49 protein-coding genes and 3 rRNA genes (2 of these 52 only partly in view) are annotated in these 57,671 nt (G+C 44.0%); 17 read left to right on the top strand and 35 right to left on the bottom strand.

What is annotated here, in order from left to right:
* Positions 1-266 carry the final stretch of a lipoyl synthase gene (lipA, locus tag E2K93_RS14380; protein WP_135439764.1) on the top strand. The gene continues 718 nt to the left of window position 1, outside the view, so the window shows 266 of its 984 coding nt (coding positions 719-984); the start codon falls outside the window, past its left edge; its stop codon occupies positions 264-266.
* Positions 267-453: 187 nt separating this feature from the next.
* Here lipA and E2K93_RS14375 read toward each other — a convergent pair whose 3' ends face one another.
* A complete protein-coding gene (locus E2K93_RS14375; protein ID WP_135439763.1) occupies positions 454-1,278 on the bottom strand; it encodes a DUF2306 domain-containing protein in 825 nt (274 codons plus the stop codon).
* A gap of 618 nt (positions 1,279-1,896) precedes the next feature.
* Complete coding sequence (locus E2K93_RS14365) at positions 1,897-2,109, bottom strand: cold-shock protein (RefSeq protein ID WP_135439761.1); 213 nt, start codon at positions 2,107-2,109, stop codon at positions 1,897-1,899.
* A 524-nt stretch (positions 2,110-2,633) separates the two neighbouring features.
* On the opposite strand from E2K93_RS14365, the gene E2K93_RS14360 reads away from it, so the two are divergent.
* Both E2K93_RS14360 and ybaK read left to right on the top strand, forming a co-directional pair.
* The gene (locus E2K93_RS14360; protein ID WP_135439760.1) at positions 2,634-3,443 is read left to right on the top strand and encodes an SDR family NAD(P)-dependent oxidoreductase; all 810 of its coding nucleotides are present in this window, start codon (positions 2,634-2,636) and stop codon (positions 3,441-3,443) included.
* A 24-nt stretch (positions 3,444-3,467) separates the two neighbouring features.
* The gene (gene ybaK / locus E2K93_RS14355; protein WP_135439759.1) at positions 3,468-3,941 is read left to right on the top strand and encodes a Cys-tRNA(Pro) deacylase; all 474 of its coding nucleotides are present in this window, start codon (positions 3,468-3,470) and stop codon (positions 3,939-3,941) included.
* Between the two features lie 26 nt (positions 3,942-3,967).
* On the opposite strand, the gene E2K93_RS14350 is transcribed toward ybaK, so the two are convergent.
* Genes E2K93_RS14350 through E2K93_RS14335 form a run of 4 tightly spaced genes read right to left on the bottom strand, consistent with a single transcriptional unit; the run spans position 3,968 to position 6,565 of the window.
* Complete coding sequence (locus E2K93_RS14350) at positions 3,968-4,411, bottom strand: MaoC/PaaZ C-terminal domain-containing protein (RefSeq protein ID WP_135439758.1); 444 nt, start codon at positions 4,409-4,411, stop codon at positions 3,968-3,970.
* On the bottom strand, positions 4,411-4,977 hold the full coding sequence (locus E2K93_RS14345) for an FAS1-like dehydratase domain-containing protein (RefSeq protein WP_135439757.1): 567 nt from the start codon (positions 4,975-4,977) through the stop codon (positions 4,411-4,413). Before E2K93_RS14345 ends, E2K93_RS14350 begins: the two co-directional genes overlap by 1 nt.
* Positions 4,978-4,979: 2 nt before the next feature.
* On the bottom strand, positions 4,980-5,393 hold the full coding sequence (locus tag E2K93_RS14340; RefSeq protein ID WP_135439756.1) for a Zn-ribbon domain-containing OB-fold protein: 414 nt from the start codon (positions 5,391-5,393) through the stop codon (positions 4,980-4,982).
* Between the two features lie 2 nt (positions 5,394-5,395).
* Positions 5,396-6,565 carry a thiolase family protein gene (locus tag E2K93_RS14335; RefSeq protein WP_135439755.1) on the bottom strand — a complete coding sequence of 390 codons (1,170 nt, stop codon included), beginning with the start codon at positions 6,563-6,565 and terminating at the stop codon, positions 5,396-5,398.
* A 465-nt stretch (positions 6,566-7,030) separates the two neighbouring features.
* Between E2K93_RS14335 and E2K93_RS14330 the strand changes: the two genes are divergently transcribed.
* From E2K93_RS14330 to E2K93_RS14315, 4 genes are all read left to right on the top strand, one after another.
* The gene (locus E2K93_RS14330; protein ID WP_135439754.1) at positions 7,031-7,732 is read left to right on the top strand and encodes a CoA transferase subunit A; all 702 of its coding nucleotides are present in this window, start codon (positions 7,031-7,033) and stop codon (positions 7,730-7,732) included.
* Between the two features lie 11 nt (positions 7,733-7,743).
* On the top strand, positions 7,744-8,400 hold the full coding sequence (locus E2K93_RS14325) for a 3-oxoacid CoA-transferase subunit B (protein ID WP_135439753.1): 657 nt from the start codon (positions 7,744-7,746) through the stop codon (positions 8,398-8,400).
* 156 nt (positions 8,401-8,556) lie between these two features.
* Complete coding sequence (locus E2K93_RS14320; RefSeq protein WP_135439752.1) at positions 8,557-9,741, top strand: acetyl-CoA C-acyltransferase family protein; 1,185 nt, start codon at positions 8,557-8,559, stop codon at positions 9,739-9,741.
* Between the two features lie 138 nt (positions 9,742-9,879).
* Positions 9,880-10,863 carry an ion channel gene (locus E2K93_RS14315; RefSeq protein WP_135439751.1) on the top strand — a complete coding sequence of 328 codons (984 nt, stop codon included), beginning with the start codon at positions 9,880-9,882 and terminating at the stop codon, positions 10,861-10,863.
* Between the two features lie 100 nt (positions 10,864-10,963).
* Here the strand turns inward: E2K93_RS14315 and E2K93_RS14310 are convergent, their stop codons facing one another.
* The 5 genes from E2K93_RS14310 to E2K93_RS14290 form a co-directional block, all read right to left on the bottom strand.
* Positions 10,964-12,025, bottom strand: coding sequence for a phospholipase A (locus E2K93_RS14310; protein WP_135439750.1), 1,062 nt, complete (start codon positions 12,023-12,025; stop codon positions 10,964-10,966).
* 223 nt (positions 12,026-12,248) lie between these two features.
* Entirely contained in the window at positions 12,249-13,196 is a 948-nt protein-coding gene (locus tag E2K93_RS14305) for a glucosaminidase domain-containing protein (RefSeq protein ID WP_135439749.1), read from the bottom strand.
* 124 nt (positions 13,197-13,320) lie between these two features.
* Positions 13,321-13,548: a hypothetical protein gene (locus tag E2K93_RS14300; protein WP_135439748.1), complete on the bottom strand. Its 228-nt coding sequence runs from the start codon at positions 13,546-13,548 to the stop codon at positions 13,321-13,323.
* Positions 13,549-13,696: 148 nt separating this feature from the next.
* Positions 13,697-14,917 carry a hypothetical protein gene (locus E2K93_RS14295; RefSeq protein ID WP_135439747.1) on the bottom strand — a complete coding sequence of 407 codons (1,221 nt, stop codon included), beginning with the start codon at positions 14,915-14,917 and terminating at the stop codon, positions 13,697-13,699.
* An 18-nt stretch (positions 14,918-14,935) separates the two neighbouring features.
* Positions 14,936-15,508, bottom strand: coding sequence for a tRNA-(ms[2]io[6]A)-hydroxylase (locus E2K93_RS14290; protein WP_135439746.1), 573 nt, complete (start codon positions 15,506-15,508; stop codon positions 14,936-14,938).
* Between the two features lie 184 nt (positions 15,509-15,692).
* Here E2K93_RS14290 and E2K93_RS14285 point away from each other — a divergent pair, with 184 nt between their 5' ends.
* Positions 15,693-16,418: an SIR2 family NAD-dependent protein deacylase gene (locus E2K93_RS14285; protein WP_135439745.1), complete on the top strand. Its 726-nt coding sequence runs from the start codon at positions 15,693-15,695 to the stop codon at positions 16,416-16,418.
* Positions 16,419-16,462: 44 nt separating this feature from the next.
* On the opposite strand, the gene E2K93_RS14280 is transcribed toward E2K93_RS14285, so the two are convergent.
* Genes E2K93_RS14280 through E2K93_RS14270 form a run of 3 tightly spaced genes read right to left on the bottom strand, consistent with a single transcriptional unit; the run spans position 16,463 to position 21,995 of the window.
* A complete protein-coding gene (locus E2K93_RS14280) occupies positions 16,463-17,683 on the bottom strand; it encodes a phosphoenolpyruvate carboxylase (protein WP_135439744.1) in 1,221 nt (406 codons plus the stop codon).
* Positions 17,680-18,315 (bottom strand): hypothetical protein, encoded by a 636-nt coding sequence (locus E2K93_RS14275; RefSeq protein WP_135439743.1) that lies wholly within the window; start codon positions 18,313-18,315, stop codon positions 17,680-17,682. The genes E2K93_RS14280 and E2K93_RS14275 overlap by 4 nt, the downstream gene beginning before the upstream one ends.
* Complete coding sequence (locus tag E2K93_RS14270) at positions 18,312-21,995, bottom strand: ATP-binding protein (RefSeq protein ID WP_135439742.1); 3,684 nt, start codon at positions 21,993-21,995, stop codon at positions 18,312-18,314. Before E2K93_RS14270 ends, E2K93_RS14275 begins: the two co-directional genes overlap by 4 nt.
* Positions 21,996-22,285: 290 nt before the next feature.
* Here E2K93_RS14270 and E2K93_RS14265 point away from each other — a divergent pair, with 290 nt between their 5' ends.
* Positions 22,286-22,978, top strand: a complete 693-nt coding sequence (locus tag E2K93_RS14265; protein WP_135439741.1) for an HAD family hydrolase — start codon at positions 22,286-22,288, stop codon at positions 22,976-22,978.
* 164 nt (positions 22,979-23,142) lie between these two features.
* Here E2K93_RS14265 and E2K93_RS14260 read toward each other — a convergent pair whose 3' ends face one another.
* The 14 genes from E2K93_RS14260 to E2K93_RS14195 form a co-directional block, all read right to left on the bottom strand.
* A complete protein-coding gene (locus E2K93_RS14260) occupies positions 23,143-23,367 on the bottom strand; it encodes an energy transducer TonB (protein ID WP_135439740.1) in 225 nt (74 codons plus the stop codon).
* A gap of 76 nt (positions 23,368-23,443) precedes the next feature.
* Positions 23,444-24,847 carry a peptide MFS transporter gene (locus E2K93_RS14255; protein ID WP_135439739.1) on the bottom strand — a complete coding sequence of 468 codons (1,404 nt, stop codon included), beginning with the start codon at positions 24,845-24,847 and terminating at the stop codon, positions 23,444-23,446.
* Positions 24,848-24,950: 103 nt separating this feature from the next.
* Positions 24,951-25,562, bottom strand: a complete 612-nt coding sequence (locus E2K93_RS14250; protein WP_135439738.1) for a PolC-type DNA polymerase III — start codon at positions 25,560-25,562, stop codon at positions 24,951-24,953.
* A gap of 9 nt (positions 25,563-25,571) precedes the next feature.
* A complete protein-coding gene (locus tag E2K93_RS14245; RefSeq protein ID WP_135439737.1) occupies positions 25,572-25,751 on the bottom strand; it encodes a hypothetical protein in 180 nt (59 codons plus the stop codon).
* A 1,019-nt stretch (positions 25,752-26,770) separates the two neighbouring features.
* Positions 26,771-26,885 (bottom strand): 5S ribosomal RNA (gene rrf, locus E2K93_RS14240).
* A 165-nt stretch (positions 26,886-27,050) separates the two neighbouring features.
* A 23S ribosomal RNA gene (locus E2K93_RS14235) occupies positions 27,051-29,937 on the bottom strand.
* A gap of 655 nt (positions 29,938-30,592) precedes the next feature.
* A 16S ribosomal RNA gene (locus E2K93_RS14230) occupies positions 30,593-32,134 on the bottom strand.
* Together the 16S, 23S and 5S rRNA genes form the textbook arrangement of a ribosomal RNA operon.
* 534 nt (positions 32,135-32,668) lie before the next feature.
* Complete coding sequence (gene gmhB, locus E2K93_RS14225; RefSeq protein ID WP_135439736.1) at positions 32,669-33,202, bottom strand: D-glycero-beta-D-manno-heptose 1,7-bisphosphate 7-phosphatase; 534 nt, start codon at positions 33,200-33,202, stop codon at positions 32,669-32,671.
* Positions 33,203-33,330: 128 nt separating this feature from the next.
* Positions 33,331-34,092: an SDR family oxidoreductase gene (locus tag E2K93_RS14220; protein WP_135439735.1), complete on the bottom strand. Its 762-nt coding sequence runs from the start codon at positions 34,090-34,092 to the stop codon at positions 33,331-33,333.
* A gap of 15 nt (positions 34,093-34,107) precedes the next feature.
* Positions 34,108-34,995, bottom strand: a complete 888-nt coding sequence (gene mmsB / locus E2K93_RS14215) for a 3-hydroxyisobutyrate dehydrogenase (protein WP_135439734.1) — start codon at positions 34,993-34,995, stop codon at positions 34,108-34,110.
* A gap of 50 nt (positions 34,996-35,045) precedes the next feature.
* Positions 35,046-36,164, bottom strand: coding sequence for an enoyl-CoA hydratase/isomerase family protein (locus E2K93_RS14210; RefSeq protein WP_135439733.1), 1,119 nt, complete (start codon positions 36,162-36,164; stop codon positions 35,046-35,048).
* An 8-nt stretch (positions 36,165-36,172) separates the two neighbouring features.
* On the bottom strand, positions 36,173-36,949 hold the full coding sequence (locus E2K93_RS14205) for an enoyl-CoA hydratase (RefSeq protein WP_135439732.1): 777 nt from the start codon (positions 36,947-36,949) through the stop codon (positions 36,173-36,175).
* Positions 36,950-36,957: 8 nt separating this feature from the next.
* A complete protein-coding gene (locus tag E2K93_RS14200) occupies positions 36,958-38,115 on the bottom strand; it encodes an acyl-CoA dehydrogenase family protein (protein WP_135439731.1) in 1,158 nt (385 codons plus the stop codon).
* A gap of 114 nt (positions 38,116-38,229) precedes the next feature.
* Entirely contained in the window at positions 38,230-39,414 is a 1,185-nt protein-coding gene (locus E2K93_RS14195) for an acetyl-CoA C-acyltransferase (protein ID WP_135439730.1), read from the bottom strand.
* Between the two features lie 404 nt (positions 39,415-39,818).
* On the opposite strand from E2K93_RS14195, the gene E2K93_RS14190 reads away from it, so the two are divergent.
* The 6 genes from E2K93_RS14190 (at position 39,819) to E2K93_RS14165 (ending at position 46,964) form a co-directional block, all read left to right on the top strand.
* The gene (locus tag E2K93_RS14190) at positions 39,819-40,226 is read left to right on the top strand and encodes a MerR family transcriptional regulator (RefSeq protein ID WP_135439729.1); all 408 of its coding nucleotides are present in this window, start codon (positions 39,819-39,821) and stop codon (positions 40,224-40,226) included.
* Positions 40,227-40,274: 48 nt separating this feature from the next.
* Positions 40,275-41,444: an isovaleryl-CoA dehydrogenase gene (locus E2K93_RS14185; RefSeq protein WP_135439728.1), complete on the top strand. Its 1,170-nt coding sequence runs from the start codon at positions 40,275-40,277 to the stop codon at positions 41,442-41,444.
* 111 nt (positions 41,445-41,555) lie between these two features.
* Positions 41,556-43,163, top strand: coding sequence for a carboxyl transferase domain-containing protein (locus E2K93_RS14180; RefSeq protein ID WP_135439727.1), 1,608 nt, complete (start codon positions 41,556-41,558; stop codon positions 43,161-43,163).
* A gap of 14 nt (positions 43,164-43,177) precedes the next feature.
* Positions 43,178-43,993 (top strand): enoyl-CoA hydratase/isomerase family protein, encoded by an 816-nt coding sequence (locus E2K93_RS14175; protein ID WP_135439726.1) that lies wholly within the window; start codon positions 43,178-43,180, stop codon positions 43,991-43,993.
* A gap of 20 nt (positions 43,994-44,013) precedes the next feature.
* Positions 44,014-46,020, top strand: a complete 2,007-nt coding sequence (locus E2K93_RS14170) for an acetyl/propionyl/methylcrotonyl-CoA carboxylase subunit alpha (protein ID WP_135439725.1) — start codon at positions 44,014-44,016, stop codon at positions 46,018-46,020.
* An 11-nt stretch (positions 46,021-46,031) separates the two neighbouring features.
* Positions 46,032-46,964: a hydroxymethylglutaryl-CoA lyase gene (locus E2K93_RS14165; RefSeq protein WP_135439724.1), complete on the top strand. Its 933-nt coding sequence runs from the start codon at positions 46,032-46,034 to the stop codon at positions 46,962-46,964.
* A 133-nt stretch (positions 46,965-47,097) separates the two neighbouring features.
* Here the strand turns inward: E2K93_RS14165 and E2K93_RS14160 are convergent, their stop codons facing one another.
* The 3 genes from E2K93_RS14160 to E2K93_RS14150 all read right to left on the bottom strand — a co-directional run bounded on the left by E2K93_RS14160 (position 47,098) and on the right by E2K93_RS14150 (position 51,977).
* Positions 47,098-47,763, bottom strand: a complete 666-nt coding sequence (locus E2K93_RS14160; protein ID WP_135439723.1) for an OmpA family protein — start codon at positions 47,761-47,763, stop codon at positions 47,098-47,100.
* Between the two features lie 120 nt (positions 47,764-47,883).
* On the bottom strand, positions 47,884-50,916 hold the full coding sequence (locus tag E2K93_RS14155; protein WP_135439722.1) for an efflux RND transporter permease subunit: 3,033 nt from the start codon (positions 50,914-50,916) through the stop codon (positions 47,884-47,886).
* The gene (locus E2K93_RS14150; protein ID WP_135439721.1) at positions 50,916-51,977 is read right to left on the bottom strand and encodes an efflux RND transporter periplasmic adaptor subunit; all 1,062 of its coding nucleotides are present in this window, start codon (positions 51,975-51,977) and stop codon (positions 50,916-50,918) included. The genes E2K93_RS14155 and E2K93_RS14150 overlap by 1 nt, the downstream gene beginning before the upstream one ends.
* A gap of 220 nt (positions 51,978-52,197) precedes the next feature.
* Between E2K93_RS14150 and E2K93_RS14145 the strand changes: the two genes are divergently transcribed.
* Positions 52,198-52,770, top strand: a complete 573-nt coding sequence (locus tag E2K93_RS14145; protein ID WP_135439720.1) for a TetR/AcrR family transcriptional regulator — start codon at positions 52,198-52,200, stop codon at positions 52,768-52,770.
* A 24-nt stretch (positions 52,771-52,794) separates the two neighbouring features.
* Here the strand turns inward: E2K93_RS14145 and E2K93_RS14140 are convergent, their stop codons facing one another.
* Genes E2K93_RS14140 through E2K93_RS14125 form a run of 4 tightly spaced genes read right to left on the bottom strand, consistent with a single transcriptional unit; the run spans position 52,795 to position 56,826 of the window.
* Positions 52,795-54,030, bottom strand: a complete 1,236-nt coding sequence (locus tag E2K93_RS14140) for a sensor histidine kinase (RefSeq protein ID WP_135439719.1) — start codon at positions 54,028-54,030, stop codon at positions 52,795-52,797.
* Between the two features lie 32 nt (positions 54,031-54,062).
* Positions 54,063-54,767 (bottom strand): response regulator transcription factor, encoded by a 705-nt coding sequence (locus E2K93_RS14135; protein WP_135439718.1) that lies wholly within the window; start codon positions 54,765-54,767, stop codon positions 54,063-54,065.
* The gene (locus E2K93_RS14130) at positions 54,755-55,696 is read right to left on the bottom strand and encodes a dienelactone hydrolase family protein (protein ID WP_135439717.1); all 942 of its coding nucleotides are present in this window, start codon (positions 55,694-55,696) and stop codon (positions 54,755-54,757) included. Before E2K93_RS14130 ends, E2K93_RS14135 begins: the two co-directional genes overlap by 13 nt.
* Entirely contained in the window at positions 55,696-56,826 is a 1,131-nt protein-coding gene (locus E2K93_RS14125) for a type 1 glutamine amidotransferase domain-containing protein (RefSeq protein WP_189637785.1), read from the bottom strand. The genes E2K93_RS14130 and E2K93_RS14125 overlap by 1 nt, the downstream gene beginning before the upstream one ends.
* Before the next feature lie 204 nt (positions 56,827-57,030).
* On the opposite strand from E2K93_RS14125, the gene E2K93_RS14120 reads away from it, so the two are divergent.
* Positions 57,031-57,671: the 5' portion of a patatin-like phospholipase family protein gene (locus E2K93_RS14120; RefSeq protein WP_135439715.1), read on the top strand. The gene runs 517 nt beyond the window's last position; the window shows 641 of its 1,158 coding nt (coding positions 1-641); the start codon lies at positions 57,031-57,033; the stop codon falls past the right edge of the window.

The following is a 57,671-nucleotide window of genomic DNA, read 5'->3' as shown; positions in this document are numbered from 1 at the left end:
TGATGGTCGGTTTAGGCGAGACCAATGAAGAGATTCTTGAGGTTATGCGCGACTTACGTGCACACGGTGTGACCATGCTAACCATAGGTCAGTATTTACAACCGAGTAAGCACCACTTGCCGGTAGAGCGTTATGTTCACCCTGATGAGTTTGAAATGTTCCGTCAAGAAGCGATGAAAATGGGTTTTGAACATGCCGCCTGTGGTCCATTAGTACGCAGCTCGTACCACGCTGATAAGCAAGCCGCTGGTGAAGAAGTTAAGTAACTTAACCTAAAGCAAATAAATAAGGGCTGTGTATGATAATTACCCAGCCCTTTTTTGTATCTGCTTGCCAATATTGAAGTGGACATGTTGCACTGTTTGTCAGCCAATACGTCATTGTTTTATCGGGTTATTTATAATGACTCTGTTAAGCCAGTTGCCTCACTAAGTTCAATAACCTTTATTATTACTATATACGTGGCAACCACATTCCCATAGTGGCAGCAAAGATGCCTCCCGCCATGGCCAAGGTTAATAACGTTAGCACAACAGATACACTTATTTTATATAAATGGTTTTGACTCTCAAAAGCGTTAAAATATAACTGCGCCAACGCTAACGGAATAAGGTACTGGGCAAAGCCGAGAAACGTTAAAAACGGCCCTTCAAACGTTTTCGGATCGAAACCAACCGGTGCTTGATGAATCATGAGCCATAACATTAATCCGATACGAAAAAACCACACCCCGCCCATAACAATAAACAATCGAATCGCCCAACGACGATGCGTTTTTATATCTCGTTTTATTGCAAAATAAACCGCTAAACTGGCGAAAACCATAATCAATATAGCGTTTATGCTAATACTGTATTTGGTCATTTCGCCACCGGCAACACCGCGTGACCACACCATAAATAAGCCACCGACACTTAATATCAGTGCGGTTAGGATATAGATTCGACCATTGATTCGATGGAATTTAGGCGCTAAACGTCGTATCTGCGGTATAAGCTGCAGCGGTCCGCCTATCAAGACCACCAAGGCGAACAGTAAATGCGTGCCAACGGCTATATTACCTATGGTGTCTCCGGCAATGTAGCCATGCGGCATAACTTTATTCCAACCGGCAAAGTTTCCCTCTAAAGAGGCACCGCCATAAAATATCGCCACATAAGATGCGAAGATCCATTGACCAAATACGGTCACGAAAAACCAAAATTTAGCACTGTGACTCAACCAGTTATTTTTTATCGGACGAGCAAGAGGTTCATTGGCGGTTAAAGCTTGTTGCATGTGTACTTCCTTGAAAACATTTTTGTCATGTAAAAATTATTATTAAAGGAAGTAAAGCAAAGACCGCGCCAATAAAATAAACGTATGAAAATCATAAACATACGATTTATGAAAATTAGGTTAATGCGAAGTTAACTAATTATTAGCTATTTAAGTGATTGAAATATTAGTGGAATTAACCAACTATATGAACATTATAAGTCTGTAGATATCAGATCTTACAATAATTCTTAAATAGCCAATTTAGAAAAAGAGGTGTTGAGGCATCGCCAACGGCTCACCCTATTCTAGTTATTTTCACTAGAATAGTAGCTAACGTCAGATACGCTTAATAGCCAATTTAAAAAACATTTTGCTTCTACAGCGTTTTTAAGTTGGATGTGTTTCTTACTTTGCAAATCGGTAAAAATAACGTTTTGTTTGTTTACTGAGATTTGAGAAATAGGTGGAGATACTTGGAAAGTATTTGAGTTGGTATTTATTGTCATTAATGAAATTCTTTATATTTGTATAGTGATATGGTCGTAATGGGTCACTCCTGACGTTTAGGGTGCAGTGATATCAATATGGGTGGAAATAAGCAAGGCTAGATAAATATCTAGCCTTGTTATCTATAAACTAGATTACAGTCACGTTAGCAGCTTGAGGACCTTTTTGGCCTTGCTCAACAGTGAAAGAAACAGCCTGGCCTTCAGACAAAGTCTTAAAACCTTCAGAAACAATAGAACGGAAGTGAACAAAAACGTCTTTGCCGCCATCGTCTTGTGTAATGAAGCCAAAACCTTTATCTTCGTTAAACCATTTTACTACGCCAGTTACTGTGTTAGACATATTTGGAGCCTTTTTTAAATAATGTTGTTTTGCGGTGGAAATCCACCAATGGAGCTATAGATAGCCGGTAGCTAGTAGAGCATATGAATATCTATAAACGACTTAAAAAGGAGAATAAAGAGAATACAGAGCAGTATAGAAAAAGCTATTAGCAATCCAAAGCGAGCACATAGTACATTTTTTATTCTCTCGAGTCTAGAGTATATTTGCAATCCTTGATAAAAACATTATTTTTTTGCAAAAAAACATGGTTAAGTCTAAAAAATCATCGAGATATGGGTAAAAAATATATATTTAAGCAATTCAGATTGCTACAGGCTCGGTACAATCCGGTAAAATTAGCGAGAAGATACTGTGAGTTCACTTAGCCAAATGACATGCTTTGATGCAATATGGCTAGAGCAACAGCGAAATTGCCGCACCGATATAAGTATTACCGCTTATACTTAGCTTCTATATTAAAAAGCATTGATATAGTTTAGTAAATACCAAGCAAACACTCTCACCTATTGTTTGAGGTTAACATGACGAAAACCATACTGATCACCGGCGCAACCGATGGCATAGGCCTTGCCACCGTTAATATGTTGGCCGAGTTGGGGCACAATTTGATTTTGCATGGCCGTAGCCAACAAAAATTAAAAGATGTCGAGCAGCAAGTAAAAGGTGACTTTAATATACAAACCAGCAGTTATGTCGCTGACCTTACTGATCTTGGCGCCAGCAAACAGATGGTCGATGACATTAATAACGCACATCCAGTGGTTGATGTGGTGATTAACAACGCTGGCGTATTTAGCGTGGCACAAACCAAAACCAAGCAAGGGTTAGATATCCGCTTTGTGGTCAATACGTTTGCCGCCTACCTATTAACCCGTGAATTTATGAAAGTAATGCCAGCCAGTGGTCGCATTATCAACCTTTCTTCGGCGGCACAAGCGCCTGTTTGGTTAGATGCCTTATCAGGTTCTGTCGATATGGAAGACAATAATGCCTATGCGCAAAGTAAACTGGCACTGACCATGTTCTCTCGATACTTAGCCGAGCATAAAGCAACAACCGAGCCTATTATCATTGCTGTCAATCCAGGATCCTTACTCGCCAGCAAAATGGTCAAAGATGCTTATGGTATTGCCGGCAATGATCTCAGTATTGGCGCAAGAGTATTAACCGATGCCGCATTGTCCGATCGTTTCGGCAAAGCCAATGGCTTGTATTTTGATAATGATTCCGGCCAATTCGCCTCCCCACACCGAGATGCACTGGACCAAGATATCTGTAGCAAAGTCAGCAAAGCGATTGAAGATAAGGTAAATTGGTTGCTACAGCAATAAACGTGGTATTAACGGAATAACATCATGACGCCAGCGATAGACTTTGCCAAAAAACACAATCTAGCTCACACAATTCATAGCTACCAGCATGATGCAGATTGTCAATCTTATGGACTAGAGGCGGTCGAAAAACTCGGCGTTAATGCAAGCCAGGTTTTTAAAACCTTAGTGTTAACATTAACCGATGAACGCTTAGTCGTTGCGGTCATTCCTGTACAAGCCAAACTAAACGTTAAAGCCGTCGCCAAGATATTCTCAGTCAAAAAAGCCAAGATGGCCGAGCCAATGGTCGTGCAGCGAAGTACCGGATATATTCTTGGTGGCGTCAGTCCGCTTGGACAAAAGAAAGCGTTGGCAACTCTCATAGACAGCAGTGCAGAGCAGCATGAGTGCATTTTTGTCAGCGCCGGCCAACGAGGGCTGGAAATAGAATTAGCAAGTACTGACTTGTGCAAGTACACAAATGCCAGATACGCTGATCTGGCATTATATGGTTAACCAATGACAAGCGGTGATAAATTTCGCTAGCTGGCGAAAATAACTTTAACGTCGGCGGTAACGCTGACTTTATCGGCGTTTGCAACCCAAGTACTCAGTGTCACGGTCTTTTCGTCAACGTTTATGTCTTTCACTTTGCCGTTAAAGCTCAGCGAATCCCCCACACAATTAAAGCTGTTCATGCGCAGCGGACCTATTTTACGAATAAAGATGTTTACACCACCCCACTGTCTGACTAAGCGCTCTATCATGCCATATAAAAAGAAGGTATTGGCGTAAGCATCAGGCGCACCGGTTGCTTGTGCGACAGATTTATCATGATGGATCAAAGACAAATCTCGGTTAGCCGCGGCCTCCATAACTAAGCGCTGCAATGTGATGTCGATATCAATCGCCGGCAATAGGTCACCAATGCTAACATCAGTGAGCGTTTTCGATGTACTCCAATCTATGGTTGTAGATGCAGACATTAGGCCTCCTCACTTGCCGGATTAAAGCGAAAAATATCCAACATGCCAACCGCCACAATGTCATCATGTTGATTGGTGTAGGTATCTTTTTGTTTAAAGAAAGCACCTTTACCCACTTTCAATTGTTTTTCAGTTATTGACAGCAGCTCGTGGGTTATAGTGATCTCGTCGCCATGATATATCGGCTTGAAGAACTCCATTTCCATACTGGTCGCAAAACTTAAACTGAACGGCGCTGGTACCTCAAATATCACAGGAATAGGAATTTGAATCGGCTCATCACCGATTTCAAAACGTTTATCTCCCGCTTGCCAATGTGCCGGTTGCCCCAATGTCATCGCCATCGCGCTAGGTACTATCTTGGCATCGTAACCAGCCTTTTGAGCAACGTCATCATCTACAAACAATGGTGAATAGAATTCTTTTGGCTCCAACCAACGACGGACACTTGATGCATCCGCCTTGTCTGCACCTTTGGAGATACCGACAACCTTGCCTACGTAAGACAAAGCCTGCTGCCAGGTACCTTGTTTACCCCAACTAGGCTTGTCTGTGTTTGCGGTCATGATTACGCCTCAACAATCTTAAAGAAAGGCAATTTGAAATCTTCATTCGCCTTTTCAAAGACCACTTGCACTCGATCACCAATCTTAGCTTGCTCGGGACCACAACCAACAATATTTGAAGCCATGCGAACACCTTCATCAAGATCAATCCAAGCAACCGTTATTGGTAACTCATCGGAAAATTCAGCTGTGGTGCCTAAGTATGTCGTGGTCACGGAAAAGATTGTGCCTTTGCCGCTTGCTTCAACCCAGCCTAAGTCTTTTGACCAACAATGAGGACAAATACGGCGTGGATAAAAGATATTACTGTCACAACTATGACAGTGTTGAATCACTAACTTATCTTGCTGCACAGCATCCCAAAAGCCCTGACTTTCTTTGCTGATATTCGGTAAAGGTCGTTTTAATTCAGTCATGATTATTCTGCTCCCCAAATTGTTGTTAGTGCATTCATACCTGAACCACCTGCGGTAACTACCATCACTTTGTTCGCGCCGTCGACTTGGTTGTCACCAGCTTCGCCACGCAATTGGCGCGCTACCTGACAATAAAACGCCATAGATACACCAGAGCCAGTATGACCACGACCGGTAGCATCGCCCATGGTTGTGCACGGTGTTTTGCCACCTAATAATGTGTGCCCTGCGGCATGATAACGAGCGCCCTCACCTTCATCGCACAAACCAACCGCTTCTACGTAAGCACATTGAGAAAATGGATATGCACCGTAAATTTCGTGAATGTCGATATCGTCAACGTTTAAGTTGGCTTGTTGCAACGCTTCACTTGTTGATTTTTTATAAGACTCACGCCAGTAGACGTCTTCTCGCACAGCAGGTGTTGCGCCAATAAATGCCGAGCCATGACCTAGTTTCCAAACCGGCTTAGCACAGTGCTTCTTAGCATAAGCTTCAGATGCAATGATCAAACAACCACCACCATCAGCAAGCATATTGCAATCTTTCGCTCTTAATGGCGTCGAGATTTTACGGGCATTGAGAATGTCATCCATGCTTTGCGGTTTATTAAAGAACAATGACATCGGGTCACGTGAGCCCCAGTCGCGCAAAGCATAAGTAACCGACGCCATCTCTTGTTCGCTGGTGTTGGTTTCGTACATATAACGTTCGGTAATTAGCGCCATAGCACCGTTAAAGGTCATGCCGAATGGGAATTCCCATTCAGGATGCATAGGCGCTTTGGCGAAAAAGCTAATTAAGTCTTCGGCAGGTATATCAGATTGCACGGTCGTATGCGGGACAATAACCACTTCAGCCATGCCTGAGGTGATCCACTGTTCAGCCATACGAACACAGTTGGTCGTTGATGCACCACCCGCGTTACAGATCATATTGTCTTTAACCCCTTTAAGGCCAAAGTGCTCCGGTATCAATCCGAATGCGGTTTGTGAAATCAAATCAGGTTGAGCCTGTGGTGCCACATTAATCACACCTTGAATATCGTCTTTATCGATACCGGCATTACGAACCGCACCTGTAATCACTTCCTCGAGAATATCCCATCGAGTTCGTTCGGGATTTATTTGTGTTGGTACTTCGTGGTAACCAATTATTGCAATTTTACCCATAATATCTCTCGTTAACTAAACAAGCATCAAGCCAAGCTTGATCACCTATTTCTTATTTTTATCTTTATTTAAGTATCGGCCCAAAAACACTAATGAGCCCAACTCAATAAACACTAACACCAGATAAAAAGGTTTTCAACCAAGATAATTTGGCAAAACGAGAAATATAAGTGAGGTAAACTTATTTGCCTATATTGCTTAGTGAAGAAAACTAATTAGACAGGGTTTTGCACCGCTTTTTGAGCCCTTAAGCAAGTGCCAAATTAGGCGCAAGGGCAATGAAATCAAGGCTGTTGCGTAAGTGTTCAGGTTTATTTCCGCTTTATGTCAATTTGATCGCTTGGCAGGTTTGTCTTAAGCGCACTTTTTATGTACCTTAAGTGTCAATTTAGTGTAATCACTTTAATCTACCGAATGAAACCGCCTCATAATTAGAGCGGTCGCAATAGCATTTTAGGAGCTGAAATGGCTGGATTTAATAAAGTCGTAAATTCTTACGAAGAAGCAATGGCCGGTCTTGAAGACGGCATGACTGTAATTGCCGGTGGCTTTGGCCTGTGTGGGATCCCAGAAAACCTTATCAAAGAAATTAAACAAAAAGGTACCAAAGATTTAACGGTTGTATCAAACAACTGTGGTACCCATGAGTATGGTTTAGGCGTATTACTTGTTGATAAGCAAATTAAGAAAATGGTTGCTTCATATGTTGGCGAAAACGACATGTTTGAACAACAAATGATGAGTGGTGAACTGGAAGTCGAATTAACACCTCAAGGTACACTTGCAGAAAAAATGCGCGCCGGCGGTGCTGGTATCCCAGCGTTTTACACCGCAACCGGTTACGGTACTCCTGTTGCAGAAGGCAAAGAAGAACGTCAATTTGATGGTCGCGACTATATCCTTGAAGAAGCTATCACCGGTGATTTTGCCATTGTTAAAGCCTGGAAAGCCGACACCTATGGCAACTTAGTCTTCCGTAAAACAGCTCGTAACTTTAACCCGATGGCGGCAACAGCAGGTAAAATTACCGTTGTTGAAGTAGAAGAAATTGTTGAGCCGGGTGAATTGGATCCAGATGAAATCCATACCCCAGGCATCTATGTTAACCGCTTGATCAAGGGTACATTCGACAAGACCATTGAGCAACGCACTGTGCGCGCCAAATAAGGAGAAAGATAATGGCTTTAACTCGTGAACAATTGGCAATGCGTGTTGCACAAGAACTGAAAGACGGTTATTACGTAAATCTGGGTATTGGTATTCCTACCTTGGTTGCCAACTATGTACCAGACGGTATTGAAGTAATGCTGCAATCGGAAAATGGTTTATTAGGTATGGGACCTTTCCCATACGATGATGAGGTTGACGCTGATCTTATCAACGCCGGCAAACAGACGGTGACCATGGCCAAAGGTGCGTCATTATTTGATAGCGCCGAATCATTTGCCATGATCCGTGGTGGTCATGTTGATTTAACCGTATTGGGCGCTTTTGAAGTAGACGTTCAAGGTAACATTGCCTCGTATATGATCCCAGGTAAACTGATTAAAGGTATGGGTGGTGCAATGGATCTTGTTGCTGGTGCGGATAACATTATCGTAACCATGACCCATGCGTCTAAGCACGGTGATTCAAAGCTTTTGGCTGAATGTACCTTGCCGTTAACCGGTAAAGGTTGTATCAAAAAGGTATTGACCGACCTAGCCTTTATCGAAATTAAAGAAGGTAAGTTCCATTTACTAGAGCGAGCTCCTGGGGTTAGCGTTGAACAAATCGTTGAGTTAACCGCAGGCGAACTTGTGGTTCCTGAACACGTTCCAGAAATGCAGTTTTAATTTAGTAAATCAAGTCCTCACTTTCTATTAAAAATCCCTGCCCCGGCAGGGATTTTTGCTCAAAATGATATAACTCATTCCCTGCCGACACGATAAGCTAGTATGGTATTTAACTAAAAATAACGATAACAAGTTTAGCTCTAGGAAATGACAACAATGAGTAAAAGAGAAGTAGTATTTCTAAGTGGTGTTCGCACCGCCATTGCCGATTTCGGTGGTTCACTAAAAACCGTAGCGCCAACAGACTTAGCCGCTACCGTCGTCGCCGAAGCGGTAACTCGCGCCGGTATTGATAGCGAGCAAGTTGGTCACTGCGTGATTGGTAATGTCGCCCATTCGGATCGCCGTGATATGTATATGTCACGCGTTGCCGCGCTCAAAGCTGGTTTACCTGAATCGACGCCATCACTTACCGTAAACCGCTTATGTGGTTCCGGCTTACAAGCGGTAATTTCTGCCGCTCAACTGTTGCTTTTGGATGATTGTGATGTGGCTGTTGCCGGTGGTGCAGAATCTATGTCGCGTGTGCCATTTTGGTCACCATCGACTCGTTTTGGCGCGAAAATGGGCGATGCACAATTAGTTGACCCTATGGTTGGTGCCCTTACCTGCCCGATCAATAACACGCATATGGGCGTTACCGCAGAAAATATTGCTGAGCAATGGCAAATAAGTCGCGAAGAGCAAGACGAAGCGGCAGCAGAATCTCATCGACGTGCACAACGCGCCATACAACAAAACCGTTTTGACTCACAAATCGTGCCGATTGGAATAAAGACTCGAAAAGGTATGGTCGAATATACCAACGACGAGCATGTACGCTTTGACTGCAGTGCCGATGATATGGCCAAACTACGCCCGGTTTTTAAGAAAGACGGTACCGTAACCGCCGGTAATGCCTCAGGTATTAACGATGCCGCAGCGGCATTGGTTATGGCCGACAGCGAGTACGCACAAGCGAATGGCCTTAAACCTGTTGCTAAGCTCATCGGTTATGCCTTTGCCGGTGTCGCCCCTGATATCATGGGTATTGGTCCTGTACCCGCGGTAGAAAAGCTACTGGCGAAAACAGGTATTAATAAAGATGACATTGATGTTTGGGAAGTCAATGAAGCGTTTGCTGCCCAAGCGCTGGCCGTGTGCCGCGATCTTGAGCTGGATATGGATAAAGTGAATCCGAATGGTTCAGGTATCTCGCTTGGCCACCCTATCGGTGCTACAGGCTCACTGATCACCGTCAAAGCCATTCATGAACTTGAACGCGTGCAAGGCAAATACGCGGTTATTACCATGTGTATTGGTGGTGGTCAGGGTATTGCGGCATTAATCGAACGTTGTTAAAACTGTTTTAGTAATTATAAAAAAGGAGGCCTTGGTCTCCTTTTTCTTTGCCTGTAGGAAACTCGCAACAAGATGTTTTCCTTACTAAACTGAACATTACCTTATCGCTGATGCATGACAAATTTAAGCTAACTCTCTATGGCCGATACTGATCCTTTATGTCGCTACCACGATGAAGACGGATTTTGCTGCGAAAATTACGCCGGCGACTCAGGTTGGTGTTATTGGCATGACAGTGAGATCAGCAAAGATGATGACGATATCGTGGATAAATTGCAGGATTATGCACGTAACGGCGGCTTTACCCGGGGAATTAGTTTAAAACATGCTGATTTAAGCGGTATTGATTTGGTTAATCATCACCACAAACAGGGGTTCGATTTTAGCTATGCTGACTTTTACCGAGCGAACTTAACCAAAGCGCATTTGTTCAATATCAACCTCAGTCATGCCAGTTTGATGAAGGCCAACTTAACCGAAACCAATTTGCACTGCGCCAATTTACACGAATGCAATTTGTTAGGGATCAAATGGCAAAGTGCCAAAATTAAGAATATTCAAATCGGACAACACTTAAAGCAAGAGCGCCAAGGGCGCAGAGCTAAAGATAATAACGATACTGTCAGGGCTCACGACTTATTTGAACAATCCGAAGAAATATATCGGGATATGCGCAAACATGCTGAGCGTGAAGGACTGTTTAAAATAGCGGGTGGCTTTTTAAAGAAAGAATTGACCATGCGTCGCTATCAAATGCCCAAACCATCATTAGCACGCACCATGTCGAAGATTGTTGATTTATTTTGCGGTTACGGCGAAGAGCCCATTCGCGTTGTAAACTTCTCCATTGTGTTAATTGTTATCTGTGCGCTATTGTACTTTTTTACCGGTATCCGCTTTGACGGAGAAAATCATTATTTTCAAGCACAGTTTGGTGCAGGGCAAAACCTGCAGCATTTCTTAACCTGCTTGTATTATTCTGTCGTCACGTTTACCACGTTGGGCTATGGTGATATTACCCCAATTGGTATATCTCGGTTTGTCGCCGCTTTTGAGGCGTTTACGGGTAGCTTCACTATCGCTTTGTTTGTGGTGGTTTTTGTGAAAAAAATGACCCGCTAATTGCGAAGATAATTGCGACGTGAATTACGACGAGAATTGTGACAAAAATTAAGCCATTAAAAAAGGCGACCTAGGGCCGCCTTTTCATATCATGTTTGTTTTACAACACTTCGGTCAACGCCAAGCCAATACCAATACGGTTTTGCTTGTGGTCATAATCAATCAATGATTCACCGTAACCGCCAGTATATTGCACATAACCTTTTAGTTTGCCCCAAAGTGGGAAGGTCATGCCTGCTTCTACACCACCTTTGTGTGTGGCAAAGTTATGACGCACATTTACCGCAAACTCTACCACATCGTATTGATAGGCCATGCTTATCGAACCGTAACCCATGAAATCATTAATATCAGGGTTATCATCACCGTCTGAATCACCTGGGAAATCTTTTTCATCTTCTTCCAAGCGATACCAGACGCGACCAGCAAAAGCCAAATCGCCGTTTTCCCACAGCAAACTGGTATAAATACGGTTCCAGCTACGCGATATGGCATTAGAACGACCATTGGATTGATGCTCCGCACCAAACATTATGCCGGTGTTACCATCAAATGGATGCCAGTCTAGCCCGGTTAAATAAAAGATTTCAGGTTGATAGTTAGTCTCTCTAAATGGTTTCGAAATATTTTCCGAATAGACCTGCCACCAAGATTGCAAAGTCATACCAAAATACAATGAATCATTTTCAAATAATAAGTCACCGTAGTTTAACGGTACCTTAATACTTAACTGATATTTGGCCTCATAATCTTCAAGATTTTCAGCCCAATTAGAACTCGGTACCGACTCTGCATACTCCTTGCGGTTGATGCTGTCAGTATACGATATTGGCAGGATGTAATTCATTTTATGCGGAGTGATCACATAAGGGTCAAAATTCGTTTCTTTTTCTCGAAGAAAACGTTTGGAGATCGCACCGGCTTCTCGGTTATTACGGTCTCTTAGCTCCGTATCAACTTCTACCTCACACTCTTGTCTTAATTGCGCCACTAAGGCATCGCCTTCGGCTTCATTAAGCTTTTGCATCAAACATGCTTGAGTTTTTGGATCGGTTTCAGCCTCTTCAACAGTTTGATCTTGTTGCTGCGCAAAACCATTGAAAGACAACGCGGAAAATGACAAAAAGGACACTGCCATTAACGTACGATTGACACCTTGCATATCAACACTCCCTGCACCACAACCGATTAAGTAAGCTACGAAACGGTTGCAGATTCTTGTTATTGTTAAGTTTTATGGTAGCAAATAAAAACGAGGTTAAAAGTTTTTTTTAAAAAAACTGATAACTTTTTAACCAAAACAGGCAAAAACAGTGCTTTTCCCTGACAAAACCACGATTTTCGCGACAAAATCAGTAATTCTATAGATATCAATAAATTAGATATTACTCAGGAGCCTTTAAGTGAATGAGCTTATCATCGGAAAGATAGGCCTTGTCGACTTCTTGTAATTTGTTATAGCGTATCATCTCACGAATACTGTCGATATACGCCTGCCCTCGCTCTGAGTATTTATCTAAGGTGCCGGCCAATTCTAAACCGCTAATCGGTTTACCGTCAGCGCGCAATTGCGCTCGTAATGTGCGCAGTTTTTGATACGCCCGCTGAGTATTAATGTTGAGCATATAGCCTTCTACGGACGCTAGTGGGCTATCAAATCGCGCTAAGCCATAATTACCCAGTTCTTTGCGCTGTTGTTTGGGCACCATACCTTTACCAGAAAAGTCCCATTGACCAAAAAATGAATTTCCTTCACGTGTAAATCTCGATGTTCCCCAACCACTTTCTTCCGCAGATTGAGCCAGGGCAAGTGATGGCGGCATGATATCGACCCGCTCTAGCAGTTCGATTTTTTGTTGTTGTGTTAATGACAGTACCGACTCATCAATGACTTTGTATTTGCGCGCTAACGCTATCAGCGATTCACTGGTAATCGCTTCATTGTTTATTATTTGTCGCTCAAGCAGGATTTTTTCATTGGCGATTAACACTAACGGAGCCATCAAGCGAAAAAATACTTCTTTTTTCACCGGCACGGGCAAGTTTTGTGAGCTCTTTGCCCAACGTTCTCCAATTTTGGCAAAACTTAAACGGGGGATTTCTCGATTTCCATTTTGCCAATTTTCACTGTCGTAATGATGCTCTTTAAACAGTGTCATTAGGTCATCGAGGGAGTGTATTTCAACTTCTATTGGGTCTTGCATAGCAGCGACGATTGTCGCCTGTTCGAGGGCACTGTCAGCTTCAGTTTTAGGTTTAGGATCATTGCAGGCTGATAACAAACACGTCGCCATGCAGGCACCAATCAACATATATGAATGTCTATGTTTCATCCTAAACCTCACAAACTAATCTTGGCAAATTAATCGCTTTGAACCCAGCTAAGTTATTACTCATCTACATTAACCGACATTAGCTGACGTCAACTTTTGTAAAAGCCTTACCTCTTTTATATCGTTACAGCAGCCCTTTAGCAAAACTTTTATATAATTCATTAGCAATTAAATAATCCCCCTCGACTTCAGCAACTTGTGCCCTGCGCAGTAACTCGCATATAAAGTCACGATTACCGGCGATGGCCTGACGGCAGACTTGTTCATTACTAAAGCCCGCCAAATCAGCGCAAAAGGCCAATTGACGACCTTTAATCATTTTTAACTCCGCTAATAATTTATCTACATGCATAACCGCCTCCTATGTGTTTTTAACAACAGCGTGTAGTGAATAAAAGCTTAGCGAAAACACGGTGTGATTTAATGACAGGCTAATGAACAACTATGACCAATTATGACAACCGTTGTAACAACAATGGTGACGGCAGTGGCTAGCGCAGTTATTGACGCTCTAAGGGAAAAGGAGCCGTTGTAATCGCTTGATGCAAAGCAATATCACTAAGCCCTTGTTCACGCAGCGCATGTAAATATTTCAGGGTTTTAAAGGCGTCAAAAAAACTACAGAGTTGTTTGTTAAATTGTTGCTTGGAGGTCTGCGCCTGACTGCGGATAAATCGGTCAAAACCAATTGCCGTTAACCCATGAGTCGATATTGATGACAATTGATGAGTCCAACATTGCAGTTGCAGTCGGTGCTCATATAGGTTGCCAAATGCCGTTAATAGCGCTTTCAGTTCAACGAACAGTTGCGGATTATAATAGGGGTAATTGTACGCATTTTGTTGTTTAGCGATGATCTCAGCTACCGCTGGGCCGGTACCGAAAGGCACTCGACTTGAGGTACGTGCCTCAAGGTTTATAACGATATCGGCAAAATATTGGTAACGACCAAGCTTTACCAGTTTATTAAGCAGGTAAAAGTCCTCGCCCGCGGCTCGCTTGGGAAAGCCGCGACACTGGCAATAGGCGTTCACATCAAAGGCCAAGACACTGCCAATGGTGAAAAACGCATAATCGCTTTTTGCGTACGTCAATCCGGCAACATAATAACGCAGTGCTTTTTCATATAATGCATTTGCGTTGTTAATGAGTTCATCTTGACAGTGGTGCTGAAAATTTAAACCAATACAAACGGTAGCAGCATCAACACTCGTGCTGTGGCTAAAGTAATTATCAGGTAAGTGGGCATCGGCATCGCTAGAGCAGATAAAGCGATTACCAATGAGTTGACGATTGTACAGAGACGCCGCCAAGTCACAACCAATTTTACGGGCTAAACCAACTCCCTGTTTATGCGGTATCGGTGTATTAAAACGATCGACAATCAACAGCATGGACTGTGTTGACGGCAATGTTATAAGAGTGAGGTTGTGTTGCTTATCGACAACTTGCCCCAAGGCAAGTGCTTCATCGTACAAAGCTTGCTGCGGCGCTTTATCAAAGTCATTGTCAGGCTGATTAATGACGACAATCAACAATTTACCCGTTTGGTGAAATGGGCTTTGAATAAAACGCTGAATAAACTCAGCACCTTCACGATACGCAGGAATGACCAGTGCGCTATCGACACAGTTTGGCAAGCTAAGTTTGTCTAGATGGGCAGTTTCTGTTTCAGCGTACTTTTCAATGTATTGTGCGTTGACGTTTTTATTCTTGCCCATCAATAGTCCAGTTAGTGGTTAGTGCAGCGCGGCTCGAAACGGCAATTGCTCACAAATTTTTGCTTCGGCATCTAAGATTTCTTCTAGACGAGGGTATACGATATCGGCAGCAAAATATTCCAAAGCCAATTCGACGAACAAATTTTTGTGCTTCTCTTCCGACTTAGCAATATCGTCGTAAAACTTTTTGTCACGACCTTCAGGTAATGCTTCAGCGACCAGTGCGAAACGTTCATGACCACGTGCTTCGATGACACCGGCCACAAGCAAACGATCCAATAGAAACTCTTCACTGCCACGGCGGAACAACTTACGAATTTCATGGATATAGGTATCTTTTTGATCATTGGCTTGAATCACATTTCGAGACGTCATCAGCTTTAAGACTTGTTTAAAATGAATCAATTCTTCCAAAGCCAGATCCGTCATGGCCCGCACCAATTTTTGACGATCTGGGTAATGAGACAGCATGGACATAGCCATACCAGATGCTTTTTTCTCAGCAGCGGCGTGATCTTGCAAGAAAGAGTCAAAGTCTGCCAGCACGGCGTCAGCCCACTCTTTTGGGGTATGATATTTTAATTCAAACATGTATGGAAAAATATTAGCGAATATATGCCGCCATTTTACACATAAAAATTGTGGCGTTATAGTAAAAAGCCAATTCTATTACAAATTTGTATGTGTCTACATTTACGGCTGTAGCATTCGCTATGATAGTGCAGCCTGATTCGCAGATAAGCAGCTTATTTTAGTACATCGATAATGGTGAATCATGACTAATACGTTATATATAACAGGGGCTGGCGTTAGCTCTGAAAGTGGTATCCCGACCTTTCGCGGCGAAGATGGTTTTTGGACTATCGGCAGTGTTAACTATACGCCTATGGAAATGGCCACACGGGCTATGTATGAGAACAACCCTATCGAATTTTTAAGCTGGTATTATCATCGGTTTGCCACTTATCGTAACCATGGACCGAATGCGGTACATCATTGGTTAGCGGATAAAAATTTAATCACCCAAAATATAGATGGCCTAGATGGTAAAGCGGGAAATAACGATTATATTGCGATTCATGGCCGCCTTGATCAGATGACCTTATATCATAGTCAGGGCGATGCGGTAGATACAATAGCAACGCCATGGGACAGTGTTGATGAGGAAAATTTACAAGAGTCGTTACTCGATATATTTAACATTAACCGTAACTCGAAAAGACCTGAATTAAACTTTTCATTTAAACCCTATGTCTTGTTATTTGATGAGTACTACACCGATTTGTATCGCATAACAGAAGCGCAACACCGTATGTACCAAGCTGATAAAATGGTGTTTATGGGCACATCATTTAGTGTCAATATTACGCAAATGGCGTTAAGAGCGGCGATAGATAATCAAATAGAGATCGACATTGTTGACCCCGACCCGATCGAGATCCCGTATGCCAAGGTGACGTATCACCGCATGAAAGCCAGTGAATACATAAATATTGCTTAGCCCCAGAATAACCTGTGCTTACATTAACCGAACCGTGTGAATGGTTAACGTAAGCCCAGCTCTACATCTTCAATAACAAAATTACCGGTAAACTTCGGGTGTGGATGACCTTCGACACCAATTTCAAAGAACTCTTGTTCTTCTGCGCTTAATCCTGTGTAACCATTAATAACCCCATAGACCCAAACTTCTTGGTCAAAATCGAGCTTTTGCCATTGATGATACTCAAGCGCTGACATGCGCTGTGCCGAATCAATGACATGAACAAAATAGTGCTCAATGGCTTCTTTTAAGCCATCGCTGACGATATCGATGTTTTCGATATCATCCACCGCAAAGTTTTGTGCTTTACGTTGTTGTTGATTTTCATCACGATTATGGCGAACTTGTCTGAGATGATTGACCAGCTCAGCAAATACTTGTTCATGCTCAATATTGTTCACATCGATACTGGCCGGTTTAATCACCGCTTTGGCCTGATTAAATAAGCTAGGTAGTTGATGTTGTGCGCTGTAGTCTTTGATCTGGTAATCAGGTTTTTGTTGGTGGTGCAACACAAACCCTTTAAGAAGCTGCGAACGGTGTAAATACTCTCTAAACTTGCCCAGCAATTCGATCAATTTAGCTTGCGCTATGCTCAACTCTTGGCTTATCTCTGTATGACGTTTTTGCAGTTGTACGACCAACAGTCGGCGTAATTCTCTGTTTGAACCTGCTAATGCCGCCAACTCATCAAACTGAAACATTTCCAGCTGTTGGCGCATTTGTGTTAGCTGCCCTTGCGCTAATTCATTTTCACGAATTTTTGCGTTGATGGAGCCAACGTAACCAAACTCATTATGAATACGTCGCCATAAACTGCGCACACTGGATTTTAAACTGTCGACCAGGGTATACACTTGCTCAGCAAGATCTTCTAAATAAACTTCGGCTTCCGCATCGGCATGATGGTGCAATGCTTCTTTGTAATGTGAAGTGACGGTTTTTATAGTCGCCAGTTTTGAACCAATATTGGCGTCCAGTTGTCGATTGCGCTCATCTTTAAGGCTATTTTCTAGTAGTGCTCTTACCGAACTTCTCAAGCGCAAATCTTCGCCAGGCTCTGGGCGCCATAACACGCCGAGCTCCATCAGCTTTTCGAGAACATTGATATCAAAGTCCATTTCGCTTACCCGGCCAGACAAATATGCCTGCATGATAATATCGGAATGCTTGGCAAGTGCCTTTAAGAACTTAACACCACTGTTGTTTAACTGTGAGCTCACAGCAAGTCTCCCTGCTGAATAGCGATTTCGGCCTGCTGCTCCAGTCCGAGGTTTTCGGTTTCATCTATAAAACGAATAATATCAAACAAATAGTCCACTTTACCGGTCGCTAAATAGATTTGATTGTCTGGATTTGGGCGTAATAAATACCCCAACTCACACAGTCGTTTAAAAATTTGCTTTAATTGTGCATCAATTGCACTACTCGATGAATTAAATAAGCTATAGCGCGCTATTTTACTGAGCTGTTCGGCAAATGCCGGGGTGTCTTCAATCACCGTTTGCAGTTCATTTAAACGAATAACTTTGCCTTCGGATAACGGTGAGTTATCACCGCGAGCTTCTTGCACCAACACCAACCATTCGACCAACGGCAGCAACGACGCGGCAACTTCTTTGAATTGCTGATTTAAATGTTTGCGCTCAGTCTCGCCAATCGCCTGATAGGCACAAAAAATAACGTCACCATCATTGGCCGTTGCCAAACAACGGTTCATGGTATTCAATTGCAGCTCAAGAGCGGCGTAATGCTCACTATTTTGTAAATATTGAAACGCCAGTTCATCACTGGTTTTACAAATAAAGCCACCACTCAACAGAGTTTCCATTACCTGACCTTGTAAACTGATCATGCGATAGCCTCCTGCGCGCGGCGCTGTTTAAGCTTTTCAGCTATTGGATTCATTTTTGGTTGTACCATACGCAACTTTTGCTTTTCGGCATTTTTATCAATCAAATAACGGTTTGCAAAGAAATGCAGTACATCCGACTCGGGGTTAGGGAATGCACCTAACACATGAATATTATTGGCTGCACAGGCATCAAAGATTTTCTTAACGTTTTTATTGGCAAGTGTGCCAATCTCATCAATTGGCCAATGTATAACGGCCTGTGAATTACCGCGCAATAGACGTGTAAACGCTAGTAAGAACTTACATAAAATCAGATACGCCATACCGTGACTTGATGATTCATTTAACTGCCTATCGGTACGGATGATTAAGTTTGAATTACCCTCTTTTAAGTGCAATTCAATATCAAGCAATTGTCCGACACCACCGCTCATAGTCGCTCGCCCTAATACGTCGAGAACCTCTTGAATGGTCAACATATAATCTTCATTAGGCAAGACGGCCTCTTCATCTGTTAGCCACTGCTGATGTAACTTATTGAATTTTTGTAAGGTTGGCCAGAAATCAAATTCACTGATCCTTGAGCGAATTTTAACGCTGGAATCACTGACACCATCGAGGAATAACTCTTGGTCAACTTCTTTGGAAATACGTCGCGACTGGGAAACTATGCGCTTATCGATATCCGCAAGGATGTTGTAATACTGAGTTAAATCGTTACCGAAATTAAGACCGTTATTGCGTACCCCTTCCAAATGCTGAGGTACCAATACCGTTAGCAACATGTCCAGCTCGCTCACCATTTTACGACAATCTAAAACCATGATGCCTTGCGCATTTTCGATTTGGCATTCGCTGCGCGCACGCTCCCAGGTTTCAGTTAGGCTGATGCCGGATTTTTGGCCTATGGCGTTGTCAAAGAAGTAAACGTACTCGTCAACTTGCTTTAGGCCTTGGCGATATTGACTAAATAGCTCGCCTACTTCGCTCACCCGAGATGATACGGAGCCGGTTTCGTTTACCGCTGCCACACTCGGCAAGCTCAACACCGCATATTGCTGTTTAATGCTGTTAATTTGACCGACCAAATCGTTTTGTTCGGTTAACGCTTTATCAAGCTGTTGCAGTTGTTCTGTGTATTGCTGTTTTTGCTGCTTGTAGTTACTTTGCGCATTGCCTAATTCACGTTCATTTTTCGCTTTACTGTCTTTGGCCAATGACAATTGCTGTAAATACTGCGCTTTTTGCTTACTAAACACCAAATCGTACCAACGTTGATATTCAGCCACACTATCTCTTTGTTTGTTGGTTATCTCGATGTGTTCTGACAACTCAGCGATTTGCTGCTTAAGTTGAGCAATTTGGTTCACATCGACTTCGCGTTTCGACAACTCATCTTGATACCACTTTTTCGCTGCTTTCAGGCCATGTTTATGTTGCTGCTTGGCTTCTTCAATTTGCGCTTTAACACTATCTAGTTTTTGCTCGATATCATTAATGATTTGTTGCCAATGGAGCTCATGTTCCATTTTTTCTTCATGGCAAGCCTCTTTATGCTCATCAATAGCATCGGCTTTATTGAGGTTAAGTTTGTCGACTTTACCTTGTTCTGCAGTTAACTCTTTTTGACGTTTTTGTTTGCGCTCGATTAAAGCTTGTTTGTGTTCCGCTTTAAGTTGTGCCTTTTCTTCTTGAACTCGCACTCGTGCTTGTTGCTTAAACTGGCTCTTTGATAACAGCGCTGTGCACTCTTGCTCTGCTTTGCGGACATCGGCATTAATCTGTTCGAGTTGTTGACTCAGTTGTTGTTTGTCTTCGACCGCGGCGTTTAATTCGCTCTGCGCCGCTTGTAACTGCTGCTCAAGTTCGGCTTGCGATTGCAGTATGTCGCTTTCAGCGATAACACTGGTATCAAGTAATACGCCAAACATAGACGCTTGACTGTCATGCGTATCGCTGAGTCTTGGCGATAAGTCATTACGTGCTAATAACTGTGGTGCAATCAATTTACCAAACTGCTCTTGCCAACCGTCACACTCACTGCGTAAAAAATGCAGCAAGGTGTTGTCACCCGGCGTTAACCATGCGTCGATTTCATCGACCTTGGCCTGAGCTTGTTTGACCTTAGAGGATGCTTTTAACAGTTTTTCATTTACTGCGATTTGCTGGTACTTGATTTGCTGGGTGTGCTCTTGTTGCTGCGTTAACTGATCGCGCAGGGCATCTTCTTCTAATTGAGCATCATCGAGCTGGGCTTCAAGTATTGCCAGTGCTTGCTGCTCTTTTTGTGTTGGACCACTTAACTCAATTTGCGTATGCAGTTTTTGCAATAACATATTGGCTTGTTGAATTTGCACATCAAAGTCGGCAACCAATTGTTGATATTTTTCATCTTGCTGAGTCTTTAGCTGATGCAACGCATTGGTTTCTTGCTTTTGCTGCTGCTGCAGTTCGCTTGTGACCAGATCTTTTTGTTCTGTTAACTGAGTTAAGGCTTTGCTTTGCTTTTTCTCTAGCTCAGCCTGGCGCTTATGATAGGCCGCTTCAACATCTTGATGCTCTTCGGTAAGCAAGGCATGCTGCTCGGTAGCCGATTGCAATTGCGCTTGCCACGATGGAATTTTATCAATGTTGAGTTTGTGCTGCTCTATGTCACGGTCTTGCCACGCATTAAACTCGTCTTCAATTTTGTCGAGATGTTGCTCAGCACTGGAGGCATCCGCTTTTGCCAACGATATATCGCGGTTGTATTGATCTCGTGATGCATCAAATTGACTGTTTAGTTCAGATAGTTTGGTTTTGTATACCTGTTGATCATTTTGTGCCTTGACCACCGACTCGGCCAACAACGAATAGTCGTGACTTAATTGATGATGCAATTGCGCTAAGCGTTGTTCACTTTGCTCCAGGCTGGCATTGACCTTTTTCAATTTATTGTACTGCGGCATGAGCTCATCAAATTGACGGATCAATGAGCACTCTTTACGCCAGTCTTCAACTTGAGCTTTGGAGATTTTATTACTTGGTGTCTGTACACCATCTTCTTCCAAAATAGCGGCAATCATCGCCTTGATGGTTTCCATTTTGCCTTCTTTGGAATGCACCGCTTTGATCAGCTTTTCAATATGACGCAATTTGGCGTTATGCTCACACAGGCTAAATAAACGCGCGGCATTAACCAAGTCACGTTTATTACTGCTGGTGTTCATCATCGCCCTATCGTTTTGGATAACAGACTTAAATTCTTTGGTATTGAGCGCTTTGGTTACCGCGATACCTTCACGTTTAGCGGCTTTCATAACCTCTATGACACCAATAGAGCGTTTGCCAGCCATATCATCAGCAATAAAATCATCGACCTCAAACGGCTTTTCAACAAAACGATACTGCACACCGGTATTCGATGATGTAAGAATCGCCATGCAGGTTTGCTGATCAATTCGCTGGTATTCAAAAATGATATAACTCGACTCGCGTGGCAGATACCATTTCTGAAAATTGTCACGCGTTGCTGGCACAACTTTATTTGGCGACTCACCAAAAAATACCGGCACCAATCTTTGCAAGGTGGTTTTCCCTGAAGCATTGGTACCACAGATATTGGTGTGGCCATTAAGTTTTAATTCTACCAACCCAGGAAGATGGGTATCGATCAGGATGATCCGTTGTAAACCTGACATAATCTGTTTAGCGCCTTTTTACTATTATTAAGCCTATCTTAAAAGTGCCTGCAAGCCCTGTAAACCTTTAACTTCAACTTCATTTAAAGTAACCGCAAACAAGTCAAAAAAAAGCCGTTCATTGTACAGTTATTCAGCGATTTAACATTTATTAACAGACCCTAAATAGTAGGCTTTATAAGATGGGCGCCATAAACTTTTATAGTTTACTTCCGATCTGTTATTTAGTGGCACTTACTTAGGTAAGTGCCATTTTCTTATTTCGCCTGATCAGCAAGATATAGTTTGTTATGATGCAAATTATTTGCAATCTCGGGCCATTCAAATTCATGCACCATTATCAACTGTACATCTTTGACTGGGATGGAACCTTGATGAACTCCATCGATAAAATTGTCAATTCTATGCAATATGCGGCAACCTTGGCAGACTTGACGGTGCCATCAGTTTCGCAATGCAAAAGCATCATTGGTGCGGGGATGAAAGAGGCAGCAGATATCTTATTTCCCGGCGCATCGTTGGCCAGTCTAAAGCGCTTACAACATCACTACCGGCAACGATTCATTGAATTGAATAGTAAAGCGTGTCCGTTATACCCTGGAACAGAACAGCTGATCCAAAATTTGCATAGCCAGGGGAAGAAGTTAGCCATTGCCACCAGTAAAGGGCGCCCAGGTTTAGACAATGTACTGGCGCAAAGTCAGTTAGCTCGTTTTTTTCATACCTCAAGAACCGCCGATGATGCGAAAGCCAAACCACACCCAGATATGCTTGAGCAAATCCTTGCGGAGCTCAACATTAACGCCAAACATGCTATATACATAGGCGACAGTCGCTTCGATATCGACATGGCAAACAATGCTGGAATGGACTCGATTGCCTTAAGCCATGGTGCCGGTGACATTGAGACCTTGAATGCAAGCAAGCCAACAACACTGGTACATTCAACGGATGAACTGACAAGGCTCATCACCTGTCATTGATAATTGTTCAAGGGTTTTGTGGTTATTTGAAAACTGACAAAATCAATGTAGACACTTGATAAGATGTGGCATAGCGAAACAAACAGCACGGCGAGAATCTTTGTCTCGCTTATATATTTTTATTTCACACACCGTTTAAGTAATAGACTGCCATTTATTTGCGATTAAGAGCCCATCGTGTAATCGATTTGCAAGGTGATCTTAGCTTCAACCGCTTTTCCATCGACAAATTTAGGTGCAAAACGCCATGACTTTATCGCCTCGAGGCTTTCGCTCTCAAATATACTATCACTCGATTCAATAACTTCTGGGTTTTGCACAAAGCCAAAAGTATCGATGGTATAACGTATCTGTACCCAACCTGACCTACCCAATCGAGCCGCTTTCATGGGGTAGCTTGAATCAATGCCATAAAAAAGCCCGGTAGCGTTACTACCAGGCTATGTAATTATGGTTTGGCATTGATTAGATTGGGTCTTGATCTAATTCAGAATGTTCGACTTGTGTTGGCGCTTCTGCACCATGCATCCATTCGACCAATTTATCAGCCATAAGTAATACCAGGCCACCAGCAATAAAGCCACTAACAGCAAGACCGGCAAAAATAGACAAGGCGTTATTGATTTGTTCCGGTCCTTCGCCAATTAAACCGCCTACGACACCGGCGACTTTATTCGCTATTGCAGAACAGGCAAACCAAACCCCCATTAATAATGATAGATATTTAATCGGAGCGAGCTTAGACACCAAGGACAAACCTATCGGTGAAATACAAAGTTCACCAAAAACCAAAAACATATAGGTCACGATGAGATACAAAACACTGACTTTAACGTTTAAATCACCATCTTGTTGCATGGTTGCAGCAACCATAAACAAGAAACCAATTCCGACTAACAATAAACTAAATGCAAACTTGCGTGGCGAACTTGGCTGTTTATCACCGAGCTTGGTCCAAAGACCGGCAAAGACCGGGGCAAACATAACAACAAATATTGCGCTTACCGACTGTAACCACGACGCAGGCATTTCCCAGCCAAAAATATGTCTATCGGTAAAATCTTTAGCGTAAATATTTAATAAGCCACCTGCTTGCTCATAACTAACCCAAAAGACGATAGATATTACACTCATGATAACAATGACTTTTACGCGGTCGCGCTCTTCAGCGGTTAACGGCGTATCTTTTGCAGCTGCAGCACCTTCGGTTGATATACCATGCGCAGATGGTTTTACACCAATTTCACCTAAATACTTATTCGCAAGCACAAGTTGCATGATCACACTTATGACCATACCAAAACCGGCGACAATGAAACCTAACTGCCAGTTTATGACTTCAGCCACATAACCAACAACCAGTGGAGCAATTGCCGCACCTATGTTAATGCCCATATAAAAGATGGTGAAGGCACCATCACGGCGGCTATCACCTTCCTGATAAAGATCACCAACAAGAGTAGATATGTTCGGTTTGAATAGGCCATTACCGCAACAAAGTAATATAAGGCCTATATAAAATGCTGATTCTGATGCATCACCTAACCAGGCTTGAGGAGTACCTAAGGTAAAATGGCCTGTGGCCATTAAAATACCGCCCAAGATAATACTTTTTCGTTGCCCTAAGACATTATCGGCAATCCAACCACCAAGCACAGGGGTAAGGTATACCGCCATGGTAAACCAACCATATAGCGCTAACGCTTCTGAATTAGTCCAGCCAAAGCCACCGGTTTCAACGGCAGCAATAAGATAAAGTACGAGAATGGCACGCATACCGTAGTAGCTGAAACGCTCCCACATTTCCGTACCAAACAATAGAAACAGCCCTTTCGGATGCCCTAGTAAGGTGTCAGTTGATTGAGTCATATGATTCTCTTATCGTCATGTTTATTATTATTCTAATAATTCAAAATAAACACTACGTTAAAAGCATAGCAGTTACTAGGATAAACTCCTGAGAGTTTGACTGTTAACTGAACAAGCGTTCGACTTGACGTTTTGAGGTATTTGCTATTTTTTGCAAGAAGCCAAACTCTATACGATGCATGCCTGAGCGCTGCTGGATATCTTCAAGCATGGTTAAATAAAGTTTCGCAGTCATTTTCGCATCAAATAATGCTCTATGATAACCACCATCTTCCGCTAACCCTTTATAATCAACTAATGTACCCAATTTATGGTTTGGTGCATCCTGATATATGCGGCGCGAGGTTAGTAACGTACAGGCAAATTGGCCCTGGTAATTATGATTAATACGCTGGAATTCGGCATCAAGAAACTTCTTATCAAATGACGCATTATGCGCAAGTAAATTATCATCACCAATAAACTCAGCGAATCGTTGCATCACCTCAGCACATGGCCTTGCCGTAGACAACATGACATTGCTTATACCCGTATACTGTTCAATAAAGCTATTCACCCTGCGACCAGGGTTCATCAATTCTTGAAAAGTGTCGGTAACAACGCCGTTATCAATTTTAACCGCACCAATTTCAATGGCACGATCACCTTGATCAGGCGATAAACCCGTGGTTTCAAAATCGAGAACTATTATGGTATCGGCGTAAGGACTTGGCATAGGGACTACTTAATAAGACATGTTAATACCGGCAGGATAGCGAATAACAGCAATGATTTGAAGAATAAGTTTGCCAATATTTCGATTTTTAAAGGTAATACCGTTAGTTGCTAAAAGCGCAGTGGTTATATTTAACGATGCACGGTGTTGTTCATACTGGTGCGATAAAAGTGCGGTTAGTAAAGCCATTTCGAAACTAAAGGACGTGCGGTTTGTAAAACCACATCGAGACGACGGGAGGTTGCGGCCTTCGCCGCAATGACGGTGCTTATTAACAGGTGAAGTTATATACATTATAGAACCTGCTCTCCGTCATCCCACAATGCTGTTGTGTGGGATCTTTATCAGGTTAGAGGTGTCTTGATTATCAAAGCTCGTTGTAATTCATAGCGGTGCGTTTTGTAAAACCACCTCGAGACGAATCGAGGTTGCGGCCTTCGCCGCAATGACGTGCAGGGACGCACTAATGCCGCGGGTGCATGGATGCACAGGAGCGGTGACGTGCAGGGACGCACTAATGCCGCGGGTGCATGGATGCACAGGAGCGGTGACGTGCAAGGATGCACTAATGCCGGCAGGTTCAGGATGAACGTTTTATGCCGGTGACGGTGCTTATAAACAGGTGAAGTTATATACATTATAGAACCTGCTCTCCGTCATCCCACAATGCTGTTGTGTGGGATCTTTATCAGGTTAGAGGTGTCTTGATTATCAAAGCTCGTTGTAATTTATAGCGGTGCGTTTTGTAAAACCACTTCGAGCCGACAGGAGGTTGCGGCCTTCGCCGCAATGACGTGCAGGGACGCACTAATGCCGCGGGTGCATGGATGCACAGGAGCGGTGACGTGCAGGGACGCACTAATGCCGCGGGTGCATGGATGCACAGGAGCGGTGACGTGCAGGGACGCACTAATGCCGGCAGGTTTTGGATGAACGTTTTATGCCGGTGACGTTTATCTGTTTTAGAAAATGTGCGCCGTCATTCCGGAATCGCCACCGGCGATGTCCGGAACCTCCTTCAGGTTCGAAGAGGTTCGCAGATATAATGACAACGGGTGAACGCGGGTTACTGTTTAAAAGCACGTTATAACCTGATGGGGGTCCCGCACAAAAACACTGCGGGATGACGGTGATTTTTTCTGATAATTGTTATACGACAGAAAACGAAAAAGCCCCTAGCGTAAGCTAGGGGCTTTCTTGAATTGGAAGCCTGGCGATGACCTACTCTCACATGGGAACTCCCACACTACCATCGGCGCTACTTCGTTTCACTTCTGAGTTCGGCATGGGATCAGGTGGTTCCAAAGCGCTATTGTCGCCAGACAAAAACTTTTCGTTAGAAAAGCCCTGAACTTGTTTCAGGGTCTCCTGACACATACTGTGTATCAGTTTTTCTAACATAATTCGGAAATCTAATATTAAACACTTTACTCAATTCTTATGATGCGTGACTTACATCAAACACATACAAAACCGTTTGGGTGTTGTATGGTTAAGCCTCACGGGCAATTAGTATCAGTTAGCTCAAGGCCTCACAACCCTTACACACCTGACCTATCAACGTTGTAGTCTCCAACGACCCTTTAGGGGACTTAAAGTCCCAGTGAGAACTCATCTCAAAGCCTGCTTCCCGCTTAGATGCTTTCAGCGGTTATCAGTTCCGAACATAGCTACCGGGCAATGCCATTGGCATGACAACCCGAACACCAGAGGTTCGTCCACTCCGGTCCTCTCGTACTAGGAGCAGCCCTCTTCAATTCTCAAACGCCCACGGCAGATAGGGACCGAACTGTCTCACGACGTTCTAAACCCAGCTCGCGTACCACTTTAAATGGCGAACAGCCATACCCTTGGGACCGACTTCAGCCCCAGGATGTGATGAGCCGACATCGAGGTGCCAAACACCGCCGTCGATATGAACTCTTGGGCGGTATCAGCCTGTTATCCCCGGAGTACCTTTTATCCGTTGAGCGATGGCCCTTCCATTCAGAACCACCGGATCACTATGACCTACTTTCGTACCTGCTCGACGTGTCTGTCTCGCAGTTAAGCTGGCTTATGCCATTGCACTAACCGTATGATGTCCGACCATACTTAGCCAACCTTCGTGCTCCTCCGTTACTCTTTGGGAGGAGACCGCCCCAGTCAAACTACCCACCAGACAGTGTCCCCAAGCCCGATTAGGGCCCCAGGTTAGAACATCACGCATACAAGGGTGGTATTTCAAGATTGGCTCCACTCAAACTGGCGTCCAAGTTTCAAAGCCTCCCACCTATCCTACACATGTAGGAGCAATGTTCACTGTCAAGCTATAGTAAAGGTTCACGGGGTCTTTCCGTCTAGCCGCGGGTATACGGCATCTTAACCGCAATTTCAATTTCACTGAGTCTCGGGTGGAGACAGTGTGGCCATGATTACGCCATTCGTGCAGGTCGGAACTTACCCGACAAGGAATTTCGCTACCTTAGGACCGTTATAGTTACGGCCGCCGTTTACCGGGGCTTCGATCATGAGCTTCGCTTACGCTAACCCAATCAATTAACCTTCCGGCACCGGGCAGGCGTCACACCGTATACGTCATCTTACGATTTAGCACAGTGCTGTGTTTTTAATAAACAGTTCCAGCCACCTGGTTACTTCGACCGACCGAGGCTTAGAGAGCAAGTCTCATCACCCTAGCCGGCGTACCTTCTCCCGAAGTTACGGTACTATTTTGCCTAGTTCCTTCACCCGAGTTCTCTCAAGCGCCTTAGTATTCTCTACCTAACCACCTGTGTCGGTTTGGGGTACGGTTCCTATATATCTGATGCTTAGAAGCTTTTCCTGGAAGTATGGCATCAACAACTTCAATTCCGTAGAATCTCGTCTCGTATCTCAGCCTTAAGGAAATCCGGATTTACCTAAATTTCCAGCCTACATACTTTCACATGGACTACCAACGCCATGCTTGCTTAGCCTGCTCCGTCCCTCCTTCGCAATATATAGAAGTACAGAAATATTAATCTGTTTCCCATCGACTACACCTTTCGGTCTCGCCTTAGGGGCCGACTTACCCTGCCCTGATTAACATGGGACAGGAAACCTTGGTCTTTCGGCGGGGGAGTTTTTCACTCCCCTTATCGTTACTCATGTCAGCATTCGCACTTCTGATACCTCCAGCATGCTTTACAACACACCTTCAACGGCTTACAGAACGCTCCCCTACCACTTGAACCTAAGTTCAAATCCGCAGCTTCGGTGCTATGTTTAGCCCCGTTACATCTTCCGCGCAGACCGACTCGACTAGTGAGCTATTACGCTTTCTTTAAAGGGTGGCTGCTTCTAAGCCAACCTCCTAGCTGTCTGGGCCTTTCCACATCGTTTCCCACTTAACATAGACTTTGGGACCTTAGCTGGCGGTCTGGGTTGTTTCCCTTTCCACTTAGGACGTTAGCACCCTAAGTGTGTCTCCCGGATAGCACTCATTGGTATTCGGAGTTTGCAAAGGGTTGGTAAGTCGGGATGACCCCCTAGCCTTAACAGTGCTCTACCCCCAATGGTGTTCGTCCGAGGCTCTACCTAAATAGATTTCGGGGAGAACCAGCTATCTCCCGGCTTGATTAGCCTTTCACTCCGACCCACAGGTCATCACCGCATTTTTCAACATACGTGTGTTCGGTCCTCCAGTTGATGTTACTCAACCTTCAACCTGCCCATGGGTAGATCGCCGGGTTTCGGGTCTATGCCCTGCAACTAAACGCGCAGTTAACACTCGCTTTCGCTACGGCTCCCCTAATCGGTTAACCTTGCTACAGAACATAAGTCGCTGACCCATTATACAAAAGGTACGCAGTCACCCCGAAGGGCTTCCACTGCTTGTACGTATGCGGTTTCAGGTTCTATTTCACTCCCCTCACAGGGGTTCTTTTCGCCTTTCCCTCACGGTACTGGTTCACTATCGGTCAGTTAGGAGTATTTAGCCTTGGAGGATGGTCCCCCCATATTCAGACAGAATTTCACGTGTTCCGTCCTACTCGATTTCACGGTAAGTTTATTTTCATGTACGGGGCTATCACCCTGTATCGCTGCCCTTTCCAGAGCATTCCACTAACTTACAAACCGCTTAAGGGCTAATTCCCGTTCGCTCGCCGCTACTAAGGAAATCTCGGTTGATTTCTTTTCCTCGGGGTACTTAGATGTTTCAGTTCTCCCGGTTCGCCTCGTTAAGCTATGTATTCACTTAACGATACCCAACTTACGTTGGGTGGGTTTCCCCATTCGGACATCCCAGCCTATAACGCCTTTTATCGGCTTAACTGGGCTTTTCGCAGATTAACACGTCCTTCATCGCCTCTAACTGCCAAGGCATCCACCACATACGCTTAGTCACTTAACCATACAACCCCAAAAAGTCTTGCTTGTCTTTTGAACCTTATACTGCCTTGTCGTCGTTAATTACTTGGTCATTATCCGAAGATAACTCCCAGCGTAATGAACTTGACGGCGTTGTCTAACGCTCAAAATCCTGCGCAATGGCATTTTGAATAATTTGGAGACAAATCCAAATTCAAATGTATATCTGACATTTTCACGCATTCAATAAGAATGTTGATAACTTACGTTATCAAACTCAAATGTTGCCATTTGAGCCTTGAGTAAGAACAACTAACACAACGAATAGTGTTAGTTATAATTTGAAACGCTTTGACACGTTTCGGTTGATAAACAACAAGTTGTTTATCGTGGTAACTTATTCAGCGCTTACGATTGGAGGTCGCAAGCATAAGTTACCGGGTTTAATATCAGCTTTCCAAATTGTTAAAGAATTAATCAATGCGCGCATTCGGCAAAGATTTTGGTAAAAAACCAAAGGTAAATCATCGGGAGACCCTAAACTGAATTTAGGGTATCTCATCAACAAAGATTTCATCTTTGATTTCTTTCAATAGTTATCATGTAATTTGTGTGAACACTCGACGACCTACAAGGATGTAGGAAGTGTCGAAAGATTGTAAGGAACAATCTCGACCAAGTAAGCGTTTTACTTAAGGTAAGGAGGTGATCCAACCCCAGGTTCCCCTAGGGTTACCTTGTTACGACTTCACCCCAGTCATGAATCACAAAGTGGTAACCGCTCTCCCGAAGGTTAAGCTAGCTACTTCTTTTGCAACCCACTCCCATGGTGTGACGGGCGGTGTGTACAAGGCCCGGGAACGTATTCACCGTGGCATTCTGATCCACGATTACTAGCGATTCCGACTTCACGGAGTCGAGTTGCAGACTCCGATCCGGACTACGACAAACTTTGTGGGATTCGCTCCACCTCGCGGTCTTGCTGCCCTCTGTATCTGCCATTGTAGCACGTGTGTAGCCCATCCCGTAAGGGCCATGATGACTTGACGTCGTCCCCACCTTCCTCCGGTTTATCACCGGCAGTCTCCTTAGAGTTCCCGCCCGAAGCGCTGGCAAATAAGGATAGGGGTTGCGCTCGTTGCGGGACTTAACCCAACATTTCACAACACGAGCTGACGACAGCCATGCAGCACCTGTCTCAGAGTTCCCGAAGGCACTAAACTATCTCTAGTAAATTCTCTGGATGTCAAGGGATGGTAAGGTTCTTCGCGTTGCATCGAATTAAACCACATGCTCCACCGCTTGTGCGGGCCCCCGTCAATTCATTTGAGTTTTAACCTTGCGGCCGTACTCCCCAGGCGGTCAACTTAGCGCGTTAGCTACGCTACCCACAGATCAAGTCTACAGACAGCTAGTTGACATCGTTTACGGCGTGGACTACCAGGGTATCTAATCCTGTTTGCTCCCCACGCTTTCGTGCCTCAGCGTCAGTATTTGTCCAGGTGGCCGCCTTCGCCACTGATGTTCCTTCCAATCTCTACGCATTTCACCGCTACACTGGAAATTCCACCACCCTCTACAATACTCTAGCCTGCCAGTTCGAAATGCAGTTCCAAGGTTGAGCCCTGGGCTTTCACATCTCGCTTAACAAACCGCCTACGCACGCTTTACGCCCAGTAATTCCGATTAACGCTCGCACCCTCCGTATTACCGCGGCTGCTGGCACGGAGTTAGCCGGTGCTTCTTCTGTCGCTAACGTCACAGTAAGCAGTTATTAACTACTTACCTTTCCTCACGACTGAAAGTGCTTTACAACCCGAAGGCCTTCTTCACACACGCGGCATGGCTGCATCAGGGTTTCCCCCATTGTGCAATATTCCCCACTGCTGCCTCCCGTAGGAGTCTGGGCCGTGTCTCAGTCCCAGTGTGGCTGATCATCCTCTCAAACCAGCTAGAGATCGTCGTCTTGGTAGGCCATTACCCCACCAACTAACTAATCTCACTTGGGCTAATCTAAAGGCGAAAGGTCCGAAGATCCCCTCCTTTGGTCCGTAGACATTATGCGGTATTAGCAGTCGTTTCCAACTGTTGTCCCCCACCTCAAGGCATATTCCCAAGCATTACTCACCCGTCCGCCGCTCGACGCCAGAGTAGCAAGCTACCCTTCGTTTCCGCTCGACTTGCATGTGTTAAGCCTGCCGCCAGCGTTCAATCTGAGCCATGATCAAACTCTTCAATTAAAAAAGTTGTTTGAAACAAATGTTTCGACTCAATGAATTCTGTTGCTGTTTCTCTTTCGAAAAACATTTTTGACATAAATTGTCGTTTGCATGAGAACTCATCAAGTAAAGTCTTAAAAAAGACTTAATGGTAAAACCATCTTATCTTGTGAGTGCTCACACAAATTGCATGATAACTAATTGTTAAAGAACGTTCTGATTAAAGAACTAAGCAGTAGTCGCATTCGCTAGTGCTTGTTGCTCCAGGCCTTGCCTGAAGCGAGATGCGCATTCTACGCAACTCAGTTTCGATGTCAACAATTAAATTCAAAAAACTTCAAATTAATTGTTGTCGTTTGTAACCGTTAATATAAGGGTTGCAAACCTAAAACCGAACTTCCAAGTTATCGAAGATAATCTTTTGGTTACTTCGGCTAGTGCCGCTGTTCCCGTGGAAGTGGATGCGCATTTTAGGGATTTTTTCGGAAGCGTCAACACGTTTTTTAAGTTTTTTTGAAAAAAACGTTTAGCCGGTCAAATTATAGACAAGAATAACTAAAAACGCTCAATAAACGCGCATAAGTTCGCAACTTTTATTGCGTCGATATCGTCGTCTTGATGATAACGACTTGAAACCAGAACTCGAGATTCTATACCTGCACGCTGTGCAGCCACCATATCTGAGGTTTTATCACCTATAAATATGCTGTTTTGCAAATCAATATTATGTTGCTGTGCGGCTTTTAATATCATTCCAGGTTCAGGTTTTCGGCATTGACACTGCTTTTTATACGGGGCGTTGCCTTTTTCTGGGTGATGAGGGCAAAAATAGACATCTTTAATAATGACGTCATGTTCGGCAAAGCGCTCGCTCATCCAACGACTCAACTCAAAAAAATCTTGTTCGCTGTACAGACCTCTGGCGATACCGGACTGATTGGTTATCACAAATATGTCATAGCCTTTTTCATTTGCCTTTTGGCAAAGCGTAAAGATACCGTCAACAAACTCAAAGTCTGCCGCTTTATATACATAGCCATGATCGACATTGATAATGCCATCTCGATCGAGGAATAAGGCTTTGTTCATTTAATATCTGCCCTTTAGTGCGTTACTAGTGTGCTAAATAAAAAGAGCGAATCATCATTCGCTCTTTTATCAATATGACATATTACTATGTTGTCGATAGTAAACAACAATACTATGACATTGATAAACTACATTGATAAGCCACCGTCGATTTCGACGACGCGACCAGTGAAGAATTCATTTTCAAAAATGTACTTAGCAGTATGCGCAATCTCTTCTGGACTACCCAAACGACCAACCGGTTTCATTTTCTCTAAACGCTCACGCATTTCAGGTTTCATTGCATCGGTCATTGCGGTTCGAATAACACCAGGGGCGATTGCACCAACGCGAATACCAAAACGACCCAGTTCACGTGCCCAAGTAACTGTCATCGCAACGACACCGGCTTTAGACGCAGAGTAGTTGGTTTGTCCCATATTACCCTGGCGAGCAATAGACGACATATTGATGATCACACCTTTGCGCTTGTACTTGATCATTTGGGCTGCCGCTTCACGACCACATAAGAATACGCCAGTTAAGTTGACATCAATAACCGACTGAAACTGCTCCAGTGACATCTTCTTAACGATTTCACCGTCTTTAACTTTAATGAACATACCGTCACGTAAGATACCGGCATTGTTTACCAAACCATCAATGCCATCAAAGTCGGCTGCGATTTTCTCGAAAGTTGACTCAACACTTTGCTCATCAGTAACGTTGGCAATATATACCTTCGCTTGACCATTAACCGCCTCAACTTCAGCTAACGTCGCAGCCAGAGCGTCTTCACCAAGATCAACCAAGGCAAGCTTAGCGCCTTGCTTAGCAAAATCCACCGCCATAGAACGACCTAAACCGCCACCGGCACCGGTGATAACGATTACTTTATTCATGATATCCATGTGTATACCTTTCAATTATTCTTTATCAAACATCTTAAAGATGCTGCTGAAATCTTTTTTACCGTTGCCTTGACCGGCATGAATCGCAAATAAGCTGCGCGCTAACGCCCCCATAGGGGTCGATGATTGACTGTTAACAGCGGTATCTAATGCCAGACCTAAGTCTTTTGCCATTAAGTCAACCATAAAGCCACCCTCATAGTTATTGCTTGATGGCACATTCTCTAGAACATCCGGACACGGGTTATAAAGTTCTAGGGTCCAGTTACGACCAGAGCTTTGCAACATGATCTCAGACAATTTTTTAGGATCCAAGCCATTGGCAATACCAAGTTGTAATGCTTCCGATGTACCCGCCATTAGAATACCAAGCAGCATGTTGTTACATACCTTGGCGATTTGGCCTGCGCCGTGAGAGCCGGCATGAAATATATTTTTACCCATATTATCGAGTAATGGTTTCGCTGTAGCGAAATCAGCGTCTTCGCCACCAACCATAAAAGATAAGGTGCCGGCAATCGCACCACCAACACCACCGGATACCGGTGCATCAACAAAGTTAATGCCCTTTTCGGCTAAAGCCGATGCCACATTAACAACGGTTGGCTTATCAATTGTAGAAGAGTCAATAACTAACGCGCCTGGCTTAATATAATTAATTAAACCATCTTCACCTAAATATAAACCTTCAACATGCTTACCCGCTGGAAGCATAGAAACAATAAAGTCTGCACCGTCAACCAATTGCTGATTTGAGCTTGCGGTGGTTGCTCCTTGGTCAAGCAACTGTTGTACTGCCTGGTCATACAAATCAAACACTTTGACACTATGACCGGCCTTTACTAAGTTGGCAGCCATTGGGCCACCCATGTTACCTAAACCAAAGAAAGCTACATTTGCCATGTAATACTCCTAATATAATTCTTGTTTCGTTATATCACGTCAGTGAACACTTATAAGTGCCCTAGAGGATGTGCGCTTTCAATGTAATCGCTGGTAAAGAACCAATCGATAACGTCTTGATCAACGCTTGCAACATCCGGGTATTTCCACTGCGGATTATTATCTTTTTCTATTAATAAGGCGCGGACACCTTCTTTGAACTCACCAAACTCGCCACATTTTTTCGAGATGGTCAGTTCCATACGAAAACACTCAGCCAACGACATGTTTTTAGATTTTTGTATTTGGTTGTAGGTTAACTGCACGCTCAATGCACTGCCGTGGGCAAGTGACTTCTGTGCTCTGTTAAACCATTTGTCGTCGATGTCGGCATTTTTAATATTGGCAACGATTTGGCTAATATTATCGGCTCCAGTTAATTCATCAATCAGTAACTGATGACCTTTTATATTTGATACCGGCGCTAATGTTTTACTTTGCTGCTCAAACGCTAATAACACATCATTAAGCTTATCTTCATTAAGCGCTTTGGTGCCGCCCCAATTAACATCCGCTAATGCATTAAGTACGTCTTGCTTATGAGAGTGAGCAATAAAATGATCGGCTAGTGATACATATTTGGCGTCGGTAGCATTTATGGCAGCACCGGTTAAGCCTAGAAATAAACCGGTATTGTTTGGCATCTTATTAAGAAAATAACTGCCGCCGACATCCGGGTATAAACCAATGCTAATCTCTGGCATGGCAATACGGGTGTTTTGTGTGGCGACACGATGGCTAGCACCCGCCATTAAACCAAGACCGCCACCCATAACAATGCCATTACCCCAAACAATAAATGGTTTGTTGTAGGTATGAATCATATGATCAAGCTCATACTCATCTAAAAAGAATTGCTCAACTTTAGGTGCTGGGTCACCATTAACATCTGGTAAATTATTATATAAATAAACAATGTCACCGCCAGCACAAAACGCCTTATCACCGGCACCTTGTAAAAATACAGCAACAATGTCATCGCGCTCTTGCCATGCTTTTAACTTTGGTGTGATCTCATTGACCATTGCATGACTTAACGCGTTTAGCGACTTTTCAGAATTTAATGTGATTAGCGCCAGTTTTTTGTCATTACGACATTCCAGCTCGTCAAATAATACGATATCAGACATAACTTACCTTACTCATTACGCCATTGCGGCTTACGTTTTTCTAAAAAGGCATTGACGCCTTCCGCCTGGTCTTTGCTATCGAATAGATCAACAAAGGCATCGCGCTCTTGCGGTAATGCCTCGGTAATAGGCATTGAACGGTTTTTCTGGATAAGCTGTTTACATGCCGCTACCGCAACAGGTGATTGCTTAGCAACTCTCGCGGCTAATTCAATGGCTTTATTCAGGCCTTCACCTTTGCTAACGACGTCTTCAACAAGACCAATACGCAATGCTGTTGGCGCGTCAACACGCTCACCACATAAAATCATACGTTTGGTCCAACCTTCGCCAACTAATATATGTAAGTTTTGCGTACCACCGGCACATGGCAATAAACCAACCGATGCTTCAGGTAGAGCCATAACCGCATGTTCTTCGGCAATACGGATATCACACGCTAATGCGACTTCTAGACCACCACCCATTGACCAACCATTGATTGCCGCAATTGAGACACCACGAAATGCCGATAAGGTTTCAAATGCTTGACCAAATACTTCCGCCATTTGACGAGCAACGGTTTTGTCACCATCGGCAAATACATTCAAATCAGCACCGGCCGAGAAAAACTTCTCACCGCCGCCGGTTAACACCAACGCATAAACGTCTTTATCTTGATTTAACTGCAAGACTAAATCGCGCAAACCTGCCAAACTTTGCTGGGTCCAAGTGTGAGCTGGTGGATTATTAAAGGTAATAATCGCGGTATTACCTTGTTTTTCTAATTTCAATAAATCTGTCATTGTCACTCCTACAGCAACTCTGCCGCACCTTCTGTTAATAGGCGGCGAGCGATAATCAAACGCATGATCTCGTTAGTACCTTCAAGAATTTGATGAACACGTACATCTCTAAAATGACGCTCAAGTGGGTACTCTTTGATATAGCCGTAACCACCATGAATTTGTAGCGCAGCGTCACATACTTCAAAACCTACGTCGGTTGCAAATTGTTTGGCCATCGCACAATAGGCGGTTTTTTCTGGGTGATTAGTGTCTAGTTTATAGGCTGCTAAGCGAACCATTTGACGCGCAGCGACAAGTTTGGTCGCCATATCAGACAATTTAAATTGCATACCTTGGAATGCCGCAATCGGTTTACCAAATTGCTCACGCTCTTGCATATAGACCATGGCGGTATTTAGTGCTTGTTGCGCAGTACCGATTGAACAAGTGGCGATATTAATACGACCACCGTCTAAGCCTTTCATGGCAATTTTAAAGCCTTCACCTTCCGCGCCCAATAAATTTTCACATGGGATACGCACATCTTCAAAGGTGATCAATCGTGTTGGTTGAGCATTCCAGCCTAATTTCTCTTCGGCTTTGCCGTAAATAACGCCTTTAGCATCAGCAGGGATAACAACCGCAGAAATACCTTTTGCCCCCTCACCACCGGTGCGCACCATAGCAACGAGTACGTCGGTATCGCCAGCGCCAGAGATAAACATTTTTGAGCCGTTGATAACATATTCATCACCGTCTTTTTTCGCTGACGTACGCAAAGATGCAGCGTCAGAACCAGCACCTGGTTCGGTCAAACAGTAAGACGCCAATTGCTGGCCTGATATCAAACCGTCACACCAAGTTTGTTTAACTGACTCAATGCCCCAAGTCGCGATCATCCAGGTTGCCATATTATGGATGGTGATCATCGCCGTCGTCGCGGTACACCCCATAGACAACTGCTCAAAGATAATCGATGAGTCCAAGCGAGAAAGGCCTAGACCACCAGCATCTTCAGGGCTGTAAAGACCACAAAAGCCTAACTCTCCGGCTTTAGCGATAACATCTTTTGGGAAAATATGTTCTGCATCCCAACGGGCAGCGTTTGGCGCGAACTCAGCTTGAGCAAACTGATTGGCCATATCAGCAAACATTTGCTGATCTTCGGTTAAATCAAAATTCATGTTGTATGGTCCCCATCAACAATACCTATATGTCATTTTTTTATTGTTAACGTTTATATTGGTATCGTTTAAAAAGCAAAACCGCAGCGATGCTGCGGCTTTTTGATTATTTTATTAAAGCATTTCAACGGCAATGGCAGTTGCTTCACCACCACCAATACACAGACTGGCAACACCTTTACTTAGCCCTTTATTTTTCAGGGCATGGATAAGCGTAACCATGATACGCGCACCACTGGCACCAATCGGGTGACCCAGTGCACACGCACCACCATTGACGTTCACCTTGGCGTGATCAAGTTGCAACTCTTTAACAGCCAACATGGTCACCATGGCAAACGCTTCGTTAATTTCATATAAATCAACGTCATCTTTACTCCATTCAACTTTGTTGAACAGTTTTTCCATTGCGCCAACTGGAGCAACGGTAAAATCACTAGGTTGTTGGGCATGAGTTGCGTGACCAACCACTTTACAAAGCGGTGTTAAACCACGTTTTTCAGCTTCAGACATACGCATCATGACCATAGCCGCTGCACCATCTGAGATTGAGCTAGAGTTCGCTGCGGTGATTGTTCCGTCGCGTTTAAATGCAGCGCGTAGGCTAGGAATCTTTTCAGGTCGGGCGTTGCCTGGTTGCTCATCGATAGCAAATGTAACGTCGCCTTTGCGAGTTTTGAATGTTACTGGAACAACTTCATTGTTAAAGGCGCCTGATTCAATGGCTGCATTAGCACGTGAAAGTGAGGTTAATGCAAACTCATCCATTTGTTCACGGCTGAACTCAACATCATCGGCAGTATCTTGCGCGAAACAGCCCATCGCCATACCATCGTAAGCATTTTCAAGACCGTCCATCATCATGTGATCTTTGATTTCACCATGGCCCATGCGCATACCACCACGTGCTTTAGGTAAAATGTATGGTGCATTACTCATGCTTTCCATACCACCAGCAACGGCAACATCAATACTACCTGCCGCCAATGAGTCATAAGCAAACATCGCCGCTTTCATACCTGAACCACACACTTTGTTGATCGTGGTACAAACCGTTGATAAAGCCAATTCAGCACCTAATGCTGCTTGACGAGCTGGGGCTTGCTTTAAGCCAGCAGGCAATACACAGCCCATAATTAATTCGTCTACCTGATCGTTACCAATACCGGCATGTTCGACAGCGGCTTTAACCGCTGTGCTGCCAAGTTCGGTTGCGGCAACTGCACTTAAGCCGCCCATAAATCCGCCCATTGGCGTGCGCATTGCGCTAACAATTACGATAGGATCATTTAAAGACATAATTTATTCCTGAAATTAGTGTTGTAATAGAGTGATACCAACTTTATCAGACCATCTCTATATCGAGATGTTCATTGGCATGCTATTAGAGTGTCTCAAGACTACCGCAAAATTTTAGTTTACGCCAACGTAAAGCAATTTTAATCAGAGAAAAATGTAATCTTAAATTGCCACTTCTATTTAGACATCCGTGCTATCGCCTAACGTCAAAGCGCTGCAAGCAGAGCTAGGCTATTATTGAGCTGGTTAATCGTCAGTTTTTGTGTACAGATAGATTCAAGCTTAACACTGCCTCAAACACGCTAGCTTTACCTTTACGTAAACTTCCACTAAAGTGGTAGCATAAAATAATCCATGGTTGGATCGATCTAGCCTAAACAGCGCAACCTTCGAATAGGAAAATAATGGATCAAATACAGCAGCAATTTAGCATTAGCGAGTTGGCAAAAGAGTTTGCTATTACTACCCGCAGTATCCGCTTTTATGAGGATCAAGGGTTGATCACGCCAAAACGTAAAGGCCAAACCCGCATCTACAGTCGCCGCGATCGGGTGCGCTTGAAGCTGATATTGCGTGGCAAACGCTTAGGCTTTTCTCTTGCTGAAACCGGCCGCTTATTTGAGCTATACGATGCTGATAAAACCAGTACCAGTCAGCTAGATACCATCATGCAATTAATCGCTGAAAAGCAAAGCGCCCTGCATCAACAACTTGAAGACATTAAAGTGGTGTTAACCGAGTTAACCACCCTTGAACAACGTTGTGCACAGGCTCGTGACGAGCTAACCCATGCACAACAAATAAACGAATAAACGAATAAACGACTCATTTAAAACAAATTTTAAAGCAAAGGTAATATTATGATTTCTCAATTTTCTTCACTGAACTTTAACCTTGGCGAAACCGTTGACATGATCCGCGATCAAGTAAACGCCTTCGCCCGTGATGAAATTGCGCCTCGCGCAGAGCAAATTGATATCGACAACGAATTCCCAAGTGATTTATGGCGCAAGTTTGGTGACATGGGTTTGCTAGGAATGACCGTAGATGAGCAATACGGCGGTAGCGGTTTAGGTTACTTAGAGCACATGATTGCCATGCAGGAAATCAGCCGTGCTTCGGCATCTGTTGGTTTAAGTTATGGCGCCATGTCGAATCTATGTCTAAACCAATTAAACAAAAACGGTACGCACGAGCAAAAAGCCAAATATTTACCAAAGCTTTGTACTGGTGAACATATCGGTGCGTTGGCAATGAGTGAGCCAAATGCGGGTTCCGATGTTGTAAGCATGAAATTGCGCGCCGACAAACAAGGTGACAAATACATTCTTAATGGCAACAAAATGTGGATCACCAATGGTCCAGATGCCCATGTATACGTGATTTATGCAAAAACCGACACCAGTGCTGGTTCAAAAGGGATTACTGCCTTTATCGTTGAACGTGATTACCCAGGTTTCTCGCGTCATCAAAAACTCGACAAATTAGGTATGCGTGGTTCTAACACCTGTGAATTGGTATTTGAAAACTGCGAAGTACCTGCCGAAAACATTTTAGGTGAAGAAGGCAAAGGCGTGCGCGTTCTAATGTCTGGTTTAGATTACGAACGTTTGGTTCTGTCTGGTGGTCCTCTAGGTATTATGGATGCGTGTATGGACTTAGTTGTTCCGTATATCCATGACCGTAAGCAATTTGGCCAGTCAATCGGTGAGTTCCAATTGGTTCAAGGCAAGATTGCTGACATGTATACACAAATGAATGCTGCAAAATCATACGCTTACATGGCAGCACAGGCCAGTGACCGTGGTGAAACGACTCGTAAAGACGCCGCAGGTGTTATTTTGTACTCTGCCGAACTGGCAACAAAAATGGCATTAGATACCATCCAATTGTTAGGTGGTAACGGTTACATCAATGAGTTCCCAGCAGGCCGTTTATTGCGTGATGCAAAACTGTATGAGATCGGTGCTGGTACATCAGAGATTCGTCGTATGTTGATTGGTCGTGAGTTATTTAACGAGTCAAACTAAGCCGACGTTAAGGGCAGTTTACTGCCCTATTGCTATTGCAAAAAATAACAACTAAATGAATAGAACAACGCAGTAAAAACGTAGCAAAATTGCACAAATAGAGGACATCTTGTGGCGGTTATTAACAGTAAAATCAATACGCGCAGTCAAGAATTCAGTGAAAACGCTGAACATATGCAAGCGCAAGTGGATGATCTGAATAAACTTGTAGAAGAGATTAAATTAGGTGGTGGCGAGAAATCAAGAGAGCGCCACTTATCTCGTGGCAAACTATTACCTCGTGATCGTGTATATCACTTACTTGATCCTGGCTCACCATTTTTAGAAATGTCGCAATTAGCGGCACACGATGTATATAAAGATCATGTTCCTAGTGCCGGCATCATTACCGGTATTGGTCGTGTCAGCGGTCAAGAATGTGTGATTATCGCCAACGATGCGACGGTTAAAGGTGGTACATATTATCCACTAACGGTAAAGAAACACATTCGTGCGCAAACCATTGCAGAAGAAAACAACTTACCTTGTATTTCATTGGTTGATTCCGGCGGTGCAAACCTACCAAATCAAGATGAAGTGTTTCCAGATCGGGAACATTTTGGTCGCATATTCTTTAATCAAGCCAACATGTCAGCGCAAAATATTCCGCAAATTGCCGCGGTTATGGGTTCATGTACCGCAGGCGGTGCGTATGTACCGGCAATGGCAGATGAGTCGATCATCGTTAAAGAGCAAGGTACCATTTTCTTAGCCGGTCCGCCGTTGGTCAAAGCCGCCACAGGTGAAGAAGTATCAGCTGAAGAGCTTGGTGGTGCAGATGTTCATTGTCGTACCTCAGGTGTTGCCGATCATTACGCGCAAAATGACCAACATGCGTTAAAATTGGTGCGTGACTCTGTTGCTAATCTTAACCGCTTAAAGCCTAAACAACTGGCAACCAAAGACGTTGTTGAACCTAAATACGACAGCAAAGACATTTATGGCATTGTGCCAAAAGATTCACGTCAACCTTTTGATGTTCGTGAAATTATTGCTCGCATTGTTGATGGCAGCGAATTCGATGAATTTAAAGCCCTATACGGCACCACTCTTGTCTGTGGTTTCGCTCATATCTTTGGTTACCCGGTGGGTATTGTCGCCAACAATGGTATTTTATTTGCTGAATCTGCGCAAAAAGGTGCTCACTTTATTGAGTTATGTGCACAACGCAAAATCCCTCTAATTTTCTTACAAAACATCACCGGCTTTATGGTTGGTAAGCAATACGAAGCTGGCGGTATCGCCAAGCACGGTGCGAAGATGGTAACCGCCGTTGCGACGGCAAAAGTGCCTAAATTCACGGTATTGATAGGCGGCAGCTTTGGTGCCGGTAACTATGGTATGTGTGGCCGAGCTTATGATCCGCGTTTCTTATTTATGTGGCCAAATTCTCGTATCTCCGTTATGGGCGGTGAACAAGCCGCTGGCGTATTAGCGCAAGTAAAACGTGACCAGAAAGACAAACGTGGCGAGCAATGGAGCAACGAAGAAGAGCAAGCATTCAAGCAACCGATTGTTGATGTTTACGAAAAGCAAGGTCATCCATACTACGCCTCAGCAAGATTGTGGGATGACGGTGTCATCGATCCGGCGCAAACTCGAAATGTGCTAGGCATGGCGATTTCCGCATCACTTAACAAAGACATCGAAGACACCAAGTTCGGTGTGTTTAGAATGTAATGGGAGTGGAAAACATGACGATTGAAATTCCTTTATCTGAACAGTTTGTTGACCTCGCGATTGATGCGCGTGGTGTTGCTACGGTAACCCTAAACAATCCAGAAAAGCACAATGCCTTTGACGATGCGGTGATAGCTCGACTAACGCAAGTATTCACTTACTTGCATGGCCATGACAACGTTCGCGCGGTGATTCTTGCTGCCAATGGCAAAAGCTTCAGTGCCGGTGCTAACCTTGGCTGGATGAAACGCATGGCAGATTACAGCTTTGATGAAAATCTGCACGACGCCAACGCCCTTGCCAACATGCTAAAAGCCCTGAACTTTCTCGATAAACCGACCATCGCCAAAGTACAAGGTGCTGCATTTGGTGGTGCGGTAGGCTTGGTGAGCTGCTGTGATATCGCTATTGCCAGTGACAAAGCCAGTTTTTGTTTATCCGAAGTAAAATTAGGCCTTATTCCAGCAACGATCAGCCCGTATGTGGTTCAAGCTATGGGCGTTAAAGCCGCCCGTCGTTATTTTCAAACTGCTGAGCGCTTTTTTGCCAACAAAGCATTAAGCATCGGCTTAATTGATGAAGTGGTTGCCATTGATGAGCTGGATAATGCAATAGAGGCGATGGTTGATACATTACTAGCCAATAGCCCAGCAGCGGTAGAACAAGCAAAACAGTTGGTGTTTGATGTTGCCTTTAAAGATGTCGATGAGGCATTACTGCAAGATACCAGTGAGCGTATTGCCAGCATTAGGGTAAGCGCTGAAGGTCAGGAAGGATTGCGTTCATTTTTTGAAAAGCGCCAGCCAGCCTGGATCACCAAACAACAATAATTGCCAACACAGGAATACTCATGTTTAAAAAGATACTAATTGCCAACCGAGGTGAAATTGCTTGTAGAGTGATCCGCACGGCAAGAGAAATGGGCATTTTAACGGTTGCAGTATATTCAGACGCCGACCGTGACAGCCTGCACGTAAATATGGCGGATGAAGCCGTTTACATTGGTAAAGCACCATCACGTGAATCGTATTTGCAAGCGGACAAAGTTATTGCCGCAGCAAAACAAACCGGTGCACAAGCAATCCATCCAGGTTATGGGTTCTTGTCTGAAAACAGTGAATTTTGCCGTATGTGTGAAGACAATAACATCACCTTTATCGGCCCACCAGTAGCGGCTATTGAAGCCATGGGCTCTAAGTCAGCGGCTAAGCAAATCATGGAGAAGGCAAACGTGCCTTTAGTGCCAGGTTATCATGGTGACGATCAATCGGAAGCGATAATCAAAGCAGCGTCCGATGATATGGGCTACCCAGTATTACTTAAAGCGACCGCTGGTGGCGGTGGTAAAGGCATGCGCCAAGTCTGGTCTGAGTCAGAGTTTAGTGAAGGGTTAGCCGCAGCAAAACGTGAAGCCATGTCATCGTTTGGTGATGACACTATGTTGGTGGAGAAATACCTAACACAACCAAGACACGTTGAAATCCAGGTGTTCTGTGACAATCACGACAACGCAGTATATTTGTTTGAACGTGATTGTTCAGTACAACGTCGCCATCAAAAAGTCATCGAAGAAGCGCCAGCACCAGGCATGAGCGAAGAATTGCGTGCGCAAATGGGTGACGCTGCGATTCAAGCGGCTAAAGCCATTGGCTACCAAGGCGCCGGTACGGTTGAGTTTCTGCTTGATGTTGATCATTCATTCTATTTTATGGAGATGAATACACGTTTGCAGGTTGAACACCCAGTGACTGAAAAAATCACCGGTCAAGATTTGGTGGAATGGCAATTACGTGTTGCCGCCAATGAACAGCTGCCGCTTACTCAGCAACAACTGCGCATCAACGGTCATTCTTTTGAAGCTCGTATTTATGCCGAAGATGCTGATAACGACTTTTTACCTGCAACGGGTCACTTGAGCTTTTTGCAAACACCATTAGAAAGCGAATACGTGCGTGTTGATACCGGTGTACGTCAAGGTGACGACGTTAGCGTGTTTTATGACCCAATGATCGCTAAGCTAATCGTTTGGGATGAAAACCGTGATAAAGCCCTACAACGTTTGCAAAAAGCGTTGATGGAATACCGCATTAAAGGTGTTACCACTAATATTGATTTCTTGTACAACCTTGCGACATGTAAGCCGTTTGTAGAACAAGATTTAGATACCGGGTTTATCGACAAGCACAGTGAGCTAATTTTTCACAAAAGTGATAAAGCCATTGAAAGCGAATTGCCTGTTGCGGCGTTATTTTTGCAATTACAGCAGCAACAATTAAGTCAGCAAAACAACAACCAAGACGATCCGACCTCACCATGGAATAACAGTAATGGTTGGCGCCTCAATGAAGCCAACATCAATCGTTTCTCGTTAGACTTTAATGAACAAAGTTATCCGGTTACGGTCGACATTCGCGGCGAAGGTCATGCTACACACTATGTAATCAAGGTGGCAGATCAACAAGTTGACGCACAAGGTTATATCGATGGTGACAGCTTACAAGTGATCATTAATGGTCACCAACGTCGCTTTAGCATTGCTGAAAATGACGCGCAATTCAGTCTATACTTTGACGCCGGCGTGATTCACTTTTCTCGCACTCCAGTTGATTATGGCGACGCTGGTGACGATCAAGGTCAAGGCGGTCTAACGGCGCCAATGAATGGCACCATGGTGACATTATTAGTCGAACCTGGTGCCACGGTGAACAAAGATCAACCGTTATTGATTATGGAAGCGATGAAAATGGAACACACCATTAAAGCGCCAAGCGATGGCGTTGTTGATGAGTTCTATTTTACCGCCGGTGATATGGTCGATGGTGGCGCTGAATTATTAGCGTTTAGTGCGACAGAATAAGGAGTAAGGTTATGACACTGGTTGCTAACCTAGGTCACAGCGACTTGCCCAAAGCGGTTAAAATCGTTGAGGTCGGTCCAAGAGATGGGCTGCAAAATGAAAAGCAGTTTATTTCTGCACAGGACAAAATAGCCTTGATCAATAAACTTGCCGAGGCCGGCACAGCTTATATTGAAAGCGGCAGTTTCGTCTCCGCCAAATGGGTGCCGCAGATGGCGACGTCAAGCGAGATATTTGCGCAATTACAGCGCAAATCTGGCGTCACTTACGCAGCCTTAACGCCAAACATGAAAGGCTTTGAAGCAGCCCTTGCCGTTAAAGCTGATGAAGTTGCCATCTTTGGCGCTGCGTCGGAAAGCTTTAGTCAAAAAAATATTAACTGCTCAATTGATGAATCTTTAGCGCGATTTGCGCCGGTTATTGAGGCGGCAAACGCCAATAATCTAAAGGTTCGTGGTTATGTTTCTTGCGTTGTAGGTTGCCCTTATGAAGGTGATATTGCGCCAGAACAAGTCGCCAAGGTTGCCAAGAAGCTGCTCGACATGGGCTGCTATGAAATCTCGTTAGGCGATACCATAGGCGTCGGCACGCCAGAAAGCGTACGACGCATGCTAGCGGCTGTCAGTCAGTACGTGCCTGTGGAAAAATTGGCGGTGCATTTTCATGATACCTATGGCCAAGCACTGGCCAATATATACGCCGCCCTGCAAATGGGCGTTGCGGTGATCGACAGTGCCGTCGCTGGCCTTGGTGGTTGCCCGTATGCTAAAGGTGCTTCTGGTAATGTCGCCAGTGAAGATGTGGTTTATATGCTCAATGGCCTTGGTATTGAACACGGTATTGATCTTGATAAGTTACTGCAAGCGGGTTGGTTTATCAGTGATTTACTTGAACGAGAACCGATCTCTAAAGTATCCAATGCGTTTCGCAGCAAATGCCAATAAACGCTAAATAAGCGCTAACTAAACGCTAAATAAACAAAGATTTAGTCATAAAAAAACACCCTGAAAACGCAAGTTTTTAGGGTGTTTTTGTTGGCGACAACTGTATTCGTTAGTTGTATCGGCTAACCGAATACTACGACGTTGGTAGAATGTTGATCTCTACACGACGATTACATTGACGCCCTTGTTCATTGATGTTGTCACATACCGGTTGGCTTTCCCCTAAACCGACAGCGATCAAGCGGTCACGCGCCACACCGTTTTGAAAAAAGTAATTCAATACCGATGAGGCTCGATTTTCAGACAAGGTTTGGTTTGCATTGACACTACCTATGCTGTCGGTATGCCCTTCAATACGAATTTTTGATTCTGGAAATTCTCGTAGTACCTCGACAACACCGTTAAGGGTTGAGGTAATTTGTGGCTGCAAGTAATACGAGCCAGTATCAAAGCCAATACCATTGGTCATCACTAACTGTAATTGGTTTTCATTGATGCGTTTTACTTGGACACCTGATTGTTGCATTTTATCACGCAACAACGCTTCTTGTTTGTCTAGGTGATTACCCACACCCGCACCGATAACCGCACCACCTACTAGGCCTTGCAAGGCGCCTTTTTTGCGATCACTTTTACTTGATGTCGCCGCGCCAACAATAGCACCACCAATTGCACCGGTGATGGCACCTATCGTTGTTGAGTTGGTTTCAGCTTCACCCGTGTGAGCATTTTCACGTGTGGTTTGACAGCCGCTTAGGAGAATGGAGGCAACAACGAATGCTGATAAAGATTTATTCATGAATATCTTCCCTTATTATTTTTAGGAATGGAAAAGTCATCGCGCATAATAGCGTCACGATGACTAAAAGAAAATGGCGCAAGCAAATTAAACAATTGATTGCGCTAAATTTAATCAAATTTATCGATAGTTAATTCGAAACAACAATGAATACAAGACCGGTACGGCAAGCAAAGTAAGCACAGTTGCAAACGCCAAACCGCCCATAATGGTGACGGACATATCGGCAAAGAAGGCATCACTTAACAACGGCGCCATACCTAAAATGGTGGTGATAGCAGCCAATGACACCGGGCGTAAACGACTGATACTGGCATCAACAATAGCAACTTGATCGGTTTTCCCCTCTTGTCGTTGTAAGTCGATTTCTTCCAACAAAACGATAGCGTTTTTGATCAACATACCAAATAGGCTTAAAAAGCCTAATAACGCCATAAAACCAAATGGTAAACCGGTAAAATATAAGCCGGTGACAACACCAACGACCGCCATTGGCACAATTAACCAGATAATTAATGGCTGACGAGCACGACCAAACAACAACACTGAAATAATAAACATCGCTAAAAAGCCAGCAGGTAAGCCTTTGCCAAGAGCTTGTTGCGCATCTTGCGAGGCTTCAAATTCGCCACCCCACTCAAGTTGGTAACCAGGCGGTAGTTCGATGGCTTCGATTTGCGGTCGAATTCGTGCTAATGCCGCGCCTGCGGTTTCATTAAATCCAGGATCGGCGAATACCGTAATGGTACGTAAACGATCACGACGCTGAATTTGCACCTCTTCGCTGACTAATTCTAAGCCATTTGATACTTGTCTAAATGGCACATATTGGCGCTGCTGTGAAGACCAGACCATGGCATTTTCAATCGCTTCAATAGGGTCATTATTAATGTCGGCCATTTTCGCCATGATGGCATAAGAATAATCACCATCTTGCAAGCGCCCAAGTTCGAGACCTGAGCTGGCATATTGCACCGCGTCGTTAAAGTCACTACGTGAAATACCCGCCACACCGGCGTTAATTTTATCGTAGTGGCCGTTTAACGCTTTGCCTTTTTCACGCCAGTTATGACGAATATCACGCACCCTATTATCGGCATATAAGATGGCTTTAGCCTGCTCAGCTAACGCACGCAATTGCTCGGTGTCAGGGCCAGAGAAGCGCGCCGCCAATTTGGCGCCATTACTTGGTCCAAACTGCATACGTTCAAAATACACATCGGCATTTAAATCTAAAGTCGATAAATCAGCCAATAAGGTCTTACCAAGAGTATCGATGGTCGATGCTTGCTCGGTGCGGATCATTAACAAACCGTAGCTCTCATTCGGCGCTTGTGGGTTGTAGGTTAAGGTGTAACGCGCCGCGCCCTGACCAACGTAACTGGTCACCGACTCGACACCGTCTAGTGCTAACGCTATCTGCTCCGCCTTTTTAATGGTGGCATTGGTACTGCGGATGTCTTGATCTTGAGGCCCCCAATAATGGATAAAGAAAATCGGCGTGTTCGATGGTGGGAAGAACCCTTGTTTTAATTTTCCAAAACTACCATACGCAGTAACAGTCACCACCACCAAAGCCAAAATGGTGATTAAGCGATTACGTAAAACCCAAGCCAGTGCAGCTTGGTATACACGCAATAACACGCCTTTGCTCGGTTGCTGCTCAGCACTGCCCTGCTGATAAAAATAAGAGCCGAACAATGGCGTTACAATAACCGCTAACACCCAACTCAATAACAACGAAATCATAATCACCGCAAACAGTGAATATAAAAACTCGCCAGTGGCATCATCAGATAAGCCAATTCCCGAGAATGCGGCAATACCAATAACCGTCGCACCGAGCAATGGCCACTGCGTACGCTTAACGATAAAGCTGGCTGCCTCAACGGCATTTTTACCTTGGCGCATGCGCAGCATCATGCCTTCAGCAACGACGATAGCGTTATCAACTAACATCCCCATCGCGATCACCATGGCGCCGAGGGAAATGCGCTGCAATTGCAATTCCATCAACCACATGATCAAAATGGTTCCCATAACCGTGATCAACAATATTGAGCCAACAACGATGCCTGAGCGCCAGCCCATAAATAGACACAGTGTTATCACAACCACGGCAACGGACATAAATAAATTATTGATAAAGCCGCCGACCGCTTCATCGACAACGGTGGCTTGGTTATATATTGGTTGTAATTCAATGCCTAAAGGTAACTCGGCAAGAATGGCGTTTATTTTCGTCTCAACACGGCTGCCAACATTAACTATATTAACGTCATTGACTGCGGCAACAGCTAAGGTAATCGCATCACGTCCTTGATGACGAATAATGCTGTTTTGAATATCCACCGGCTCAACCGTAATATGAGCAATATCTTGCAACTTAATGGAGTTATTGGTGCCCGGCACAACCAAGGATAACTGGTTAATTTCATCCAATTGATTGGTTGGTTCTTCTACCAATATACGCACTTTTTTATCGGCAACGCGCAATCTTGCACCAGCGGCGGGTTGCAAGTTATTGGCCAGTAGGTTGACGACATCAGGAAAGGACAAGCCTAATCCAGCAATATGATTGGGATCCATATAAGCGACGATTTGCTCTTGCATCACACCGGAGATATCAACTTTACCAACGCCATCGACGGTTAATAAGTCACGGCGAATAATACGAGCAAATTCACGCATTTCCCGCGGACTAAAATCTGGCGCGGTTAACGCATAGTACATACCATAGACGTCGCCAAAGTCATCATATACTTTTGGTGTGCCACTGCCTTTAGGTAAATTCGGTTTTAAATCAACCAGACGCTTGCGCAACTCATCCCATATCTGTGGTAATTCATTGGAGTCATAGTTCGGTTTGATCTCAACCAGTACTTCAGAAATACCGGGCTTTGAGATCGATGTTAAGCGACGTAATTGCGGCATTTGTTGCAACGCAATCTCGACAGGTTCGGTAATTTCCTGCTCCACTTGCTTTGCACTTGCGCCTTTAAATGGGGTGATCACTTTCACCTGTTTAATGGTAAATGCAGGGTCTTCCAACCGACCAATTTCGTTAAGGCCAATCAAACCACCAAGCATGCAAATGATGATCACCAGCCATACATTGACCGGTGTTTTAATGGCGTATTGAGCAATATTCATTAACGCTCACCTTTGTAAGCGCGTACTTTCATGCCATGACTCAAACGATTCGCACCGGCGGCAACCACCTCGTCATCAACCTGTAACGAGGAATGAATCAAGGCGAAACCGTTAACCACACGAACCACAGTGACGGGCAATCTTGCAACGGTGCCATTTGATTCGAATTTAAATACCGCAAAGCCTTGCTCTGCTCCGCCAACCAGCGCAGAAAACGGTACCATTAAATCACCGCTTTGCAATGTGCTAGAGAACTCGATATCGACATTAGCGCGCGCACCTGGAGTAATGCTTCGCCCTTCGATTGGCTGCATAGCAAACACGACTTTGTATGTCTGGGTGATAGGATCAACGGCAGTGGAATGTTCTACATACTCTATGTCATAAGACTGTTGTTGATTGAGTAAGGTGGCTTTGGCTGACACCACGGGATTACCTTTGTAGTTAGTTAACAGTCGCTCAGGTACATTGAAAGTAAAATACACCTGCGACATGTCTTGCAATGTGGCGATGGTTTGGCCCGCACTAACCAGGTTATTATTGTCGACCAATCGTTCTGATATCTGCGCATCAAAAGGCGCATACAAACGGGTATAGCTTAAATCCTGCTCGGCTTTTAACAGTTCAATATCAGCCAATTCCAAATCGGTCTTGGCGTTATCGAGTACCGATTGTGCGGTCAAGTTTTTAGCAAACAAGGCTTTGATGCGACTTAGCTCTCGAGCGGCTTTATCACGTTTTGCTTTTTGCTCATTGACACGACGTTGAAATGGCACGCTATCGATAGATGCTAGCAAGGTGCCCTTTTCTATCTGACTACCGGTGAGTAACTTTGCACTGGTAAGGCGACCTGAAACTTCAAAGCTAAGCTCCAATGTTTTCACAGCACTGACTTCTGCGGGAAATGAGTAGCGAGTCTTGTTCGGCGTATTAACCACATTGGCTAGCTGCACAACTTTCTCTACAGCCTCGATATTTGCACTGGCCTGTTCATTGTCTGGGGAGCATGCGCTGAGTATGAATGTGCATACAAGTAACAGGTAGATTTGGTGACGGTACATAAGGTTCCCTTTTAATCCGGACGTTGACGTGACAGAACCCATTTGCTGACATTATAGGTTAGGTGCTGAATACGCCATGTTAACTAACGGAACGAATGTTAACACATTTACACAAACTGTAAACATTGATTAATATAACAAATATCGATATGCTATCACTCAAAAGTAATAATCAAGCGCAAACATAGCGCTAGACAGCACGTATTAACACCAATTCACCATGCCAAAAAGTCGACAAACAATTTTAAATGCAGCAAAAACGTGTTTCCTACAACATGGTTATCAGGCGACTAATGTCTCGATGATCAGTCGTTATGCGGATATCTCCAGAGTAACCATCCATAAGCAGTTTGGTTCAAAGGAAGACTTGTTTCGTGCGGTAATAGAAGAACACTGTCATATGGAAAATATGCTCAGTGATGAATTGTTGGCACAAGACAGCAGTTGCTGGCAAAAACTGGCTCAGTTATTAAAAGCCTGGGCAAACCCGTTATTTAACGATATCGAGCAAGAATTGATCCGTAATGAATTATTATTTGCTGGGCGTAAATACTGTGAAGACTTGATCATCAAGCATCGCAATGACAACATTGCGCAAATTAGCGCGCTATTGCATGACGCGGTACAAGGTGATGAAATTCAACTGCAAAGTCTGCAAATGACGATAACCGAGTTTGCCGAGCTGATTGAAATCAACTTTAAAGGCTTGATCATGGCCCATAACCAAGCACCAATTGACCAGCTTATCGATAACAATATTCGTTTATACGCGCGGGCAACCAAGATTAACTAAACGCTAAATAGCTTATAGAGTAACTCACCATTGTAGGCGAATCTTGGTGCCATTTTGGTCCGAATCAATGCCAAGGTCGATATCTAGCTTTTCACATAAACGTTTAACCAAAGACAAGCCAATACCAAACCCTTCGCTGCCACGGCCTTTAACACCTGACTGAAAGATTTTCGGCAGTAATTCACGGTCTATGCCTGGCCCTGAGTCGGCAATAGTAAGACAATTATTAGTAAAATCGATATTGATACCACCTTGCTGACAATGATTAAACGCGTTGCCGATAAGGTTACTTATGATGATTTTTAGCGCTTGTTTATTACTTTTCACCTGCGCCGTGTCATTGACCTGTAATGATAATTCGATGTCCTTTTGCTCTAGCAATTGATGGTGCTCTACAACGCAGGACTCAATTAACGGCATCAAGGTTACCGGCTCCTCACTAAACTCAGTCTCTCGCGCTAATGCCAATAAGCCTTCAATGCATTGTTGCATTTGCAGTTGCGCATCACCGATACGACCGCTCAGCTGTTGTTGTTCCGCGCTTAACGGCGTGTCATTTAGTAAGGTTAATGCCCCTTGGCTAATGGCGATTGGGGTGCGTAATTCATGGGAAACATCACGAGTGAAGTGTTGCTCTCGCTCAATAAATTGGCGCACACGCTGCATAGCGCGCTCTAGCTCTCTAGCAAACACACCGATTTCATCTTTAGCAAAGGGTTTAGAAAAGTTTTCAGGCAGTTCTTGGCCTTTAACAGAGCTAATGACCTGCATCAAATTATCTATTGGCTTTATCAGTCTTTTTGCCAAAGACCAGGACAAAAACGCTACGAACAATGAAATGATAAACATAAATATCAAGGTTGTTTTTGCCATGTTGCCCTTAATTTTACGGACAATCAGGTATTCACTCACTTCCGCCAACAAATAACCTTGTTCACTGCGCTTTAAGTGATAATGCTTACCATCCTCTGCATAAAATTCGTGTCGGTTAGGCTCTTCTGCTAGTGTGTCTTTGACTGATTTAGGTAACTGTTCAGCATGCTGATAAAAACGCACAAATGATAGGTTCGTATCCGGTTGTTGGCCTTGCTCAATTTGCGTTTGCACTTGCGCCATTTCATCGTTGAGCAACTGCGAAAACATCGCATCCTCAATATAATAAGAAAACAGCAAACCTAATGCGGCAAACAACACGCTGATAAACAACGCCATGGCAATAAAGTACGCGACAATACGGGTGCGAATCTGACTAAATATCATAATATTCTTCTTATTTACGGGTACGACATACGTTAAAGCGATAAACTAAAACCAATACCGTGTATGGTTTTTATTATCGGCTCGGCAAACGGTTTATCGAGCACTTTTCTCAGCTGATAAAAATGTGAGCGCAAGGCATCTGATGAGGTCGGTTCGTCACCCCAAATCTTTTCACAGAGCTCACTACGGGTCATTGCCCGTGGATACGCTTCCATCAGCAATTGTAAAATGGCAAAGGGAATCGGCTGTAAATGCACTTGCTGCTCATTGCGCAACACTTGTTTGCTGCTGATATCTAAACTCACCTGCTTTTCGCCTTCCCCCAGTGTTAGCACTTTCGGTTGATTCAAGGTATGACGCTGTGCCAAGGCAACACAGCGAGCATACAACTCCTCAAGAGCAAAGGGTTTGGTTAAGTAATCATCGGCGCCTTGAGAAAAACCAACCAGTTTGTCATCTAGCGTATCTCGAGCGGTGAGCATAATGATGGGGATATGACGTGACGCCTTTTGTCGCAATAGGTCACAGACCTGCAAGCCATCCATTTTAGGCATCGCGATATCAAGGACCACACAATCATAATACTCGCTTAGCGCTAATTCACAGGCTTGTACCCCATCATAAGCAAAATCTAAAATCGTCTGATGTTTTTCAAAGTAGCTGGCGATGTTTTGACTTATCGCCAGGTTATCTTCGACTATCAACAATTTTAATTTAGCTGACTTCACTCGTACCATCCTATCAGTTGCTTAAAATAGCCCTCAGGCAATATATGGCCACCATCAAGTTGAATATGCTTTTTCTGATTTGCCTTAATCAAAGTAAACAAGGTTTCATTGTTTTCGACTGTGGCATACTCATCATCATTGGCCGTCACTAACCATACTTTATCAACATTTAAGCGCTTAGCGACATTTTTTGGTGCCACCATCGCGGTTTTATCATCAAGATGAGGCGGTACGATTGATAACACGTTTTCAATTCGACCATCGATACCCGCCAATAATAAGGCGACTTGGCCGCCAAGACTGTAGCCAGCAACAGAGATATTATCTTGGTCAAACTGCGATTGCTGTTCAATCCAATCAAGCAATACACGATAATCTTTTACGGTATCCGTGACCATGGCTTCATAAGGTTCGCGTTCACCCCATAAATGCAGATCGAGCATCATATCTCTAACCGAGTAGTCCAGATCTTTGCGCTTACCATGATTACGACCATCGATAGCAATAACCGCATACCCAGCTGCTAATGCTTGCTTGGTGATTTCATCGGTTTGCTCTAATGTAGGGCGCTCTTTAAAGCTTTCCATCCACCAACGGTTCTCACTTCGTCCCATCGCATGCACACCAACCAAAACAGGCATACGCGTACTGGCGTTATCAATGGCGTCAATATCATCAGGGTACGCTAAGCGCCCATTAACAGTAGCACCATCAAATGTTTGATAGGTAAACGCAAAGTTACGCGCAGTAACTTGCTCTATTTGCATATTCATCGCCGGCTTTTTATAGGCGTAATGGCTTTGCATCATATACTCATCAACCTGGTATGGCGTGAGTGAAAAAAACGCGTACCATAAGGCGGCTAAGCCTGCGACGATACCAGCTAAACTGATCATGATTTTCTTCCCGTTTTTCTTTAATTTGCTTAATACACTCATTAGTCTGCCAACTTATTTAATAAACCACTGATTTGTTCATTTTCTGGAAATTTCAGCTGTGATGCTTTCAACAATGAAATGGCTTTGTCCTGCTCGTTTTGGACGATAAAGGTTTTTGCCATGGTGATATCCAACATCGGATGATTAATGATGTCTTGGGTTTGCTGCATCACCTGAAGTGCCACGTTTCGCTCTACTTCAGATTGCGCATGCTTAGCTTGATAAACGCCAATCATGGCCAGCAACATCGGGTTATATTGCTCCGGTTGTGCTTTAAAGGTGGCGCTAGCGTTATCGCTATCGGCATAAAATTGTTCCATCAATTTAATGGTGTTGTCGTCTTTAAATCGAGGTAAGTCTTTGCTATCTAAACCAAGTTTTGCAACTACCGCTACGGCGCTATCGGCGGTTGAAAAAGGGTTTTGACCGGTAATGATACGACCATCGATACTGACCTGATTGAGCATTAACCCGTCTTGTTGGTAATTTGCGCCTTGGCCTTGTAATTTATCCTGCAAAGAAAAAGGTAGCTGCCACTTTTTGGTAAACACCGATTCTTCCAAATTGGTAAAGGCAGAGATCCTTTTACCGTCGACTAAATAGCTGTTATCGGATAATTTCACGTCTAACAATGCCGCTGGTCCGTGGCAAACTGCCGCAACGATACCATTATCTTCGTAAACATCTTTGATGATGGTTTTTACTTGTGGGTCGGTGGCCAAATCATACATAGGTCCCTTGCCGCCAACGATATATACCGCATCAAATTCATCGGCGTTAACATCGGTTAATTTAAGGCTTGATGACAAGGCTTTTACCGCACTTTCATCCGCTAAAAACTCGGCGTTATAGGCTTTTTTAGCGTCGTATTGGTCAGTGACCAGTTCACCACCTTTTGGTGAGGCAAAGGTAACGTGCGTGCCTGCCGCTTTAAACACCAAATAAGATTTACTCATCTCATCAAATTCATAGCCAGGTTTAACAAGTTCACCATCGCTATTTTTTTCGCCATAGCTACTTAACACCATAAGTATTTTTGGCGCATCGTTTGCTACTTGGTTGGCGTTAGATATAAATGGTGTCGCCATAACGGCTAACATAGGTAACAGTGTGGTTATTGATTGTTTCATCGTCTTTCTCCTTGTGATTATGACTGCTACTTTATCAACGAGGTTGTGAAGAGGATGTGAAGACAATATGAGAAATTTTCTCAAATTGGCTCGAGCGAACATAGGATATTCACTTTTTGCCGGTTTAATGGGCTTAAATAGCGCTTTACAGCGCGCTAAAGATTGCACATAGTTAACCTATAAAGGACAAACCTACAGGGCGATATGGCGGGTAATAACAAGAAAAGTTACAAGGGTTATAAAAACGGGTTGCTACTAACCGGTGGCGGCGCGACCGCGGCTTATCAAGTTGGCGTATTAAAAGCCATTTCTAAGTTTATGCCGCGTAATCATGGTATTCCTTTTCCAATTATCAGTGGCACCTCAGCTGGTGCCATCAATGCCACGACCATTGCTTGTTATGCATCTTGTTATCATTTAGGAATTCGCAAGCTCGAATATGTTTGGAATAATCTGCATACCTCAAAGATTTACCATTCCAATGCCCGTAAAGTGTTTAGCCATATTATCAGTGGTATTGTCGGCTCCTATCGAGCGGGCTATGCGCCGAAAAAAGCGATGAGTTTGCTTAACAATGAACCCTTGCGACAATTGCTTAATCAAGTGGTCGACTTTCGCCGTATTGACGACAATATTGTCCGTGGCTATCTATCGTCTGTCGCGCTTACCGCATCCAGTTACAGCACAGGCGACTCCATCAGTTTTTATCAGGCCGACAAATCCATTTCACCGTGGACGCGAGCCAAGCGCCGCGGTGTGCAAACGAACTTGCATACCGATCATTTAATGGCCTCAAGTGCGATCCCATTGATATTTCCATCGGTTAAAATTAAAAAGCAACACTA

Origin of the sequence: Thalassotalea sp. HSM 43 (assembly GCF_004752005.1) — a bacterium.
In the GTDB taxonomy this organism is placed as follows: Bacteria; Pseudomonadota; Gammaproteobacteria; order Enterobacterales; family Alteromonadaceae; genus Thalassotalea_A.
Note: the sequence above shows the minus strand (reverse complement) of the source record. Positions and strands in the feature narration are given on the sequence as shown.

Excerpts from the sequence above, each read along its gene's own strand:
- E2K93_RS14190 (WP_135439729.1), top strand. The coding sequence starts at position 39,819 with ATGGATCAAATACAGCAGCAATTTAGCATTAGCGAGTTGGCAAAAGAG.
- E2K93_RS14155 (WP_135439722.1), bottom strand. The coding sequence starts at position 50,916 with ATGAATATTGCTCAATACGCCATTAAAACACCGGTCAATGTATGGCTG.
- E2K93_RS14290 (WP_135439746.1), bottom strand. The coding sequence starts at position 15,508 with ATGTTTGAATTAAAATATCATACCCCAAAAGAGTGGGCTGACGCCGTG.
- E2K93_RS14140 (WP_135439719.1), bottom strand. The coding sequence starts at position 54,030 with ATGATATTTAGTCAGATTCGCACCCGTATTGTCGCGTACTTTATTGCC.
- E2K93_RS14275 (WP_135439743.1), bottom strand. The coding sequence starts at position 18,315 with ATGATCAGTTTACAAGGTCAGGTAATGGAAACTCTGTTGAGTGGTGGC.
- E2K93_RS14300 (WP_135439748.1), bottom strand. The coding sequence starts at position 13,548 with ATGCATGTAGATAAATTATTAGCGGAGTTAAAAATGATTAAAGGTCGT.
- E2K93_RS14335 (WP_135439755.1), bottom strand. The coding sequence starts at position 6,565 with ATGGGTAAAATTGCAATAATTGGTTACCACGAAGTACCAACACAAATA.
- E2K93_RS14255 (WP_135439739.1), bottom strand. The coding sequence starts at position 24,847 with ATGACTCAATCAACTGACACCTTACTAGGGCATCCGAAAGGGCTGTTT.
- E2K93_RS14245 (WP_135439737.1), bottom strand. The coding sequence starts at position 25,751 with ATGGCTTTACTAACCGCACTTTTATCGCACCAGTATGAACAACACCGT.
- E2K93_RS14125 (WP_189637785.1), bottom strand. The coding sequence starts at position 56,826 with ATGAAACAATCAATAACCACACTGTTACCTATGTTAGCCGTTATGGCG.
- ybaK (WP_135439759.1), top strand. The coding sequence starts at position 3,468 with ATGACGCCAGCGATAGACTTTGCCAAAAAACACAATCTAGCTCACACA.
- E2K93_RS14285 (WP_135439745.1), top strand. The coding sequence starts at position 15,693 with ATGACTAATACGTTATATATAACAGGGGCTGGCGTTAGCTCTGAAAGT.
- E2K93_RS14360 (WP_135439760.1), top strand. The coding sequence starts at position 2,634 with ATGACGAAAACCATACTGATCACCGGCGCAACCGATGGCATAGGCCTT.
- gmhB (WP_135439736.1), bottom strand. The coding sequence starts at position 33,202 with ATGAACAAAGCCTTATTCCTCGATCGAGATGGCATTATCAATGTCGAT.
- E2K93_RS14295 (WP_135439747.1), bottom strand. The coding sequence starts at position 14,917 with ATGGGCAAGAATAAAAACGTCAACGCACAATACATTGAAAAGTACGCT.
- E2K93_RS14175 (WP_135439726.1), top strand. The coding sequence starts at position 43,178 with ATGACGATTGAAATTCCTTTATCTGAACAGTTTGTTGACCTCGCGATT.
- E2K93_RS14350 (WP_135439758.1), bottom strand. The coding sequence starts at position 4,411 with ATGTCTGCATCTACAACCATAGATTGGAGTACATCGAAAACGCTCACT.
- E2K93_RS14185 (WP_135439728.1), top strand. The coding sequence starts at position 40,275 with ATGATTTCTCAATTTTCTTCACTGAACTTTAACCTTGGCGAAACCGTT.
- E2K93_RS14170 (WP_135439725.1), top strand. The coding sequence starts at position 44,014 with ATGTTTAAAAAGATACTAATTGCCAACCGAGGTGAAATTGCTTGTAGA.
- E2K93_RS14310 (WP_135439750.1), bottom strand. The coding sequence starts at position 12,025 with ATGCAAGGTGTCAATCGTACGTTAATGGCAGTGTCCTTTTTGTCATTT.
- mmsB (WP_135439734.1), bottom strand. The coding sequence starts at position 34,995 with ATGGCAAATGTAGCTTTCTTTGGTTTAGGTAACATGGGTGGCCCAATG.
- E2K93_RS14375 (WP_135439763.1), bottom strand. The coding sequence starts at position 1,278 with ATGCAACAAGCTTTAACCGCCAATGAACCTCTTGCTCGTCCGATAAAA.
- E2K93_RS14345 (WP_135439757.1), bottom strand. The coding sequence starts at position 4,977 with ATGACCGCAAACACAGACAAGCCTAGTTGGGGTAAACAAGGTACCTGG.
- E2K93_RS14210 (WP_135439733.1), bottom strand. The coding sequence starts at position 36,164 with ATGTCTGATATCGTATTATTTGACGAGCTGGAATGTCGTAATGACAAA.
- E2K93_RS14270 (WP_135439742.1), bottom strand. The coding sequence starts at position 21,995 with ATGTCAGGTTTACAACGGATCATCCTGATCGATACCCATCTTCCTGGG.
- E2K93_RS14325 (WP_135439753.1), top strand. The coding sequence starts at position 7,744 with ATGGCTTTAACTCGTGAACAATTGGCAATGCGTGTTGCACAAGAACTG.
- E2K93_RS14145 (WP_135439720.1), top strand. The coding sequence starts at position 52,198 with ATGCCAAAAAGTCGACAAACAATTTTAAATGCAGCAAAAACGTGTTTC.
- E2K93_RS14130 (WP_135439717.1), bottom strand. The coding sequence starts at position 55,696 with ATGAGTGTATTAAGCAAATTAAAGAAAAACGGGAAGAAAATCATGATC.
- E2K93_RS14220 (WP_135439735.1), bottom strand. The coding sequence starts at position 34,092 with ATGGATATCATGAATAAAGTAATCGTTATCACCGGTGCCGGTGGCGGT.
- E2K93_RS14195 (WP_135439730.1), bottom strand. The coding sequence starts at position 39,414 with ATGTCTTTAAATGATCCTATCGTAATTGTTAGCGCAATGCGCACGCCA.
- E2K93_RS14320 (WP_135439752.1), top strand. The coding sequence starts at position 8,557 with ATGAGTAAAAGAGAAGTAGTATTTCTAAGTGGTGTTCGCACCGCCATT.
- E2K93_RS14340 (WP_135439756.1), bottom strand. The coding sequence starts at position 5,393 with ATGACTGAATTAAAACGACCTTTACCGAATATCAGCAAAGAAAGTCAG.
- E2K93_RS14250 (WP_135439738.1), bottom strand. The coding sequence starts at position 25,562 with ATGCCAAGTCCTTACGCCGATACCATAATAGTTCTCGATTTTGAAACC.
- E2K93_RS14205 (WP_135439732.1), bottom strand. The coding sequence starts at position 36,949 with ATGACAGATTTATTGAAATTAGAAAAACAAGGTAATACCGCGATTATT.
- E2K93_RS14200 (WP_135439731.1), bottom strand. The coding sequence starts at position 38,115 with ATGAATTTTGATTTAACCGAAGATCAGCAAATGTTTGCTGATATGGCC.
- E2K93_RS14150 (WP_135439721.1), bottom strand. The coding sequence starts at position 51,977 with ATGTACCGTCACCAAATCTACCTGTTACTTGTATGCACATTCATACTC.
- E2K93_RS14330 (WP_135439754.1), top strand. The coding sequence starts at position 7,031 with ATGGCTGGATTTAATAAAGTCGTAAATTCTTACGAAGAAGCAATGGCC.
- E2K93_RS14315 (WP_135439751.1), top strand. The coding sequence starts at position 9,880 with ATGGCCGATACTGATCCTTTATGTCGCTACCACGATGAAGACGGATTT.
- E2K93_RS14135 (WP_135439718.1), bottom strand. The coding sequence starts at position 54,767 with ATGGTACGAGTGAAGTCAGCTAAATTAAAATTGTTGATAGTCGAAGAT.
- E2K93_RS14305 (WP_135439749.1), bottom strand. The coding sequence starts at position 13,196 with ATGAAACATAGACATTCATATATGTTGATTGGTGCCTGCATGGCGACG.
- E2K93_RS14265 (WP_135439741.1), top strand. The coding sequence starts at position 22,286 with ATGATGCAAATTATTTGCAATCTCGGGCCATTCAAATTCATGCACCAT.
- E2K93_RS14165 (WP_135439724.1), top strand. The coding sequence starts at position 46,032 with ATGACACTGGTTGCTAACCTAGGTCACAGCGACTTGCCCAAAGCGGTT.
- E2K93_RS14260 (WP_135439740.1), bottom strand. The coding sequence starts at position 23,367 with ATGAAAGCGGCTCGATTGGGTAGGTCAGGTTGGGTACAGATACGTTAT.
- E2K93_RS14365 (WP_135439761.1), bottom strand. The coding sequence starts at position 2,109 with ATGTCTAACACAGTAACTGGCGTAGTAAAATGGTTTAACGAAGATAAA.
- E2K93_RS14160 (WP_135439723.1), bottom strand. The coding sequence starts at position 47,763 with ATGAATAAATCTTTATCAGCATTCGTTGTTGCCTCCATTCTCCTAAGC.